Source organism: Blautia sp. MCC269 (assembly GCF_018785655.1).
GTDB lineage: Bacteria > Bacillota > Clostridia > Lachnospirales > Lachnospiraceae > Blautia_A.
Genome location: NZ_WQQE01000038.1, coordinates 1 through 57671, shown reverse-complemented (window position 1 = coordinate 57671; position 57671 = coordinate 1). Strand labels below are relative to the sequence as shown.

The 57671-nt window shown below is 45.4% G+C and carries 48 protein-coding genes and 1 tRNA gene (1 of these 49 running past the window's edge); 38 read left to right on the top strand and 11 right to left on the bottom strand.

What is annotated here, in order from left to right; genetic code table 11:
- Both GPK88_RS11720 and thrS read left to right on the top strand, forming a co-directional pair.
- Positions 1-389: the 3' portion of a YdcF family protein gene (locus GPK88_RS11720; protein ID WP_118062797.1), read on the top strand. It extends 94 nt beyond the left edge of the window; 389 of the gene's 483 nt are visible here — the last part of the coding sequence; its start codon lies off the left edge, out of view; it ends in the stop codon at positions 387-389.
- Between the two features lie 458 nt (positions 390-847).
- Entirely contained in the window at positions 848-2809 is a 1962-nt protein-coding gene (thrS, locus tag GPK88_RS11715) for a threonine--tRNA ligase (RefSeq protein WP_148447321.1), read from the top strand.
- 109 nt (positions 2810-2918) lie between these two features.
- Here the strand turns inward: thrS and GPK88_RS11710 are convergent, their stop codons facing one another.
- The 6 genes from GPK88_RS11710 to GPK88_RS11685 are packed head-to-tail and all read right to left on the bottom strand — an operon-like array spanning position 2919 to position 9345.
- The gene (locus GPK88_RS11710) at positions 2919-3923 is read right to left on the bottom strand and encodes an ABC transporter ATP-binding protein (RefSeq protein WP_118062799.1); all 1005 of its coding nucleotides are present in this window, start codon (positions 3921-3923) and stop codon (positions 2919-2921) included.
- Between the two features lie 9 nt (positions 3924-3932).
- On the bottom strand, positions 3933-4712 hold the full coding sequence (locus GPK88_RS11705; protein ID WP_118062800.1) for an ABC transporter permease: 780 nt from the start codon (positions 4710-4712) through the stop codon (positions 3933-3935).
- Entirely contained in the window at positions 4709-5563 is an 855-nt protein-coding gene (locus GPK88_RS11700; RefSeq protein ID WP_118062801.1) for an ABC transporter permease, read from the bottom strand. The genes GPK88_RS11705 and GPK88_RS11700 overlap by 4 nt, the downstream gene beginning before the upstream one ends.
- Before the next feature lie 16 nt (positions 5564-5579).
- Positions 5580-6707, bottom strand: a complete 1128-nt coding sequence (locus GPK88_RS11695) for an extracellular solute-binding protein (RefSeq protein WP_173771438.1) — start codon at positions 6705-6707, stop codon at positions 5580-5582.
- Between the two features lie 17 nt (positions 6708-6724).
- Positions 6725-7564, bottom strand: a complete 840-nt coding sequence (locus GPK88_RS11690) for an alkaline phosphatase family protein (RefSeq protein ID WP_118170395.1) — start codon at positions 7562-7564, stop codon at positions 6725-6727.
- Positions 7565-7575: 11 nt separating this feature from the next.
- A complete protein-coding gene (locus tag GPK88_RS11685; RefSeq protein WP_173771440.1) occupies positions 7576-9345 on the bottom strand; it encodes a glycoside hydrolase family 2 protein in 1770 nt (589 codons plus the stop codon).
- Positions 9346-9726: 381 nt separating this feature from the next.
- Here GPK88_RS11685 and GPK88_RS11680 point away from each other — a divergent pair, with 381 nt between their 5' ends.
- Positions 9727-10695 carry an ArsR/SmtB family transcription factor gene (locus GPK88_RS11680; RefSeq protein WP_173771443.1) on the top strand — a complete coding sequence of 323 codons (969 nt, stop codon included), beginning with the start codon at positions 9727-9729 and terminating at the stop codon, positions 10693-10695.
- 10 nt (positions 10696-10705) lie between these two features.
- Here the strand turns inward: GPK88_RS11680 and GPK88_RS11675 are convergent, their stop codons facing one another.
- Complete coding sequence (locus GPK88_RS11675; RefSeq protein ID WP_021977624.1) at positions 10706-11572, bottom strand: shikimate dehydrogenase; 867 nt, start codon at positions 11570-11572, stop codon at positions 10706-10708.
- Between the two features lie 322 nt (positions 11573-11894).
- Between GPK88_RS11675 and GPK88_RS11670 the strand changes: the two genes are divergently transcribed.
- From GPK88_RS11670 to GPK88_RS11575, 20 genes are all read left to right on the top strand, one after another.
- Positions 11895-12746 (top strand): sigma-E processing peptidase SpoIIGA, encoded by an 852-nt coding sequence (locus GPK88_RS11670; protein ID WP_148447310.1) that lies wholly within the window; start codon positions 11895-11897, stop codon positions 12744-12746.
- Positions 12747-12761: 15 nt separating this feature from the next.
- Complete coding sequence (gene sigE, locus GPK88_RS11665) at positions 12762-13487, top strand: RNA polymerase sporulation sigma factor SigE (RefSeq protein WP_148447308.1); 726 nt, start codon at positions 12762-12764, stop codon at positions 13485-13487.
- 103 nt (positions 13488-13590) lie between these two features.
- Positions 13591-14589, top strand: a complete 999-nt coding sequence (locus GPK88_RS11660) for an AraC family transcriptional regulator (protein WP_173762395.1) — start codon at positions 13591-13593, stop codon at positions 14587-14589.
- Positions 14590-14692: 103 nt separating this feature from the next.
- Positions 14693-17341 carry a family 78 glycoside hydrolase catalytic domain gene (locus tag GPK88_RS11655; RefSeq protein WP_173771445.1) on the top strand — a complete coding sequence of 883 codons (2649 nt, stop codon included), beginning with the start codon at positions 14693-14695 and terminating at the stop codon, positions 17339-17341.
- Positions 17342-17557: 216 nt separating this feature from the next.
- Complete coding sequence (locus GPK88_RS11650) at positions 17558-18343, top strand: HD domain-containing protein (RefSeq protein WP_173762393.1); 786 nt, start codon at positions 17558-17560, stop codon at positions 18341-18343.
- Positions 18344-18472: 129 nt separating this feature from the next.
- Positions 18473-18763 (top strand): hypothetical protein, encoded by a 291-nt coding sequence (locus GPK88_RS11645; protein ID WP_173762392.1) that lies wholly within the window; start codon positions 18473-18475, stop codon positions 18761-18763.
- 583 nt (positions 18764-19346) lie between these two features.
- Positions 19347-20786 (top strand): proline--tRNA ligase, encoded by a 1440-nt coding sequence (gene proS / locus GPK88_RS11640; protein ID WP_148447298.1) that lies wholly within the window; start codon positions 19347-19349, stop codon positions 20784-20786.
- A 203-nt stretch (positions 20787-20989) separates the two neighbouring features.
- A complete protein-coding gene (locus tag GPK88_RS11635) occupies positions 20990-22330 on the top strand; it encodes a CCA tRNA nucleotidyltransferase (protein ID WP_173771447.1) in 1341 nt (446 codons plus the stop codon).
- A gap of 59 nt (positions 22331-22389) precedes the next feature.
- On the top strand, positions 22390-23367 hold the full coding sequence (locus tag GPK88_RS11630; RefSeq protein WP_148447294.1) for a CotS family spore coat protein: 978 nt from the start codon (positions 22390-22392) through the stop codon (positions 23365-23367).
- A gap of 95 nt (positions 23368-23462) precedes the next feature.
- On the top strand, positions 23463-25196 hold the full coding sequence (locus GPK88_RS11625) for a phospho-sugar mutase (RefSeq protein WP_148447292.1): 1734 nt from the start codon (positions 23463-23465) through the stop codon (positions 25194-25196).
- Positions 25197-25262: 66 nt separating this feature from the next.
- Positions 25263-25592 (top strand): non-specific DNA-binding protein Hbs, encoded by a 330-nt coding sequence (gene hbs, locus GPK88_RS11620; protein WP_278278404.1) that lies wholly within the window; start codon positions 25263-25265, stop codon positions 25590-25592.
- A 91-nt stretch (positions 25593-25683) separates the two neighbouring features.
- Positions 25684-25923 (top strand): RNA-binding S4 domain-containing protein, encoded by a 240-nt coding sequence (locus tag GPK88_RS11615; RefSeq protein WP_118062154.1) that lies wholly within the window; start codon positions 25684-25686, stop codon positions 25921-25923.
- A gap of 123 nt (positions 25924-26046) precedes the next feature.
- The gene (yabP, locus tag GPK88_RS11610) at positions 26047-26328 is read left to right on the top strand and encodes a sporulation protein YabP (RefSeq protein WP_243279005.1); all 282 of its coding nucleotides are present in this window, start codon (positions 26047-26049) and stop codon (positions 26326-26328) included.
- 78 nt (positions 26329-26406) lie between these two features.
- Positions 26407-26757, top strand: a complete 351-nt coding sequence (locus GPK88_RS11605; protein WP_252197761.1) for an FtsB family cell division protein — start codon at positions 26407-26409, stop codon at positions 26755-26757.
- A 120-nt stretch (positions 26758-26877) separates the two neighbouring features.
- Positions 26878-28371, top strand: coding sequence for a SpoIIE family protein phosphatase (locus GPK88_RS11600; protein WP_173762390.1), 1494 nt, complete (start codon positions 26878-26880; stop codon positions 28369-28371).
- Positions 28372-28395: 24 nt separating this feature from the next.
- Positions 28396-29805 carry a tRNA lysidine(34) synthetase TilS gene (gene tilS / locus GPK88_RS11595; RefSeq protein WP_173762389.1) on the top strand — a complete coding sequence of 470 codons (1410 nt, stop codon included), beginning with the start codon at positions 28396-28398 and terminating at the stop codon, positions 29803-29805.
- Positions 29802-30329 (top strand): hypoxanthine phosphoribosyltransferase, encoded by a 528-nt coding sequence (gene hpt, locus GPK88_RS11590; RefSeq protein ID WP_173762388.1) that lies wholly within the window; start codon positions 29802-29804, stop codon positions 30327-30329. The genes tilS and hpt overlap by 4 nt, the downstream gene beginning before the upstream one ends.
- Positions 30330-30345: 16 nt before the next feature.
- Positions 30346-32193, top strand: a complete 1848-nt coding sequence (ftsH, locus tag GPK88_RS11585; RefSeq protein WP_215707837.1) for an ATP-dependent zinc metalloprotease FtsH — start codon at positions 30346-30348, stop codon at positions 32191-32193.
- Between the two features lie 287 nt (positions 32194-32480).
- The gene (locus GPK88_RS11580) at positions 32481-34598 is read left to right on the top strand and encodes a glycoside hydrolase family 13 protein (RefSeq protein ID WP_215707836.1); all 2118 of its coding nucleotides are present in this window, start codon (positions 32481-32483) and stop codon (positions 34596-34598) included.
- A gap of 64 nt (positions 34599-34662) precedes the next feature.
- A complete protein-coding gene (locus GPK88_RS11575; protein WP_173771450.1) occupies positions 34663-35022 on the top strand; it encodes an Hpt domain-containing protein in 360 nt (119 codons plus the stop codon).
- Between the two features lie 94 nt (positions 35023-35116).
- Here the strand turns inward: GPK88_RS11575 and GPK88_RS11570 are convergent, their stop codons facing one another.
- Positions 35117-35428: an ArsR/SmtB family transcription factor gene (locus GPK88_RS11570; RefSeq protein WP_021976406.1), complete on the bottom strand. Its 312-nt coding sequence runs from the start codon at positions 35426-35428 to the stop codon at positions 35117-35119.
- A 62-nt stretch (positions 35429-35490) separates the two neighbouring features.
- Positions 35491-38235: a heavy metal translocating P-type ATPase gene (locus GPK88_RS11565; RefSeq protein WP_256442577.1), complete on the bottom strand. Its 2745-nt coding sequence runs from the start codon at positions 38233-38235 to the stop codon at positions 35491-35493.
- A gap of 234 nt (positions 38236-38469) precedes the next feature.
- On the opposite strand from GPK88_RS11565, the gene GPK88_RS11560 reads away from it, so the two are divergent.
- The 3 genes from GPK88_RS11560 (at position 38470) to GPK88_RS11550 (ending at position 42064) form a co-directional block, all read left to right on the top strand.
- A complete protein-coding gene (locus tag GPK88_RS11560) occupies positions 38470-39225 on the top strand; it encodes a LamB/YcsF family protein (protein WP_021976404.1) in 756 nt (251 codons plus the stop codon).
- A 148-nt stretch (positions 39226-39373) separates the two neighbouring features.
- Complete coding sequence (locus tag GPK88_RS11555; RefSeq protein WP_148447280.1) at positions 39374-40708, top strand: dicarboxylate/amino acid:cation symporter; 1335 nt, start codon at positions 39374-39376, stop codon at positions 40706-40708.
- Between the two features lie 174 nt (positions 40709-40882).
- Positions 40883-42064 (top strand): pyridoxal phosphate-dependent aminotransferase, encoded by a 1182-nt coding sequence (locus tag GPK88_RS11550; protein WP_148447278.1) that lies wholly within the window; start codon positions 40883-40885, stop codon positions 42062-42064.
- 127 nt (positions 42065-42191) lie between these two features.
- Here GPK88_RS11550 and GPK88_RS11545 read toward each other — a convergent pair whose 3' ends face one another.
- On the bottom strand, positions 42192-43115 hold the full coding sequence (locus GPK88_RS11545; protein WP_148447276.1) for a LysR family transcriptional regulator: 924 nt from the start codon (positions 43113-43115) through the stop codon (positions 42192-42194).
- A 165-nt stretch (positions 43116-43280) separates the two neighbouring features.
- On the opposite strand from GPK88_RS11545, the gene GPK88_RS11540 reads away from it, so the two are divergent.
- The 4 genes from GPK88_RS11540 (at position 43281) to GPK88_RS11525 (ending at position 46758) form a co-directional block, all read left to right on the top strand.
- Positions 43281-43964: an RraA family protein gene (locus GPK88_RS11540; protein WP_118062161.1), complete on the top strand. Its 684-nt coding sequence runs from the start codon at positions 43281-43283 to the stop codon at positions 43962-43964.
- Positions 43965-44046: 82 nt separating this feature from the next.
- The gene (gene pxpB / locus GPK88_RS11535) at positions 44047-44781 is read left to right on the top strand and encodes a 5-oxoprolinase subunit PxpB (RefSeq protein ID WP_148447274.1); all 735 of its coding nucleotides are present in this window, start codon (positions 44047-44049) and stop codon (positions 44779-44781) included.
- Between the two features lie 16 nt (positions 44782-44797).
- Positions 44798-45748: a 5-oxoprolinase subunit C family protein gene (locus GPK88_RS11530; RefSeq protein ID WP_148447272.1), complete on the top strand. Its 951-nt coding sequence runs from the start codon at positions 44798-44800 to the stop codon at positions 45746-45748.
- Between the two features lie 44 nt (positions 45749-45792).
- On the top strand, positions 45793-46758 hold the full coding sequence (locus GPK88_RS11525; protein WP_173762385.1) for a D-2-hydroxyacid dehydrogenase: 966 nt from the start codon (positions 45793-45795) through the stop codon (positions 46756-46758).
- Between the two features lie 553 nt (positions 46759-47311).
- On the opposite strand, the gene GPK88_RS11520 is transcribed toward GPK88_RS11525, so the two are convergent.
- Positions 47312-47393: transfer RNA gene (locus tag GPK88_RS11520), tRNA-Tyr, on the bottom strand.
- A gap of 195 nt (positions 47394-47588) precedes the next feature.
- On the opposite strand from GPK88_RS11520, the gene fba reads away from it, so the two are divergent.
- The 8 genes from fba to GPK88_RS11480 all read left to right on the top strand — a co-directional run bounded on the left by fba (position 47589) and on the right by GPK88_RS11480 (position 57282).
- A complete protein-coding gene (gene fba / locus GPK88_RS11515; RefSeq protein WP_173762384.1) occupies positions 47589-48452 on the top strand; it encodes a class II fructose-1,6-bisphosphate aldolase in 864 nt (287 codons plus the stop codon).
- A 276-nt stretch (positions 48453-48728) separates the two neighbouring features.
- Positions 48729-50057 (top strand): ABC transporter substrate-binding protein, encoded by a 1329-nt coding sequence (locus GPK88_RS11510; RefSeq protein ID WP_147603320.1) that lies wholly within the window; start codon positions 48729-48731, stop codon positions 50055-50057.
- A 118-nt stretch (positions 50058-50175) separates the two neighbouring features.
- Positions 50176-51024, top strand: a complete 849-nt coding sequence (locus GPK88_RS11505) for a carbohydrate ABC transporter permease (protein ID WP_243004399.1) — start codon at positions 50176-50178, stop codon at positions 51022-51024.
- Positions 51024-51860 carry a carbohydrate ABC transporter permease gene (locus GPK88_RS11500; protein WP_021650827.1) on the top strand — a complete coding sequence of 279 codons (837 nt, stop codon included), beginning with the start codon at positions 51024-51026 and terminating at the stop codon, positions 51858-51860. Before GPK88_RS11505 ends, GPK88_RS11500 begins: the two co-directional genes overlap by 1 nt.
- A gap of 89 nt (positions 51861-51949) precedes the next feature.
- The gene (locus GPK88_RS11495) at positions 51950-53488 is read left to right on the top strand and encodes a response regulator transcription factor (RefSeq protein WP_215707835.1); all 1539 of its coding nucleotides are present in this window, start codon (positions 51950-51952) and stop codon (positions 53486-53488) included.
- Positions 53457-55166, top strand: a complete 1710-nt coding sequence (locus tag GPK88_RS11490) for a sensor histidine kinase (protein WP_252197760.1) — start codon at positions 53457-53459, stop codon at positions 55164-55166. The genes GPK88_RS11495 and GPK88_RS11490 overlap by 32 nt, the downstream gene beginning before the upstream one ends.
- On the top strand, positions 55156-56859 hold the full coding sequence (locus GPK88_RS11485; RefSeq protein WP_173763231.1) for an extracellular solute-binding protein: 1704 nt from the start codon (positions 55156-55158) through the stop codon (positions 56857-56859). The genes GPK88_RS11490 and GPK88_RS11485 overlap by 11 nt, the downstream gene beginning before the upstream one ends.
- Positions 56860-57006: 147 nt before the next feature.
- Positions 57007-57282: a metal-sensing transcriptional repressor gene (locus tag GPK88_RS11480; protein ID WP_148447262.1), complete on the top strand. Its 276-nt coding sequence runs from the start codon at positions 57007-57009 to the stop codon at positions 57280-57282.
- Positions 57283-57671: the final 389 nt, after the last annotated feature.

The window sequence follows — 57671 nt, the reverse complement described above, 5'->3', positions numbered from 1 at the left end:
GGGCCCTTCTTTATCTTGAGGAGAATCCCGGGACGAAGGCAGTGCTTTCCGGTGGAAAAGGTACCGGGGAAAATATTTCAGAAGCAGAGGCTATGTACCGGTATCTTACAGGTCATGGAATTGACGGAAGCCGTCTGATCCTGGAAGAAAAATCCACCAGTACGAAAGAAAATCTGGCTTTCAGCCTTAGAAAAATTGGAACCTGCAACTGTTCTGTAGGCGTTGTCACTAACAATTTTCATGTGTGGAGAGGCGCAGCCATTGCCAGAAAATGTGGTTTCCGTGAAGTTGCCATGATTCCGTCCAGATACAGAAGCTGGCGTCTTTTGATCTACATTCCAAGAGAGATTCTGGCTGTCATTAAAGATAAACTCATGGGAAATCTGTAGTTCACAGGAGGTTACTGCCTGCTCCGTGATCAGTAACACAGGAATGTATAAATCTGAAAAATTTTGCCAACATGCGTTGACAAATAAAAATCATGAGCTTATAATGAACCACAGAAAAAGCAATAAAGCAACACGTTGACGAGACGAGTAAGCTGTGAAATGTTACAGAGAGAGATGTGAAGTGCTGGAAACATCTTATCAGGAAACAGTCGAAAACTACCTCCGAGTGGCCCCAATCCGGTCCGGTGATTCCGTTATCATCTAAATTGAGAGGCTTTGTATCCTGGCGTGACTAGGGAAGCAGAGCAAGCAGGGTGGAACCGCGAGAATGAACAAACTCGTCCCTTACAGTGCACGATGTACTGTGAGGGATTTTTTATTGCAAAAAAATCCTTCATAATAACAGAAACTGCACTGTGTACCATAGAAATTTACCGAAAATGAAAGGAGAAACGATTATGATCATCACATTAAAAGACGGATCAAAAAAAGAATATGCAGAAGCAAAATCTGTAATCGATATCGCATATGATATCAGTGAAGGCCTTGCACGCACAGCATGTGCAGGAGAGGTAAACGGAGAGGTTGTGGATCTCCGTACAGTTCTTGACAGTGACTGTGAGCTTAACATCCTTACAGCAAGAGATGAGAAGGGCCTTGCAGTTCTTCGTCATACAGCATCTCATGTAATGGCACAGGCAGTACAGAACCTGTATCCGGAGGCAAAGGTTGCCATCGGACCATCCATTGACACAGGATTCTATTATGATTTCGATCATGAGCCATTTTCACGCGATGATCTTGATGCCATCGAAAAAGAGATGAAAAAGATCATCAAAAAAGGCGCAAAGATCGAGCGTTTCACAAAATCCCGTGAGGATGCCATCGCATACTTCAAAGAGAAAAATGAGCCATATAAGGTAGAGCTGATCGAGGATCTTCCGGAGGGAGAGGAGATTTCCTTCTATTCCCAGGGAGACTGGACAGACCTCTGTGCAGGACCACACCTGATGAGCGTAAAAGGAGTCAAAGCATTCAAGCTTCTTTCTTCTTCCAGCGCATACTGGAGAGGAAGCGAGAAAAACGCAATGCTTACACGTATCTACGGAACTGCATATGCAACAAAGGATGAGCTGAAAGAGCATCTGGAGCAGATGGAAGAGGCTAAGAGACGCGATCATAACAAACTTGGCCGTGAGATGAAAATCTTCACAACAGTAGACGTAATCGGACAGGGACTTCCGCTTATCATGCCAAACGGTGTGATCATGATGCAGGAGCTTCAGCGCTGGATCGAGGACGAGGAGACAAAACGTGGATACGTAAGAACAAAAACTCCTCTGATGGCAAAGAGCGACCTTTACAAGATCTCCGGACACTGGGATCATTACAAAGACGGAATGTTCGTACTTGGAGACGAGGAGAAAGACAAAGAAGTTTACGCACTTCGTCCGATGACATGTCCGTTCCAGTACTATGTATACAAAGCAGAGCAGCACAGCTACCGTGATCTGCCGATCCGTCTCGGTGAGACCTCCACACTGTTCCGTAATGAGGATTCCGGTGAGATGCATGGCCTGACACGAGTTCGTCAGTTTACGATTTCCGAGGGACATCTGATCGTAAGACCGGACCAGATGGTAAAAGAGTTCAAAGACTGTATCGCACTTGCTCAGTACTGTCTGCAGGTACTTGGTGTTGAGGAAGATGTAACATATCATCTTTCCAAATGGGACCCTGCAAATAAAGAGAAATACATTGGTGATGCGGAGGTATGGGAAGAGACAGAAGGCCATATCCGCCAGATGCTTGAGGAGCTGAACATTCCGTTCACAGAGGATGTGGGAGAGGCTGCTTTCTACGGACCGAAGGTTGATATCAACGCCAAGAACGTATACGGAAAAGAAGATACTATGATCACAATTCAGTGGGATGCACTTCTTGCTGAGCAGTTTGATATGTACTACATCGATGAGAACGGTGACAAACAGCGTCCGTACATCATCCACCGTACATCTATGGGATGCTATGAGAGAACACTTGCATGGCTGATCGAGAAATATGCCGGTATGTTCCCGACATGGCTCTGCCCGGAGCAGGTTCGTGTGATCCCGATCTCCGAGAAATTCAACGATTATGCGCAGAAGGTTGAGGCTCAGATGAAAGAAGCCGGCATCCGCTGCTCTGTAGACGGACGTTCTGAGAAGATGGGCTACAAGATTCGTGAGGCACGTCTTGAGAGAGTACCGTATATGCTTATCGTTGGTGCAAAAGAGGAAGAAGAGGGCAAGGTTTCCGTAAGAAGCCGTTACCTTGGTGATGAAGGAATGAAAGATCTTGGCGAGTTCATCAGCTTCATCAAAGAAGAGATCAAGAACAAGACTATCCGTAAGATCGAAGTTCAGGAAGAAAAGAAATAAGAAGTTATAAAATAACATAACCAAACTCCCGCTGACAGAGACAGCTGTTTATAGCTGCCTGTTGGTGGGAGTTTTTTTGCAGGGAATACCTCCGTAAAGTCAGGAGTTATTAATGAAGATGAAGAATATCTTCTTTCAAAATCTGGAGCTGAAGCATTTCGCCCATATTGCGCTGCCGGTTGGTTTCAAACAGGGTATCTGCCCGTAATTCGATACCATCGCAGTCTATGGTGTAGGAAATGGTAGTTCCACGCAGCATCACACCGGTGATCTTTCCCTGGAAATGCACAGCATCATTAAGGGGTTCCGGAGAAATCAGGACGGCTTCCGGGCGGATTGCGACAAAGTCACAGTCTGAGGAAAGACCGCACAGTTTTTTGAGATCCGGATTGCTGAGGATGTTATAGTGTCCGATAAAATTGGCTGCAAATTTTGTCTGTGGATGGGTATAGATATCTGCCGGTGATCCGGACTGTTCGATCTGGCCCACATTAAACAGATGGATGGTGTCGGACATAACCATGGCTTCTTCCTGATCATGTGTGACGAAAATGGTAGTCATTTTCAGATTCTGCTGAATTTTACGGATTTCAACCTGAAGGTTTCTTCGCAGCAGGGCATCAATTGCACTTAAAGGCTCATCCAGCAGAAGAACTTTCGGTTCCATGATAATGGCACGGGCCAGGGCAACACGCTGCTGCTGGCCGCCGGACAGCTGACGTGGATACTGGTCCAGCTTGTCGGAAAGTCCTACGGTATGAAGAACATCTTTTACTTTTTCCGCAATAAAATGTTTGTCTTTTTTCTGCATCTGAAGGCCGAAGGCAACATTCTGGCGCACAGTCATATTGGGGAACAGACTGTACTGCTGGAAAACCATGCCGATTTTTCGCTGTTTGGGAGTAAAATCGGTGATGTTTGTTCCGTCCAGATAAATTTCTCCTTCCGTAACGGTCTCCAGGCCTGAAAAACAGCGGAGAAGCGTACTTTTTCCACAGCCGGACGGACCGAGAAGAGTGACAAATTCTCCCTCATCAATAGAAAGATTGATGCCTTTCAGAACTTCGTTATTTCCGAAACTTTTGTGAACATTTCTGAATTCAATATATGCCATTTATATCACCTATCTCTTTCTGTTCTGAAATTTAAAAACAAGCTGTGAAATAACCAGAGTAACTGTAAACATGATGATTACAATTACACACTGATACTGAAGTACAATCAGACGGCTGTTGTACAGAAGCATCTGAATGGTTTCGTATTTGTTTCCCGCAATGATTTTTATGACTGCAAAATCTCCGAAAACTGTGGAGAGAGCGAGAAGAGAAGATACCAGAATACCGGCCAGCATATTCGGAAGAATAATCCGGATAAATGCGTATAATTTTCCGGCACCCAGGATTTCCGCTGCTTCCAGAAGACGGGTAACGTTGATTCCGTGCAGATTGTTTCGGATTCCCTGATATACAAAAGGCAGGATGGAAATACTGTAAATACAGACCAGCATTACCATTCGGTTGGAAAAGAAAGTTACTCCGCCTGCATAAAGTGCCAGTACAGGAATTGCAATCGTTACACCCTTCAGGGAATTTGGAATCATACAGATGGTCTGGATGTATTTTTCAAGTTTTGGATAATAGACCACTGAAGTATACAGAGCCAGAATTACAACGATGTTGCAGATCAGAATCGGCGGAATACTGATCAGAACGCCTCGAAGGATAGCGGGCCACAGTGTTGGCTCGGTAAATGCCTGTATCCAGTATTTAAAAGTCCATCCTGCAGGAAACAGTTTTGTCCATCCGATGGTAAAGGAGTAGACAAGGGTTGCAGCAAATGGAATCAGGAGAAAAATACAGGCGAGGATAATGATAACATAAGGCAGTTTTTTTCTTCGTTTCATACCTGTTCCCCTCCTTTATACGTCAGCTTTTTCAGAAGATTGCAGATACAGATAACGGCCAGCATGATGATAATCATCCAGATTGCCAGAGCAGATCCCATTTCTTTCTGTGGTGTCATTTCTCCGGTAAACATGGTTGTGATTTTTACCGGAAGAAGAGGAATACTGGTGGTTACCAGAAGAAGAACTGTGGCGTAAGCTGTGATCGCATTGGCGAAAAGCAGTGCAAAGGTGTCAAGAAGACTCGGAAGCATTACCGGAATTCCAATTCGCGTCCAGAACTGGAACGGGGAAGCTTCCAGGATCTCAGCTGCTTCCTTCCAGGAAGAATCCACTGCCTGAAAAGCAGGAACCAGCATCAGGCTGCCCAGGGGCAGCTGAAAGTAAATGAACATCAGCAAAAGCCCCTGGATGGAATACAGACGGAAAACGGTAGACAGCTGTATACCGATGGCACGCAATGCAAGTACAAAAATTCCGGTGTTTCCAAGAATAACTACAAATGAAAAATAAAGTGGTAAGCCAGCAAAATTTGATACCATATTCAACATGGATAACATACGGCTCTGTCCGTTTTTTCCAAGTTCATTGACTGCCCAGGCAATAAAGAAAGAGAGGATCAGTCCAATGATAGTGGAAGCAAAGGACAGATACAGACTGTTGCTGGTTGCTACCTGATAAACGGAATCTGTAAAGATTGTTTTGTAATTATTGAATGTAAAAGCACCCGTTTCCGGTGATAAAAAGCTTTTCTGGACCATGCTTATAATCGGCAGAAAGATAAACAGGATAGCCAGCAAAAGTAGCGGAAGAAGCGGTATCAGTTTTTGAAGGTTACGAACTTTTTTCATCTGTCAGCCCTCCCTTTTACTGAACCAGTGGAAGAACTTCTCTTTCCCATAATTCAGCGATTTCTGCACATGCGCTGTTTAATGCGTCAACATCAGAGATATTTGTACAGTTTTTGTATAAATCATCATCAAGAAGTTTGGATTTTACATCGTCAGGAAGTGTTACGTCCTGTTTGGTCGGACGTGCATATCCTTCTGCACGGTTGATGGCACCTTCGTCGCTGCAGAGATATTCAATGGCAAGACCTGCCGCATTTGGATGAGGCGCGTATTTGTTGATGATCTGCGCGTATCCGTTTGTTACGGAACCGTCAGACGGGATTGTGATATCAAGTTCCATGGTTGGATTTTCTGCTACAATGTTATCTCTCCATGCAAGGACAGAATAATCATAATTACCTACACAGCAGACCATTTCACCGCTTGCAAGGCGGGCGGAAGTGGTGTCGCCGGTGTCAAGACGTCCGGCTTTGGCCAGTTCTTTAAAGTAATCAATTCCTGGCTGGACATTATCCATGGAACCGCCATTGGCGATCGCACAGGATAATACAGCAACCTGTGATGCGGCACCGCCAAGAACATTTCCGACAGATACCAGATAATCCCCGTTCTTTACATCTTCCCAGGATGTCGGGCATTTTCCGCCGGTAAACTCTGTGTTTGCGATGAAGGCAAGAGATCCGGTATAGGTCATGATCCAGTGGCCGTCAGGATCTTTTGCCCAGTCCGGGAAGGAATCCCAGGTGGAAGCTTTGTAGGTGCCGATGACATCCTGTTTGATGGCTTCTGGTGTCATGGAAAGACCGATATCACCGATATCTTTTGTAGGATCATCTTTTTCAGCTGCAAACTGAGAAAGCTCTTCTGCGGAAGTCATATCAACATCGCCGTGGGTGATTCCGTAAGTATCTGTGATTGCATCCCAGGAACCTTTCCAGTTTGCCCAGTCATCAGGCATTCCCACAGACTGCAGATCCCCTTCTTCTTTGGCGTTTTTGATCAGGTCATCAAGACTCATTTCTTCGCCGTTTAAAACAACGGTTGAAGCGTCCGCAGCGCTGACAGGAATGGCACAGATCAGCATGGATGCGGAAAGTGCGGCTGCAAGTACAGTGCTCATTAAAGATAAGTTACGTTTTCTCATAGTTAAACCCTCCTTTGTTATGGTATGAGTGAAATAGCATCTGCCATATTGATCGGAATCTCTGCCATCATATCCGGGGATGGCTCGATATCAAGAAGCCGGCACAGAAGCGGGGCAATGCAAAGCTGTGAAATATACTGATTTTCAAATCGACCGGCAGATACCTGATCGCTGAAAATATAAAGTGGAACATCACGCTGTGCACAATCGTTTCCTCCGTGGATGCCAAGTTCGTTGATGCCGTGGTCTGCAGTGACAACCACATGGTATCCTGCGGCTCTCCATGTGGGAAGCAGATTGGCGATCATATGCCCTGCAATAGCGATGGCTTCTTCGTATTCTTTTGAACCGGATCCGTGCTTATGTCCCTGATCGTCAATTGCCATAGAATGAATCAGGAGGAAATCCGGGTTCTGATTCTGCCGGAGAAATTCGCCATCAGCAAAAAGATGGGAATCCGGGTAAGTGTCATCCCAGTAGTAAATTCCGGAATTAATGGTTTCGGAAGACTGAAGCTGTATTCTTTCACGGTCAATGCGAAATGGAATGTGGTTATAAAGTTCTCCGAACCAGTGATAAGCGGCGGCTGCGGTTTTTCCACCCTGTTTCTGACAGAGGGAAAAAACATTGTCACAGTCCAGGGTCCTCAGGGTATCATTGGTCGTAATCCCATGGGAAAAGACCGGAGTTCCTGTAAGAAGCGTTGCATACATAGGTCTGGAAAGAGAAGGAAGTTCTCCTTTTACTTTATATTTGGCACCTTTTTTGTAATCAATCAGATGTTCCAGATATCCGAGATTTCGTGTGCCGGCTTCATACTGGCAGGCATCCAGAAGTACAAAAATTGTTTTTTTCATAGAGGCCTCCTTTAATAGTCTTCAATGGTGGAAAATGAGGTTGTCGTTTCCCTGGAATCGTTGATTGCTTTGATTTTTTTCGGATCTGTTTTGAACTGATGATCTTCATCGAGAAGCCCATTCTGTTCCTGCTGGATATCAGATAGCTGTGTGTAGCAGAAACCACAAAGCAGATCAGAAGCGTAGATGGATCGGATTACATGGCTGTAAGCTGCGAGAAAACTTTCTTCGCTGTCTGTATCAGAATAGCCCCAGCTTTTTTTATCCTTTCCTGTTTTAAGGGAAATTCCTCCGGCTTCTGTAAGCATAACCGGCTGCCCTTCATAAACAAAGCTGTCTGCAAAAAGCGGTCGTTCTACCAGGCTTTCAAGTCCGGAAAGAGATTGAAGTCCCAGAGAAAATGCGGCCTGAGCATCCGGGTTATCCGGAGATCCGTGTTTGTAGGAGTGAAATGCACAGATGTCATTTTCCGTCATTTCCCATCCATCATTGGCGATTACAAGTCTGGAAGGATCCAGGCCATGAGCCAGATGATACAGAGACCGCGCAAAATGCTGCTGTTGTGTGTTATCGTAAAGTCTGGGAACCCCCCAGCTTTCATTCATCATGTTCCACAGAATAATGCAGGGGTGGTTGTAGTCTCTCTGTATGGTATGGGTCCATTCCTGGGAAAAAACAGCTGCTGACTGCGGAGAAAAACTCCAGAAACTGGCTGTGCTTTCCCATACGAGAAATCCAAGTTTATCGGCCCAGTAAAGAAAGAGAGGATCTTCCGCTTTTTCATGTTTGCGGCAGCCGTTAAATCCCATTTCCTTGGCTTTCTGAATATCCTGGATATAGTTTTCTTCGGAAGGTGCGGTAACAAGTCCGTCCTTCCAGTATCCCTGATCCAGAAGCAGCTTCTGATAATAAGGCTGATTGTTAAGATAAACTCTGCCACCGTGGACGTGCACTTTACGCATTCCGAAGTAAGTTTCCACCTGATCCAGAAGGATATTTCTGGATTTCAGAAGTGCACTTACTGTAAAAAGATTCGGATGTTCCGGAGACCAGTACCATCCGGTAAAGTGGAAGGAACCGCGCAGTGCTTTGTTTTTGAAAATATCAACAATTATCTTTCCGCGTTTTTCGGAAACGGTAAGGGAACCGTGAGAAACCGGATGGTCCTTAAACCGGATATCCCATTCCAGTTCACATGGAAAAACAGTGCAGTCGGAAAGAGAATAAGTGATTTCTACAGTACCCTGATCAATATCCGGAGTAAAATGAATCCATTCCAGGTGGGCTTCATTTACCGGCTCCAGCCATACGGACTGCCAGATGCCACTGGATTGTGTGTACCAGATAAACTCGCCGGATGATTTCCAGAACTGTTTGCCTCTGGGAACGGTCTCATCGTGCAGGTAATCGGTAACTGCCACGGTGAGTGTTTCTTCACCTCCGGAAAGAAAATCTGTGATATCAAAGGTGAAGGAGGACTGACCGCCTTCATGAAAGCCAACACAATGATCGTTGATAAATACGCTGCATTTGTAGTCAACAGCTCCGAAGTGAAGAAGAATTCTCTGACCGATCCACTCTGCCGGGATAAAAAAATTCCGCTGATAGGTAATTCTGTCAGAAGTAAGTTCTTCCTGAAACCCGCTGAGTCTGCTCTGAGGCGGGAAGGGAACCTGGATTTTTACGGGAGTTTTGTCGGTTCCGTCCTGAAAATTCCAGGTACCATTTAAAGGCATCCATTTCTCCCGGATGAAATCAGGGCGCGGATATTCATTTCTCATAGAGTTAAATCCTTTCTTTGAGTAAAATCAATATTGAAATATCCGTAATGGGTATTGCCCGGGATATAAAAAAGAATGTTGTCAGGTTACGTTGGCTGCCATATAATAGGGTTAATAAATTTATTACATAATTACTGGAAAGAGAAGAAAAAACGAAGCTTCAAAAAGTTTTTTCTCTTTTTTATACTCATAATTGTAGTTGCAAAATTCAAAAAAATCAATGGTTTTAATGCAAAATGACGCAAATCTGCGATTGTAACAAGAATGTATAATGCAATTTGTATATATTTTTGAAAAAATGATGTTTATTACATAAATAATGAAATAAATAAGAAAAGAAGCAGATATTCATTACATGAATCTTGAAACGGAGGAAAAAGAATGGCGGAAGAAAGAATCAGTCAGGGAATTACAACGGAAAAGGAACTGGAACTGAACCTGTCAACAGAGAGTCACAAACCATGGATCACAGCAATCGGAAAGGCGCTGTCTTCAGCGGTACGGATTGATATTTTGAATCTGATAAAGGTGCATCCGTTGTCACTGCAGGAAATTTCCAGGAGACTGGGAATCCCGTTATCTTCAACAGCGCTGCATATCCGCTGTCTGGAGGATGCTCATCTGGTATCTACAGAAAGCCAGCCGGGAATTCATGGCTCCATGAGAGTCTGCATGTGCGATTTTATTTCGTTTCATCTGGAAGCGTATGATACGGATATCAGCGCGGCGGAAAATACGCTGGTATACCAGATGCCCCTTGGAAATTATACAGATTTTCAGGTGGAACCTTCCTGTGGCCTGGCGGGAATGAACGGGGTAATTGATACTTTTGATGATCCAAGGTCTTTTTATTCGACGGACAGGCAGCAGGCGCAGCTGATCTGGTTCAGCCGGGGATATATAGAATATCGTTTTCCCAACAAAATAAATCCCCTCTGGAACATCCGGGAGATGAATTTTTCCATGGAACTCTGTTCGGAAGCACCTGGATATAATGCCCAGTGGCCGTCGGATATTACTTTTTCAGTTAATGGAACAGAGATTGGGACTTATACATGTCCGGGAGATCTGGGAGCAAGAAGAGGAAGACTGACACCAAATGTATGGCCCATAGGTCTGACGCAGTATGGATTTATGACAGGAGTTTCTCTGCGAAAAGATGGATGTTACATCAATGAGATTAAGGTGAACGATGAGAATATACTGGAAACCGTGCGCCTGTCAGGAAAACCGTATATTTCTCTGAGGATCGGAGTGCGCCCGGATGCCATAAATCAGGGTGGAATCAATCTCTTCGGAGAAAAATACGGAGATTTCCCACAGGGAATTAATATGCGGATCGTGTATTAACAGGGATGGATTATTTAAAATATTTCTCTCTTACAATCTCAACCGGCATATCCAGTCCGGTCCAGATGTGGAATGCTTTTACGCCCTGGTGAAGCAGCATGTACATTCCGTTAAAGGTTGGACATCCGGCTTCCCGGGCTTCTCTAAGAAGTCTTGTTTCTCTTGGTTCATACACAACATCGGCTACCGTAAGTTCCGGATGGAACAGAGTTTTGTCCGGGATGACTGTGCCGGTCACATCCGGAACCATTCCCACAGAAGTAGCGTTGATCAGAAGAGTGCTTTCTTCCAGTGCGTCTTTCAGAGCGGCGTGATCATCCATCTCATGAAGGATCATCTGACATTCTGTCATATGAGACATTTTTTCTGCCATGGCAGCGGCACGTTCCCAGTAACGGCTGGTAGGACGTGCAAAAACATGGATCTTTTTTGCACCTTCCAGGGCGGACTGTCCGCAGATTGCCATTCCGGCACCGCCCACACCCATAACGGTGATGGTGCGTCCCTTCACATCACAGCCTGCATCTCTGGCAGACTGGGTAAATCCATAACCATCGGTATTAAATCCCTTTAATTTTCCATTATCATTGCGGACGGTATTTACCGCTCCGATCAGCTGTGCGGTAGGAGAAAGTTCGTCCAGGAGCTCCACGATCTTATTCTTGTTTGGCATGGTCAGGTTAAAGCCCTTGATCCCGCAGGCTTTCAGTCCCTCCACTGCCTGAGGAAGGGTCTCCTCTGTCACATCAAAACAGAGATATACATAGTCAAGCCCGAGGTAACGAAATGCCTCATTGTGCATTAAAGGTGATACGCTGTGTGCAACGGGGCTTCCCAGAAGGCCGGTAAGCCCGGTGTGTCCGGTGATATTAATCATTGTTCGATTCCTCCCTTATATCCATAAAAAATATCAGCAAAAAGCTGTCTGCTTTTCAGATTTTATAATAAAAAATATTTTAACACTATAAAGTGTGAAAATCAACAAAGATGCATCATTGTACAGAAATTTATACATTTTTGTCACGAATCCATAGAAAGAATCTATAAATGTCGAGTGCCCCAGAAATGCCACGACAAGTTTGAGGCCAGGGCTTCCATGCTTTGACAAAATATGCAGAGAGCCTGCCATATAATAAATGCACTTACCAAAGTGAAGGATTGATCACGGATAAAGTGTTAGGTGGCAGCGGGGGAATTTTATGTATCAGACCATATACATAGATATCGTTTTTCTGACGAATTTCCTGATGGATTACATGCTTCTCAGACTTGTGGGAAGGTTTCTGCATCTTGGCGGAAGCCGATTCCGGTGTCTGGCATCTGCTGCGCTGGGAGCTGGTTTTTCCTGTCTGCTTCTTTATATGCCTGTCCGGATTGTTTTTCCGGTGGCTGTTCTGATTCATGGAAGCTGTGCTTTTTTTATGGCAGCTTTTGCGTTTCGGCTGAAGAGGGGCTGCCTGCTGGCAAAAACAATTCTGGCGATGTATCTTACCGCTTTTGTGGTGGGAGGGATTTATCAGGCGCTGGAAACAGAAGGAACCATGACAGGAAGAACTTTTCTGCTTTTTCTGGCAGGAACCTATGGCAGTCTTTACACACTGACCTGTGTGGCAGAAACTTTCCGGCTGTGCCGGAAAAATATTTATCCGGTAACCCTGATATATCAGGGGAAAAAACAACAGTCCTACGGCTTTTTTGACACAGGAAATCTTCTTATGGATCCTGTAAGCAGACAGCCGGTATCCATAGTAAAACCGGAACTTCTGGAAAAAGTGCTTTCCAGAGAACTGGTAAAAAAACTGATGTACATAAAAGAAAAACCAGAGGAGCTGGAAAGCACGGAACTTGCCGGGCTGCGGCCTCATTTTCTTTCGTGCCGCACAGCAGGCGGGAAAGAAGGACTGCTGCTGGGTGTGATTCTTACCGAACTTACGATCCAGACTCCCGGAAGGGTTGTACATGTGGGAAAACCGGTACTTGCCATTACATTTGAGCCCTCAGCTTTGGGAGAAGAGTACGGGATACTTTTGAATTCCAGACTATTGAATTAAGAAGGGGGCTTTTTTATGAACAGAGCTGCAGTAAGAGCGTATCCATTTCAGGTGATTTCAAGATTTATGATTAACCGGCCGGGAGATGTTTTTTATATCGGGGGAAATGATATCCTTCCGGCACCACTTCCGCCGGAGCAGGAGACGAAGGTAATTGCCATGCTGGGGACAGAGGAAGAAAAAGAAGCAAGGGCAGTTTTGATTGAGCACAATCTCCGGCTGGTGGTTTACATTGCGAAGAAATTTGACAATACAGGGGTAGGGGTGGAAGATCTGATTTCCATTGGAACGATTGGACTGATTAAGGCGATCAACACATTTAATCCTGTAAAAAATATCAAACTTGCTACTTACGCATCCAGGTGTATTGAAAATGAAATCCTGATGTATCTTCGGAGAAACAGCAAGACCAGAATGGAAGTTTCCATTGACGAACCCCTGAATGTGGACTGGGACGGCAATGAACTTCTGCTTTCGGATATTCTTGGTACAGATGATGATGTGATATCCAGGCGGCTGGAGGATGAAGTGGAGATTGCGCTTCTGGGAAAAGCCATCAGCAAACTGACAAAGAGAGAGCAGATGATTATCCGCTTGCGTTTTGGGCTGGGAAACAGAGAAGGGATGGAAAAGACTCAGAAAGAAGTGGCAGATCTCCTGGGAATTTCGCAGTCCTATATTTCCCGCCTGGAGAAGCGGATCATGAAGCGGCTGCGAAAAGAAATTGTAAAGTATGAATAGGAGAAACAGGAAAAAACGGTTTACCGGACAAAGCCAACGTGTTATATTGAGGAAAAGAGCGGAAACAGCTGTTTTCTGGAAACGGAGGAGCCTGAAAAATACGATGAACCGAGAAGAACTTGACCGTTATCTGAGAAAGATAACACCAAGAGAAAAAGAGATTCTGAAAGGAATTTCCCTGGAGGAACTGCACAGGCAGGACACCTGCCGGTTTGCAAAGTCCGGCCAGGGAACTTATCTTTTTGAGGGAAGCCTGTTTATGGCACCGGGAGAAAAAATTGTGGTAAGCAGGCAGGACCGTTATGTGGAAGTACTGCCCCATCAGCATGATTATATAGAACTGTGTTATCTCTGGTCAGGAAGCTGCAGCCAGACCATAGAAGGAAAGAAGGTTGTCACCAGCGAAGGGGATGTCTGTATTTTTGATACCCAGGCAGTGCATTCCATTGAGGCCGGCGGTGAAAATGATATTCTGGTAAATATTCTTATGAGCCGGGAATTCTTTGACGCGGCGTTTTTAAGCCGGATGCCGCGTCAGGGAATTGTCTCGGAGTTTCTTGCGGAATCGGTGACCAGAAGCAGGAAGAAGAAACATTATCTGTATTTTAAAACCCATGGAAACAACCGGGTGGGTGAGATCATGGAACAGATTATATCCGAGTATTACACCCGGGACATCGGCATGGAAGAGGTGATGGAAAGCTATGTGATTATTCTGTTTACAGAACTTCTCAGAACCTGGCGTGATGAGACAAAGAAACAGGCATCTGTGGCAAAGGAAGTACAGATCCTGGAACTGCTTTCCTATATCGAAAAAAATTACGAAACCTGTACACTGCCGGAAATGGGAAAGGCTTTTGGAATGCATGGCAATTATCTTACCGCCCTTCTGAAAGAAAAAACAGGAAGAAGTTTTGTGGAACATGTTCAGGAACAGCGCCTGAAAAAAGCAAGGATGCTTCTGGAAACAACGGAACTGCCGCTTTCAGAGCTGATCCCGCTGTGTGGTTACAATAATATGAATTTCTTTTACCGGAAATTCCGTGAGGCAGAGGGGTGTACGCCGGCACAGTACCGGAAAGAACATCGAAACACCTTATAAATGGTTAATATTTTGATGAAAAAGCGTTATTGAAGGATGACGCTTTTTTTGTTACCATTTCTGTAAGAACTGACAATATCACGGAAAATTGGGGGTAGAACCTATGTTAAAAATTAATGAGATCCGTATGGATTATGAAAAAGAACAGATTGGAATCACACATGTTCCGGAGTTCAGCTGGACATTAGAAAGTGATAAGAGAAATGTAATTCAGGATACCTGGGAGCTGGAAATTGCAGAGGATAAAGCTTTTGAGAAAAAGATCTACGAAAGTGGAAGGGTAAACAGTGATGCATCTGCACAGATCCTTCCTGAGAATGTGAAACTGGAATCCCAGAAGAAATATTTTGCCCGTGTAAAAGCAACCGCCAACGGAGAAGAGACAGAGTGGGCGGAGACATCCTTTGTCACAGGAATTCTGGATAACAGAGAATGGAAAGCAGTGTTTGTATCTGCAGAGGAAGAGGCAGATAAGGACAATTCCAAAGGTACCTATGTAAGAAATGAGTTTACAGTTGAAAAACCGGTAAAAGAAGCTTTTGTGTCTGTAACTGCACTGGGACTGTATCATTTTTATGTTAATGGCAGAAAAGTTGGAAAGGATGAACTGACACCGGGATGGACTTCCTACCGGAAACATCTCTGCTTCCAGACTTATGAAGTAACCGATTACCTGAAAGAAGGCAAAAATGCGGCGGGTGCCGTGCTGGCAGCAGGCTGGTATAAAGGAAAAATGGGATTTGAAGGCCTGGAAAAGAGAAGAAACCATTATGGAGAAAATACCGCACTTCTGGCGCAGATGGTAATCCGTTATGAGGATGGAACCGAAGAGCTTTTTGTGACAGATGAGAGCTGGAGCGGTGCAGATGCACCGGTTGTGTTTGCAGAGATCTATGATGGTGAGATCTACGACGGAGCAAAAGAAATCAAAGGATGGTCTGAGGCTGGATGTACAGCCGGACAGTGGAAACCAGTCCGTAAACTGGATTATGATTTTTCCGTTCTTACCGGACAGGGAAGTGGAAAAGTTTCCCTTATGGATGAGGTAAAACCAAAAGAAATCTTTGAGACGCCGGAAGGAGATCTGGTCATTGATTTTGGTCAGAATATGAGTGCCCTCATTCAGGTTACCGCAACAGGTAAAAAAGGTGATGTGATCCGTCTGGACTGCTTTGAGGTGCTGGACTCCAAAGGAAATGTATATCTTGATAACTTAAGAGGGGCAAAAGAATCTCTTCAGTATACATTCGGAGAAGATGGAACCATTACTTACCGTCCGTCCTTTACCTTTATGGGATTCCGTTACGCAAAGATCGTTTCCTTCCCGGGAACACCGGAACCTGGAAACTTTATCGCACATGCCATTCATACCAACATGGAACGTACCGGATTTCTTGAGACATCCAATCCGGATCTGAACCAGCTGGCCCACAATATCCTCTGGGGACTGAAGAGTAACTTTGTGGATGTTCCTACAGACTGCCCGCAGAGAGATGAGAGACTTGGATGGACCGGTGACGCGGAGATTTTCTGCCGTACAGCATGCTTCCTTGAAAATACATATTCTTTCTACCGGAAATGGCTCCGCGATGTGGAGGCGGATCAGACAGAGGAGGGCGGTGTTGCCCATGTTGTTCCGGATATTATTTCCGGAAATGAAGGGGATAACTGGCTTCTTAAACAGGGCAGCCATTCCGCAGCGGCCTGGGCAGATGTGGCAGTAATCAATCCATGGACCATGTATCTGACTTTTGGTGACAAAGAAATTCTGAAGATTCAGTATAACAGCATGAAGAACTGGATCAACTTTATGAGAGAGTATTCTGTGGATTATATCTGGAACTACAAGCTGCAGTTTGGTGACTGGGTAGCTCTGGACGCAGAAGAAGGCAGTTATTTCGGGGCAACTCCAAATGATCTGACCTGTACGGCTTATTTTGCATATTCCACAGGACTGTTTGTAAAAGCAGCCGAAGTTCTGGGCCGTGAGGAAGATGTGAAGGAATACACAGACCTTTACAATAAGGTTGTGGATAAATTCCAGAGAACATTCTTTGATGAAAACGGTGAGATGACGGCGCAGACACAGACCGCACATATTGTGGCACTGTATTTTGACCTGGTACCGGAAGAATATAAAGAGAAAACGGTTCAGGGTCTTTTAAGGCTTCTGAAAAAAGAGAATGATCATCTGGTAACCGGATTTGTGGGAACTCCGTATTTCTGCCACGCATTAAGCCAGAATGGCCATGTAAAGGAAGCGTACGATTTGCTTCTGAAAGATGATTTCCCGTCATGGCTGTATCAGGTGAAGATGGGAGCTACTACGATCTGGGAACACTGGGACGGACTGAAACCGGACGGAACCATGTGGAGTGCAGATATGAACTCCTTCAATCACTATGCTTACGGTTCCATCGGAGAATGGCTGGTACGTGTGATGGCAGGCCTTGAAGTGGATGAAAAGAAACCTGGTTATAAACACGCAGTGATTTATCCGAGAATGGGCGGAGATCTTAAATATGTAAAAGCAGAATACCGTTCTGTTTACGGTCCGGTAAGAAGCTTCTGGGAAGTAACACCGGAAGAGACACTTCTGCATGTTTCCGTACCTGCAAATACAACCGCAACCATCTGCCTGGATGGGGCGAAGGAAGTGAAAGCAGCAGACGGACTTACGTTCACGGCAGGAGACGGATTTATGCAGGCTGAAGCCGGATCAGGAGATTATGAGATCCATTTTGTAAGATAAGAAAATAGTAAGAGATTCCAGAGAAAAGGCGGCTGTCCGGTCTATCCAGAAGATAGACATAGGGCAGCTGTCTTTTTTTGACCTGGATCAGGCAACAGAGGGAATTTTCAAAATTCCGGGAAATACGGTGGAATTTGTCAGAGACCTTCGATATAATAAACACAGAGCGTTTTAAAAAAGTTACAGAACGAAAAAAAGCAGAAGGGGTGTGGCAGAATGATTGATATTGCACATGCAAAACAGGAATTCGAGAAATATCTGGATGAATACGACCGGCAGGATGAGCAGATTTATCTGAAGATCGAGCATACCTACGGCGTGGTGAAATACGCAGGGGAGATCGCCAGACGGATGGAGTGTTCCAGGGAAGACGTGGAACTTGCAGAACTGATCGGGCTGCTTCACGATATCGGACGTTTTGAGCAGATCCGAAGATTTCACAGCTTTGAGCCGGGAACTATGGATCATGCAGTATTCGGGGCAGAACTTCTCTTCGGGGAGGAAAAAATAATCCGCCGTTTTATCCGTGATGACCAGTTTGACATTCTGATCGATGCGGCAATCCGTAAGCACAGTGATTTTAAGCTGGAGGGGATCCATGACGCCAGAACACTGTTTCATGCAAAACTGATCCGGGATGCAGACAAGCTGGATAACTGCCGGGTGAAACTGGTGGCATCCATTGAAGCCATGCTGGGAGCCTCAGAGGAAGCAGCTGGAGAAGGGCTGATCTCGCCGGCAGTGTGGGAGTCCTGTCTCAGAAGAGAGTCTGTATTATCTGCGGACAGACAGGTGCCTGTGGACTACTGGGTATCCTATCTTGCCCAGTACTATGATATTAATTTCCCGGAAACCTGTGAGATCATCGAGGAAGAGGATTATATCACCAGGATCGCAGACCGGCTGACCTACAAAGAGCAGGATACCAGAGACAAGATCCGTATTCTCACAGAAGATCTGAACCGGTATCTGGAGATGCCGGCAGTGTCTGTGAAAGAGTAGAAACATGGCATAGCAAAAAGAATCAGGGGAAAAGCAGAAACAGATGTTGACTTAAACAGGGTTTATGATTATGGACGTAAGGATGCCAATGGGAAGGAAAGGGATCTTCATATTGAGAAGGCGCTTCAGGTGACGAAGAGGGTGCCGATCCTTCGGAAGAAGTCTTTTGAGCCGCATATTGTGGACTGTGATTATTTTACGGTTGATAAGGTGGTTCTGGATGGACAGAGGATGAAGAAGATCTTTGGAGAGATTGATAAGACCTCTTTTGCCAGCCTGCTTGTGCTGGATGGCGCCGGGAAGGTGCAGTCCGGGGAGGAAAGTGTGGATGTGCAGAAGGGAGATAGTATTTTTATTACGGCTAATGCCGGCGAGTATGAAATGAAAGGAAAATTTGAGGCACTGTTGACAACAGTGTAAAAAACCGCAGGGGAGGGAAAGGCGCTCGGAGTTTCGAAGCCCACTTTTCCCTCCCCTGCACCCCTCCCTTTCCGGGCACGAGTACGGTATTGGTCATGAACGGGAAGGCGGGCGCTTGCGCCCTGTTCCCTGAATGGTGGCGATAGGGTTTGGTGGATTAGAATTTTTTTTGTTTGGGGTTGACTTTGGGGGAGTTTTCGCCTAAAATGTATCAAAGATACGGCGATGATGAGAATAGTACACAGGGAATTATCTCAGAGAGGGGCCTGGTTTGGTGGAAGGGTTCTGTGCGTGAACTGTGGAACCGGCCTCGGAGCTCTGCGTGATTGAAGCGTGGCGTGTGTTTCCGGCGTTAACGGGTGTTGAGAGAGCAGCGGGTGCGCTGTTAACTGGGGTGGTACCGCCGAAGTCATTCGGTCCCTTGTGAGGGATTCGGAGGGCTTATTTTTTTGTCCGTAAAATGGGACTGTGAAGATAGTGTACGGTTTATGGGACAGGAGAGTGGGCCAGAGGGATTCCGGGTTGCTGTGGCTGCCTGGCAGCTGGCAATATGTTTTTGATCACAAGAAAAAGGAGATTTATCATGGCAAAAGAAAAGAAATTAGTACAGGCCATTACGTCTATGGATGAGGATTTTGCTCAGTGGTATACAGACGTTGTTAAGAAGGCTGAGCTTTGCGGCTATACAAGCGTTAAGGGTTGTATGGCGATCAAACCTGCAGGTTATGCAATCTGGGAGAATATCCAGCATGAGCTTGACCGCAGATTTAAAGAGACTGGTGTAGAGAACGTTTACATGCCGATCTTTATTCCGGAGTCTCTTCTTGATAAAGAGAAAGATCATGTAGAAGGTTTTGCCCCGGAGGTTGCATGGGTAACTCATGGCGGTCTTGATCCGCTTCAGGAGAGACTTTGCGTACGTCCGACTTCCGAGACTCTGTTCTGCGATTTCTACCAGAAAGAGATCCAGTCCCACAGAGACCTTCCGAAGGTTTACAATCAGTGGTGCTCTGTTGTCCGCTGGGAGAAAACAACACGTCCGTTCCTTCGTTCCAGAGAGTTCCTGTGGCAGGAAGGACATACAGCACATGCAACAGCAGAGGAAGCTGAGCAGCGTACCATCCAGATGCTGAACATCTATGCAGATTTCTGTGAGGAAGTTCTTGCAATTCCGGTTATTAAAGGCCAGAAGACAGATAAAGAGAAATTTGCAGGTGCTGAGGCTACTTACACCATCGAGTCCCTGATGCACGATGGAAAAGCTCTTCAGTCCGGTACAAGCCATAACTTCGGGGATGGTTTTGCCAAAGCATTCGGAATCCAGTACACAGACAAAGATAACACACTGAAATATGTTCACCAGACATCCTGGGGAATGACAACCCGTATGATCGGTGCCATCATTATGGTACACGGTGATAACAGCGGTCTTGTTCTTCCTCCGAGAATCGCTCCGGTACAGACTGTGATCATTCCGATTCAGCAGCGTAAAGAGGGCGTTATGGAGAAAGCTGACGAGCTTCTTGTAGCACTGAAGGCAGCAGGCATCCGTGCAAAAGTTGACGCTACAGACAAGAGCCCGGGATTCAAATTCGCTGAGCAGGAGATGCGTGGTATTCCGCTTCGTGTTGAGTGTGGACCGAAAGATATCGAGAATGGCCAGGCAGTTCTCTGCAGAAGAGATACCCGTGAGAAATACACTGTATCCTTCGAGGAGCTTGCAGATAAGGTTAAAGAGCTTCTGGATACCATTCAGCATGATATGCTGGAGCGCGCACGTGCACACAGAGAGGCACATACTTATGTAGCCAAGAATTACGAGGAGTTCGGCGAGATCATCAACAGCAAGCCAGGATTCATCAAAGCTATGTGGTGCGGCGACCGTGCATGCGAGGACAAGATCAAAGAAGATTTCCAGGCAACATCCAGATGTATGCCATTTGAGCAGGAGCAGTTAAGCGACGTTTGCGTATGCTGTGGAAAACCGGCCAAGAAAATGGTTTACTGGGGACGTGCATACTAAAATGTATAAAACTGCGTGAGCAGTAACCAGATCATACAGGAATTTGGACAGCGGAGCGAAATAAGCTCCGCTGTTTTTATGGATTTATGCTATAATGTCGTTACTGAAACCATATCAGAATATCATCCGGCTGCTGAGAGCAGATAATACAGTGAAATGTGAATGCTTGATCTTGACAGCAGCAATCAGTAAGAGGAGTTATTATGAAGATAAACATACCACAAAAAGCAGCGCAGATTCTGAAGACTTTAAATGCTGCCGGCTATGAGGCCTACGTTGTCGGCGGCTGCGTCCGGGATTCCATCCTGAACCGGGTGCCGGGGGACTGGGACATTACAACTTCTGCACTTCCGGAGCAGGTGAAGGAACTTTTTCACAGAACTGTAGATACGGGGATCCAGCATGGAACAGTAACCGTAATGATGGATAAAGAAGGATTTGAGGTGACAACCTACCGTGTGGACGGCGAGTATCATGATGGCCGCCATCCGGATGCTGTGACTTTTACCAGAAGCCTTGAGGAAGATCTGAAACGAAGAGATTTTACCATCAATGCCATGGCCTACCATCCGGAGCACGGACTGGTGGATCTGTTTGGCGGAATGAAAGATATTGATGGGAAGATCATCCGGTGTGTCGGGGATCCGGTGGAACGTTTTACAGAGGATGCCCTTCGGATGCTCCGGGCAGTGCGTTTTTCCGCACAGCTTGGATTTACTGTGGAAGAGAATACAAAGGCAGCACTGGCGCGGATGTCAGGAAACCTGGAACATGTCAGTGCAGAGCGTATCCAGACAGAGCTTGTGAAGCTTCTGGTGTCCGATCATCCGGATTATCTCAGGACAGCCTGGGAGACAGGTCTTACAAGAGAGTTTCTTCCGGAATTTGATGCCTGCATGGAGACAGAGCAGAATACTCCCCATCACTGTTACACCGTGGGCGAGCACATTCTGAAAAGCCTCACAGAGATCGAAAATGACCGGCTTCTCCGCATCACCATGCTTCTTCACGACATCGCCAAGCCGGTTGTAAAAAAGACGGACGAGAACGGAAGAGACCACTTTAAGACGCATGGCCCGGCAGGTGAGAAGCTGGCCGGTAAGATCCTGCGCCGTCTGAAATTTGACAATGCAACGATCCGAAATACCTGCCGTCTGATCCGGTATCATGATCTTCGCCCCACGCCGGCAGCTGAGGATGTGAGAAGATCTGTGAATCTTATAGGAGAAGATCTTTTTCCACTGTATCTGAAAGTACAGAAGGCAGACCTTTTAGCGCAAAGTACTTACAGGAGAGAGGAAAAACTGGCACGGTTAGGTGGCGTGACAGAAACCTATCAGGGAATCCTTGAGAGAGGAGAATGTACCTCACTGAAAACCTTGGCAGTTTCCGGAAAAGATCTCATAAAAGCCGGACATCCGGCCGGACCGGAACTGGGAGACCTTCTGGAAAGACTTCTTGACTGTGTACTGAAAGATCCATCCCTTAACACAAAAGAAAAACTTCTTGAAACAGCGGAAAAAGACAGCATGAAAACCCAATAGAATAACGAAAATCCCCCCTGCATAAGATAGAACGTAAAATAAGGCAGGGGGGAACTTTTTTGTATGATTATGGTTTGAGCGTACTGGAGCAGTATGGGCTTACAGCATTTACTTCCGGCAGGGTGAGGGGTGCACTTCTTTGCCAGACAGAAAAAGGTCCTGTGATACTCCGGGAATTTCACGGCTCAGAAAAAAAGCTTTCCATGCAGCAGCAGCTTCTTGAAAAACTGAAAGAACAGAATTGTTTCGTGGATGCTTATCTCAGAAATCAGGAGGGTGTTCTGGTAAGCAGGGACAAAGATGCCATTCCATACACTGCACAGATCTGGTTTGAGGGACGGGAATGTGATACGAAATCCGAAACGGATATTTTAAAGAGTATCCGTACTCTGGCACAAATCCACAAAATCATGCAGCTTCCGGTGGAAATGGATTATGTGGGAAGAGATCTGCAGGATGAATATAGCCGGCATAATCAGGAAATGAAAAAGATACGTCGTTTTATCCGGAAAAAAGGAGCATCCAATCAATTTGAAAAAGATTATCTGAAAAGTGTGGAATGGTTTCTTCAGAAGGGAGAAGAAGCGGCAGATATGCTGGAAACCACGGATTATAAAAATTTGCGGCAGCAGGCTCTCCAGAAAGGCAGTATCTGTCATGGGGAATATAATCAGCATAATGTACTGATCCTTGGAAAAAATACAGCAGTAACCAATTTCAGCCACTGGAGTTTTGATGTGCAGATGGCAGATCTGTACCGTTTTATGCGAAAAATTCTGGAGAAATATTGCTGGGACTTACACATTGCCCGGAAAATGCTTTCCGCATACAATTCGGTACGCCCGATTTCAGAGTCTGAGTGGCAGAATTTAAGAGTCCGATTCTGTTATCCAGAAAAATACTGGAAACTTGCCAATCATTATTATACTCATAATAAAGCAGTGGTTTCCGGGAAAAATGTGGAAAAGCTGCGAACCCTGATTCATCAGAAAAAACAGTGGGAGGAATTTTCAAAACAGTGCTTCCGGCAGGAATAATTCTGAATGTGTCAAAAACAAAACTTCCCTTTTTCAGAAAATTGTTATATAATGTTAATTATCTTATACAAAGAAACAGGGAGGTATTTTGGAACATGGATTATAAGGAAATCTATAATCAGTGGCTTGAAAACCCATACTTCGACGAGGCAACAAAAGAAGAGCTGAAAGCAATCAAAGACGACGAAAATGAGATCAAAGAGCGTTTTTATATGGATCTTGAATTTGGTACGGCAGGCCTGCGCGGTATCATTGGCGCGGGTACCAACCGTATGAATATTTATGTAGTAAGAAGAGCAACTCAGGGTCTTGCCAACTACATCGCAAAAGTAGACAAGAAATCCCAGGGTGTTGCCATTGCATATGATTCCCGTCATATGTCACCGGAGTTCGCTCAGGAAGCAGCACTTTGCCTGGCAGCTAACGGAATCAAGGCTTACATCTTCGAGACACTTCGCCCGACACCGGAGCTTTCCTTTGCAGTACGTCATCTGGGATGCGTTGCAGGTATCAACGTAACAGCCAGCCATAACCCGCCGGAATACAACGGATACAAGGTTTACTGGGAAGACGGTGCACAGATCACACCACCTCATGACACCGGAATCATGGGTGAGGTTAAGGCAATCTCCGACTGGAATACCGTAAAGACCATGGATAAAGAAGAAGCAGTGAAGGCAGGACTTTTCGAGGTGATCGGACAGGCTGTTGACGATGCTTACATGGCAGAGCTTAAGAAACAGATCATCCATATGGATGCCATCCAGGCAGAGGGCAAGAACCTCAAGATCGTTTACACACCACTTCACGGAACTGGTAATATCCCGGCCAGAAGAATCCTGAAAGAGCTTGGATTTGAGAACGTATACGTAGTACCGGAACAGGAACTTCCAAACGGAGATTTCCCGACAGTCAGCTATCCGAACCCGGAGGCAGCAGAGGCATTTGAACTTGGCCTGAAGCTTGCAAAAGAAGTTGATGCAGATATCGTACTTGCAACAGATCCGGATGCAGACCGTCTTGGTGTCCGTGTAAAAGATAAAAACGGTGAGTACCATGACCTTACAGGAAACATGTCCGGATGCCTTCTTGCAAACTATGAGCTGAGCCAGAGAAAGGCTGTAAACGGAAGTCTTCCAGAGGATGGAGCTCTTGTAAAGACAATCGTTACAACAAACCTGGCAGATGCGATTGCCAAGGGATACAACGTGAACCTCATCGAAGTGCTTACCGGATTCAAATACATCGGACAGCAGATCCTTGGATTTGAGAACAGCGGTAAGGGTACATATCTTTTCGGATTTGAGGAGAGCTATGGCTGCCTGATCGGAACCTATGCAAGAGATAAAGATGCCATCGTTGCTACTATGGCACTTTGCGAGGCTGCCGCTTACTATAAGACACAGGGCAAGACTCTCTGGGATGCAATGATTGATATGTATGAGGAGTTTGGATATTATAAAGATGCTATCCAGGCAGTTACCATGAAGGGTATCGAGGGACTCCAGAAGATTCAGGAGATCATGACAACACTTCGTCAGAATCCGCCGGCAGAGTTTGCAGGTCATAAAGTAACCGCAGTACGTGACTATAAACTGGATGAGATTACAGATCTTGCTACAGGAGAGAAGAAACCGACAGGCCTTCCGAACTCCAATGTTCTTTATTATGAGCTTACAGACGATGCATGGGTATGCGTAAGACCGTCCGGTACAGAGCCGAAAGTAAAATTCTACTATGGAGTAAAAGGAACCTCTCTTGCAGATGCAGACGAGAAATCCGATGCAATGGGCAAGGCAGTTCTTGAAATGGTTGATTCCATGAAATAAATGGGTCATCCTTCCGCCTGTAATATGCGAAAAACCTTGACATTATAAGCCAAAAGGTTTATATATATAAGGCAAAGCCAAAAAAATAAGAGAACATCAATTATAGGAGGAAACACCATGAATAAAACAGAGTTAGTAGCAGCAATGGCGAAAGACACCAATCTTTCCAAGAAAGATGTAGAAGCTGTTCTGAAATCTTTTATCGATGTTGTAACTGATGAACTGAAAAAAGGCGAGAAGATTCAGCTTGTTGGATTTGGAACTTTCGAAGTAAGCACAAGAGCTGCAAGAGAGGGAAGAAATCCTCAGACTGGTGAGACCATGACAATCGAGGCTTCCAAGTCTCCGAAATTCAAAGCAGGAAAAGCTTTAAAGGATGTTGTTAACGGTAAATAATCTGTTGATTCAGTGATAACGGCAGGAGGAACCAGAAACCGGTTTCTCCTGCTTTTTTACTACGAAAGTTTTGTTAAAGGAGGAAAAAAATATGCGTCTTGATAAATATCTGAAAGTATCCAGACTGATCAAACGCCGTACAGTGGCCAATGAGGCATGCGATGCAGGAAGAGTTCTGGTAAATGACAAACCGGCCAAGGCATCTGTACAGGTGAAAACCGGAGATACTGTGGAAATTCAGTTCGGAAGCCGTAACGTAAAGGTGGAAGTTCTGGAAGTAAAAGATACAGTAAAAAAAGATGAAGTAGAGAGTATGTTCCGCTATATTTAACCAGATCCGGAAAACGCTTTCTGCACGTTTCGATATCCGGCCGATGGGCATGTTTTTGCGAATGGTCTATTTCCATACGGCGTTTCATAGATTAAAAGAGAAACGGTTCCCGGGAGGCTGGTTTTGGACGGAAAGAAATCTGCGGTAGCTCATAAGCTGATGCTGGAAAGACAGAAGGGGGGCACAATCACCGGAATCCGGGAGGTGATATCTTTTGACGAAAAAGAGATACTGCTGCACACAGAAGAAGGAAAACTGTCCCTGAAAGGAGATTCCCTGCATGTAAGGCATCTGGATCTGGAGAGCGGGGAACTGAGTCTGGAAGGCAGAATTGACAGCCTTGCATATCTTGGCAGAAAGAAGGAAAAAAAGGAAGAGTCCTTTTTAAAAAGACTGTTTCAATAAGGACAAAAAAAGACAGTAAACTGGTTGATATTTTTTAACAGAAGTTGTAAAATCTGGATGTATAAGCTCATAATAAAAATGAAAATCAGGAAAGATAAAAAAGGAGCAGACAGATTGAAAAAGCCGGAAAAAGGGAAAAAAAAGAAGATAATCGGTTATAATTATCTTGGTATGGTAGGAATTGCCGTGATTGCGCTGGTGCTGCTTGGAAGTCTTATGGTGCAGAGCAAGGGGCTGCAGCAACGTCTGGATTATTATAATTCCAAGGCGGCGGCACTGGATAAATCAATTGACAGTGAGAAGGAACGAACCAAGGAAATAGAAGCTCAGAAAGAATATATGAAAACCGATGAATATGTAGAAGAAGCAGCCAGAGAAAAGCTTGGTCTTGTAAAAGACAATGAGATTGTATTTCAGGAAGAAAAATAGCCGAAACCAGAAGTCTTTTGGCAGAAAATTTCCTGGGATTATCGTGCGGTTTTGACACATATTTCAGAATCCCTCCTTTATAATAATCAGTCAGTGAAGGTTATAAGGGGAGGGAAAAATATGCAGGAATGGATCATTGCCATGCTCGTAGTCAGCATTCTGCTGATACTCCGGGACATGGCAAAAACTGTCTTTTCAGGAAGAACGCAGGAAAAAGAAGAGATGATGCCGCTATGTGAAAGCCATCCCCAGAAGGAAAAAGTGGAACGGTATGCAGCATCATTCCGAAAACTGGCGGAAACTTTTTATGGGATGCCATACCGTAAGGAGTTTTTGAGCGGAGGACAGCTGAACCGTATTATTTCTGACACCAGTGCTTCTGTCTGTGCCAGATGTTATCAGAGAGAAATCTGCTGGGGAGAACGTGCCGGGGAAACCATGCGGGGCAGTGAGAAGATGATCCGTGTTATGGAAGAAGGCGATGAGGAAGCCATATGTCAGGCGCGAAGTGAATGGATCAGCGCCTGTGGGCGGTCAGCTCAGTATTTTCAGGTTCTGAATGAAGAGTTTCGGGAAGAGAGACAGAATCTGGTCTGGGATAACCGAATGATTGAAAGTCGTCTTGCGGTTGCACAGCAGCTTACTGAGATATCCAGAATTATGGATCACGTGGCCGAAGAATTGTATGACATTATGCCGGCAGATCCCAGCTTCCGGGAGGATCTCCGGAAGGCTTTCCGCAAAAAACATGTAATCATAAAAAATGTCTGGGTTATGGACAAAGTAGAAGGAAGACGGCAGGTATTTCTGAATCTTCGTGCCAGAAGCGGGCAGTGTGTTTCTATGACGGAAATTACACAGATTTTATCTAGAATATGTGGAAGCCCTATGACACCGGAGCAGGGAAGCAGGAGTATTGTAAATGGGGATTTTCATACCGTGCATTTCGTGGAGGATGTAAGTTATCAGATTCTTTACGGAGTGGCAAGCCTGACAAGAGAAGCGGAAAAAGTTTCCGGAGACAATTATATCTGCCGCCAGGAGGAAGATGGCAGGTTTTTTCTTTGCCTTTCGGATGGAATGGGGTCCGGGATGGAAGCTTTCAGGGAAAGTGAAATTGTGGTGGAGCTGCTGGAACAGTTTATGGAATCCGGATTTTCTCAGGAAACAGCAGCACGAATGGTGAATTCGGCACTGATTCTGAAAGGAAGAGAAGGAATGTTTTCCACAGTAGATATCTGTGCGGTGGATCTTTACACGGGAATCTGTAATTTCCTGAAGGCGGGTGCATCCTCTACATTCATAAAAAGAGACCACTGGGTGGAGTCCATTGCATCGGAAAGTCTGGCAGCAGGCCTGGTTCAGCAGCTGGATTTTGATACGGCATCCAGAAAACTTTACCATGGAGATTATCTGATTATGATGACAGATGGAGTTCTGGATGCGCTGCCTGCAGAGCGGGAAGAGGAGACCATGAAGGAAATTATTATGGATATCCGGGAAAAAGAACCGAAAGAGATTGGGCGTGGAATACTGGAACGGGTTCTGGGATACAGCGATTACCGGGCAAAAGATGATATGACGGTAGTTGTGGCCGGCCTTTGGAAAAAATAGAAAGTCTTTGATACAGGAGAAAAAATGATCGAACGTGTAAAAAAATATATCAGGGAAAATCAGATGCTGGAAGCTGGAAGTATGATAGTGGCGGGAGTATCCGGAGGAGCGGATTCTGTTGCCATGCTCCATATTTTAAAAAGCATACAAAAAGAGTTTAGATTTTCCCTGGAGGCGGTTCATATCCACCATGGAATCAGGGGAAAAGAAGCGGACAGAGATGAAGCCCTTGTAAAAAAAATCTGTGAAGAATGGAAAATTCCGTTTCAGTCTTATCATTATCCGGTTCCCAGACTTTCCAGGGAGTGGAAACTGGGAGAGGAAGAAACCGGAAGGATTGTTCGTAAGCAGGCTTTTGCGGAAGAAAAAAAGAAGCTTGGTTTTTCGGAAAAACGGGAAGAGGGAATGGGGCGGTTCTGCATTGCGCTGGCCCATAACTGTAATGATCTGGCAGAAACCATGCTACATCATCTGGCACGAGGGACAGGCCTTCGCGGCCTTTCGGGAATTCGCCCCTGTAATGGAGAAATTATCCGGCCGGTTTTATGTTTAGAACGGAAGGAAATTGTCTATTATCTGGAAGAAAGAGGAATTCCCTATATTACAGACAGCAGTAACCTTTCTGATGAATATACGAGAAACAGAATCCGGCATCACATACTTCCTGCAATGGAGATGGAAATTAACCAAAAGGCAGTGGAACATATGGCGGAAACAGCCAGAATCCTTGCGTCTGCGGATGAGTATTTCCAAAAAAAAGGAAAAGAACTTCTGAAACTGTGCAGGCGGAAAGAAGGCTATTTTCTGGATGATATCTTTTTTGAAGAAGATTCCATTATCCGGGAATATGCAGTGATGGAAGGTTTTGAACAGCTTGCGGGGAAAAGAAAAGATTTTACCTCTCTTCACGTAGAACAGGTATTTTCCCTTAGGGAGAAAGAAATCGGCCGTTATATTTGCTTTCCGCAGCATTTAAGGGCCATCCGGCAGTATGGAGGGATTCTGCTGGAAAAGACAGAAACGCAGGAGGCACCGGAGTATACAGAGTGTTTTTTTGAAATTCCGGTTCCAGGAACCCTCAGATGTTCTTTCGGAATCTTTGAGACAAAAATTTTTCCCTATAAGAATCAGAAGATTGAAGAAAAAAAGTATACGAAATGGATGGATTATGATAAAATAAAAGGTAGTCCATGCGTTCGTACCAGAAAACAGGGAGACTATCTTGTTGTAAACAGTGCCGGAGGAAGAAAGAAACTGAACCGTGTCTTTATTGACGAGAAGATTCCGGCCGGTTTAAGGGATCAGATTCCGGTTGTTGCCACAGGATCAGAGATCCTCTGGATCCCGGGAGGACGAATGAACGAACAGTATAAGGTCACTTCCACTACAGGGAGAGTGTTGGAATTACATTACCAAGGAGGAGTTTTAACATGAGCGAAAAAATCAGGGTTTTACTCAGTGAAGAAGAAGTAGATGCCCGTATCCAGGAAGTTGCAGATGTGATCAACAAAGATTACGAGGGAAAAGATGTACACATGATCTGTGTGCTGAAAGGCGGAGTTTTCTTTATGTGTGAGCTTGCCAAGAGGATCACACGGCCGGTAACTCTGGATTTCATGTCTGTATCCAGTTACGGTGATGACACGAAATCAAGCGGTGTTGTAAAGATCGTCAAGGATCTTGACCAGCCTCTGGAGGGGAAAGATGTCCTGATCGTGGAGGATATCATTGATTCAGGAAGAACATTAAGCTATTTGCTGCGTATCCTGAAAGGCAGACATCCGGCAAGCATTAAACTCTGTACGCTTCTTGATAAACCGGAGAGACGTGTGACAGACGTAAAGGTAGATTACTGCTGTTTCAATATTCCGGATGAGTTTGTGGTAGGATATGGACTTGATTATGCCCAGAAATACAGAAACCTTCCTTACATCGGAGTAGTGGAACTGGAGGACTGAAAGGAGATTTAACCAAGTGAGCAAGCATTCAGGTAAGATAGGCCTGTACCTTCTGCTTATTGTGGCACTGATCGCAGGATATCTGTATCTTAATGACCAGGTATCTACCCAGGGCAGTTACACAATGGGTCAGCTGGAAAAGGCTCTGGAAGAAGACAAAGTAACGGATGCAGTGATTCATCAGAACAGAGAAGTGCCCACCGGTTATGTAACGGCAAACATTGTTTCAGACGGTCAGAGGACAGTCTATGTAACCGATGTAAAAGAGGCAGAAGAGCTTCTTGAAAAATATGACATTGATCCGACGATCCGCAATGTGCCCAAAGACAGTTCCATGATCGGAACCGTTCTTCCGGTGGTACTTACCGGTGCGATCCTTATCTTTTTCTTTATGATGATGAACCGGCAGATGTCCGGAGGCGGTGGAAGCAATGCGAAGATGATGAACTTCGGAAAAAGCAGAGCCAGAATGTCTACCCCTGATGATAAGAAAGTAACATTCAAGGATGTTGCAGGTCTTCAGGAGGAGAAAGAGGATCTGGAGGAAGTGGTTGACTTCCTGAAATCCCCGCAGAAGTATACCAAGGTAGGTGCCAGAATTCCGAAAGGAGTAATCCTTGTGGGCCCTCCGGGAACCGGTAAAACCCTTCTTGCGAAAGCAGTTGCAGGAGAAGCGGGGGTTCCGTTTTTCTCCATTTCCGGATCGGATTTCGTGGAGATGTTTGTAGGTGTCGGTGCGTCCCGTGTACGAGATCTTTTTGAAGAAGGCAAGCGCCATGCGCCGTGCATTATCTTTATTGATGAGATCGATGCGGTAGCCCGCCAGCGAGGAACCGGAATGGGTGGCGGCCATGATGAGAGAGAGCAGACACTGAACCAGCTTCTTGTAGAGATGGATGGTTTCGGAGTAAATGAAGGTATCATCGTGATGGCAGCTACCAACCGTGTGGATATCCTGGACCCGGCAATCCTCCGTCCGGGACGTTTTGACCGAAAAGTCGGTGTGGGACGTCCGGATGTTAAGGGCAGAGAAGAGATCCTGATGGTCCATGCCAAGGATAAACCGCTGGGAGATGATGTGGATCTTCGCCAGATTGCCCAGACAACAGCCGGATTTACCGGTGCGGATCTGGAGAACCTTCTCAACGAGGCGGCCATTGACGCAGCCAAAGAAAGCCGTCCTTATATCATGCAGAAAGATATCAAAAAAGCATTCATTAAAGTCGGGATCGGTGCAGAGAAGAAGAGCAAGGTCATCTCTGACAAAGAGAAGAAGATCACTGCTTATCATGAGGCAGGTCATGCGATCCTGTTCCATGTGCTTCCGCATATGGACCCGGTATACACCATTTCCATTATTCCTACAGGAATGGGCGCTGCCGGTTACACCATGCCGCTTCCGGATAATGATGAGATGTTCAACACAAAGAACAAGATGCTGGAGGATATCACAACGCTTCTCGGAGGCCGTGTGGCCGAGGAGATCATCTTCGGAGATATTACAACAGGTGCATCCAATGATATCAAACGTGCCACAGAGACTGCACGTTCCATGGTAATGAAATACGGTATGTCCGAAAAGATCGGCCTGATCGCTTACGGCAACGATGACGATGAGGTATTTATCGGCCGTGATCTGGCACATACCAGAGGTTACAGCGAGGAAGTGGCAAGAGAGATCGATGCGGAAATTTCCCGTATCATCAGCGAATGCCACGAGAAAGCAGAGAGTATTATCCGAGAGCATATCGGCGTTCTTCACAGCTGTGCATCCCTTCTTCTTGAGAAGGAAAAAGTACATCGTGAAGAGTTTGAAGCACTTTTTACAACAGAAAAAGAAGAGGTTGCAGAAACAAACGAATAAAGTGCACAAAAAAACATATTGAATTTTGTGAACTTTGTGCACACTTTTTGGCGGACACATGGTACTATATATACCGTAAAAACCCCCCAATACATTATATAGTTTTTGCTACACCCCATAAGAAGAAATACCTTCTCCAAAAAAGGCAGCCTAACCAGCTGTCTTTTTTACTGCGTAAAAATAAAAGCGGAAACATGGAGAAAACCGGTAGATAAACTTGCGATATGGAAAAAATTAAGATAATATATTTAAGAGAGTGGTACTAAAAACGGAATGAGGAAAATAGAATGTTATATGAAAGCATGGAGACAGCAAAGAAGATGCAGTATATACTCAATATGAGTCCGGTATTAAATAAAGACGCGATGTTCAGCGATGGAACAGAATATTACCGGACACCTGTGGAACCGCGGGAGGGCGATACAGTTACGATCCGTTTTCGTACCCAGCGAAATAATGTGGACAACGTCTGTCTTGTGCATGACGGGGAATATCTGGAAATGAAACGGGAGAAGACTTCCGGAAGTTTTGATTACTATACTGCACAGATCATAATGGGAAAAGACATTGTGCGCTATCATTTTGAAATCCATTCAGGGCTTGTTACCTGTTATTACGATACAAACGGTGTCAGTACCAGGCATGAGGAACGGACAGAATTTGAGATCTATCCGGATTATCATGTGCCGGAATGGCTGAAGGGTGCGATCATGTACCAGATTTATGTGGATCGTTTTTATAACGGAGATCCTTCCAATGATGTGGAAACCGGAGAATACTCTTACATCGGGGATATTTCCGTGAAAGTGGATGACTGGGGGAAAATTCCTGCAGTTATGGGTGTCCGGGAATTTTACGGCGGTGATCTTCAGGGAGTTATGGATAAACTGGATTATCTGCAGGAGCTTGGAGTGGATGTGATCTATCTGAATCCGGTGTTTGTTTCCCCGAGCAACCACAAGTATGACTGTCAGGACTATGACCATATTGATCCTCATATCGGAAAGATCGTGGAGGACTGTGACGGCCTTTTAAGCCCCGGAGACCGGGATAACAGCCATGCGCTTAAGTATATCCGCCGTGTGACCGATAAACGGAATCTAAAGGCCAGCAACGAGCTTTTCCGGGAACTTGTGGAAGAAATCCACAGGAGAGGAATGAAAGTGATCCTGGACGGGGTATTTAACCACTGTGGATCTTTTAATAAATGGATGGACAGAGAACGGATCTATGAAAACCAGGAAGGATACGAAAAGGGAGCCTATGTTTCGGCGGACAGCCCTTACCGTTCTTTCTTCTGTTTCCGGGATCAGAATCGCTGGCCGTATAATCCTACCTATGACGGCTGGTGGACTCACGATACGTTGCCGAAACTGAATTATGAAGACTCTGAGGAACTTTGTCAGACGATCCTTGATGTAGGCAGGAAATGGGTTTCTCCGCCGTATAACGTAGACGGATGGAGACTGGATGTGGCAGCGGATCTGGGCCACAGCAATGAATTTAACCATCACTTCTGGAAAGAGTTCCGAAAGGCGGTAAAAGAAGCCAATCCCAATGCGGTGATCCTTGCGGAACATTACGGAAATCCGGAGAGCTGGCTTCTTGGTGATGAGTGGGATACAGTTATGAACTACGACGCTTTTATGGAGCCTGTAACCTGGTTCCTCACCGGAATGGAGAAGCACAGCGATGAGTACCGGGAGGACCTTTATGGTAACAGTGAGGCCTTTATCGGAGCCATGAAACATCATATGCGCTCTTTGCATATGGGAGCTCTTTACGGTGCTATGAATGAGCTTTCCAACCATGATCATTCCAGATTTCTGACAAGAACCAACCACAGGGTAGGAAGGCTTTCCTATGCGGGAGCAGAGGCGGCATCTGCCGGTATCAACCCTGCGATCATGAGAGAGGCAGTTGTGATCCAGATGACGTGGCCTGGCGCGCCTACGGTATATTACGGGGATGAGGCCGGCGTGTGTGGCTTTACAGATCCGGACAACCGCAGAACCTATCCCTGGGGAAAAGAAGATCTTGAGATGCTGGATTTCCATAAACGGATGATCTGTATACACAAGGCATATCCGCTCCTTGCAAAAGGTTCCCTGGAATTTCTGTGGAACGATCATCAGGGCTTAAGTTATGGCCGTTTTTCTGATTCGGAGCAGATCATTGTGATCCTCAATAATCAGGATTATGAGAGAGATGTGAGAGTAACAGCCTGGAAAACCGGTGTAAGCCGGAAAGAAGCAACAGCTTTTCAGCGGCTGATGCTTTCTTCCAGAGAAGGCTATACGGAAATGCCGGAAGAATATATTGCAGATGCGGGAATTCTCCATGTGAGAATGCCTGCATACGGAGCGATGGTACTTCATCACAGAGCAAGGCATAAGTATAAATAATGCACAGTTCAGGAAACGGACCGTAAAAATACGGAGGATGCCTGATGGAAAGGAGAAATATACTATGACAATTGAGCAGTGCTACAGTGCAATTGAAAGCAATTATGAAGAGGTGCTTGGACGTTTTGCGGGAAACAAAATGCTGGTTGAAAAATTTGCCCGGAAATTTCTTGATGATCCAAGTTATCAGACACTTGTAGAGACTATGGACAAAGCAGATTATGAGGAAGCTTTCCGTGCCGCCCATACATTAAAGGGTGTTTGTGCAAATCTTGGATTTACGCAGCTGTTTAAAGTTTCCAGTGATCTGACAGAAGAGCTCAGAGGCGGCAATCCGGATGCCGCAAAGCTTCCGGAAATGCTTGAGAAAGTTTCTTCTGAGTACAGGAAGACGGTAGATGCGATTAACTGTGTAAATGAATAAAAAGCGTCAGAATTGAACGCTGTTTATAAAAAAGCCGATCTGTTCTTTCCATTGCTGGAAAGAGGATCGGCTTTTTTGACTGTTTTTTTATGTTTTATTCTTCTGTTACATGTTCCAGACCCTGATTCATGATGGTGGCTACATGGCTGTCTGCCAGGGAGTAGAAGATTGTTTTTCCATCTCTTCGAAATTTGACCAGTGACATCTGTTTCAGTACACGAAGCTGATGAGAAATGGCACTTTGTGTCATGGAAAGCCGGTCGGCAATGTCCTGCACACAAAGCTCTTCTACAGAAAGCGCATACAGGATACGGATTCTGGTAGGATCACCAAAGACCTTAAAAAGGTCGGCGAGCCGATACAGCGTATCATCATTGATCGGGTAATCAATATGTGGTTTCTTCATTTGCGTATCCTCCAAACTATTAACTTCTATTGTAGCTGAAAAAACCGCACCGGTCAAATTCTTTATTTTTTATACAGGATACGAATGGAATTCAGCACGCAGATCATGGCAACACCAGTGTCTGCAAATACGGCCATCCACATGTTTGCGTGTCCGGCAAGACCAAGGATCATAACTGCGATCTTGATCACAAGGGCGAATACCACGTTCTGCCATGCAATGCGGTTTGTGTTCCGCGCAATGGCGATGGACTGCGGGATAGCGTCTACATTGGAATTCATAAATACAGCATCTGCAGCCTCGATCGCAACATCTGCACCACTTCCCATGGCTGCGCCTACATCAGCGCCAGCAAGAACAGGAGCGTCATTGATTCCGTCGCCGACAAACATAACCGTTCCGTGTGCCTCACGGACTTTTTTCAGGGCATTGAGCTTATCTTCCGGAAGAAGTTTGGCATAGATTTCATCGATTCCGGCATCTTTTCCTACGGCCTTTGCACTGTCTTCGGAATCTCCGGTAAGCATAACTGTGTGAAGACCGAGTTTTTTCAGGGAAGCAATGGCTTCTTTTGCATCTGGTTTGATAGTATCGGAGATCAGCATATATCCTGCAAAAGTTCCGTTTACAGCCATAAATACTTCAGAGCCGTAAGAGGCTTCTTTTAATTCTCCGATGGTGACGCCGAATTTATCCATCAGCTTGCGGTTTCCACAGAGAACTTTTCCCTCCGACATTTCTGCGACAATTCCATGTCCGGAAATTTCTTCCAGAGAGATCGGTTTTTCAAACTGGATTCCGCGTTCTTTTGCGGCAGCTACAATACTGTTTGCAATCGGATGTGTGGAGTTCTGCTCGCAGCCTGCACACATGGAAAGAAGTTCGTTTTCGTTATATTTACCGGCAGTTACAACTTTCTGAAGCTGGAAGTTACCTTCTGTGATGGTTCCGGTTTTATCCATAACTACAGCGCCAAGGTTGCTTAATCCCTCGATGGAAAGGCCGCCTTTGAACAGGATTCCTTTCTTGGAACCGGCACCGATGCCTGAGAAGAATGCAAGCGGGATACTAAGTACAAGAGCACATGGGCAGCTCATTACCAGGAAGGTGATGGCTGTGTAGATCCAGTAATGCCAGTTTCCGGTTACAAGGGATGGAATCAGTGCTGTTGCAACAGCGATTCCTACAACACAAGGAGTGTATACTTTTGCAAAACGTGTGATAAAACGGTCGATCTTCGGTTTGCTTGCTGCTGCATTTTCCACAGAATCCAGGATACGTGTTACCATGGACTCCTCGAGAGGTTTTTCCACGCGGATCTTTAATTGGCCGGAGGTATTTACACATCCGGAAGTGATCTCGTCACCCCTGTTTACAGCAACTGGTACAGGTTCACCTGTGATCGGTGATGTGTCAATACGGCTGCTTCCTTCAAGGATCACGCCGTCAAGAGGAACACGATCGCCAGGGCGGACCAGAAGAACATCACCAACCTGAGCTTCCTCAGATGGGATTACCTGAATGTCATCGCCAACAATAAGATTTACAACTTCCGGGCGGAGGTCAACGGCGTCCATGATCTGTCCACGGCTTCGCTCAACAGCTTTTTCCTCAAACAGCTCACCAATACGGTAGAAGAGCATAACGCCTACAGCTTCAGCAGAATCATTGATAGCAAAAGCAGCGAGGGTTGCAACACTCATCAGGAAGTTTTCATCGAAAACCTGTCCATGGGAGATGTTTTTGGCTGCTTTTACGACGATCACACCGCCAAGTGCCAGATATGCGATTACGAATACCGGAAGAGTGGCAGTCGTTGCAAATCCTTTATGTTCCATGATTTCGCCGGCAACAAAGAGGATCGCGCCGATGATAATGCAGATCGTGTCGATCTTTTCTTTGGAAAAAGTTTCCTTTTTGCTGGCTGCGTGAGTTTCAGATGTAGCTGTCTGTGCTTTTGGCTTCGGATCTTTTTCTTTTACTACAACTTCGGATTCGATGGAAGTACAGATCTTGCGGATCTGGTCAAGATAACGGTCCGGATTCTTTGCGGTGACACGAAGCTGCTTGGTGGCAAAAGTGATGGTAGCTTCGGAGATGCCGTCGAGATCTGCAATCTGTTCTTCCATCTTGGAAGCGCAGTGGGCGCAGCCCAGGTTTTCCAGAAGGTAGATCTTGGTTGTTACGTCAGCAGAAGCGGATGGCTTTGGATCTCTCGGAACAACTTTGACTTCGGATTCAATAGAAGTACAGATTTTGCGGATCTGTGGTAACAGAGCATCCGGGTCGGCTGCGTTTAAGCGAAGTTGTTTGGTGGCGAAAGTGATAGTCGCACTTTCTACGCCGTCAAGATGCTGGATCTGTTCCTCCATCTTGGAAGCACAGTGAGCACAGCCCAGGTTCTCCAGGATGTAGACACGTTTTGCGGATGCTGTGCTGTGGGAGTGCTCGTGATGCTCGTGGTTGTGGTCGTGATCCCCGCAGCCGCAACCGCAGTGTTCGTCATCGTGATGATGGTGATGCTCATGCTCGTGATGTTCGTGGTCATGATGATGATGATGATGTTCATGCTCGTGATCATGATCCTCGCAACCACAGCCGCAGTGGTCATCGTCGTGATGATGGTGATGATGTTCATGCTCGTGATCATGATCCTCGCAGCCACATCCACAATGCTCATCATCGTGGTGATGGTGTTCTTCATGTGCATGTTCCGCATGCTCATGTTCATCGTGATGGTCGTGGCCGCAACCGCAGCCACAGGAATCCGTGGACTCCATGGAATTCTTCTCTAATTTCTCTTCCATATGAAATCTCCTTGAAATTTATATGAATATATGATTGAATGTTCATATGACTATTTAAGCATATGTTTTATCGGATGTCAATATCTTTTTCTAAAAAGAATAAAAGAAATGTAAAATCTATTACAAAAGAAATATAGAAAATATTAATATATTCTGAAAAAATAATCTATTTTATTATTCTTGTTTAACATGTTATACTTTCAACAAGTAAAGAAAAGAAAGGAAGGTAGCAACATGTACAGTATTGACTTAAACAGTGACATGGGTGAGAGCTTTGGCGCATACAAGCTGGGCGGAGACGAAGAGATCATTAAATATGTCACAACAGCAAATGTAGCATGTGGCTGGCATGCAGGCGATCCAATGGTAATGGATAAGGTAGTCCGCATGGCAAAGGAACGTGGCGTTATGGTTGGAGCCCATCCTGGATATCCTGATCTTCTTGGCTTTGGACGAAGAAAGATGGTTCTCTCTCATGATGAAGTTAAGAATTACGTCAGATACCAGATCGGAGCACTGGCTGCATTCACAAAAAGTTATGGAATGAAGCTTCAGCATGTAGCTCCACATGGAGCAATGGGAAATGCCTGCCAGTATGACGAGGACATTTCCACCGCAATCTGCGAGGCAATCTGTGAGTATGACAAAGATCTGATCGTTTACTACTGTGCAGGAGCAGTTCTCGGTGATATCGCTGAGAGCAAGGGACTCCGTACAGCATCCGAGATCTTTGCAGACCGTGCATACATGGATGATCTTTCTCTTGTACCGAGAAAGATGGAGGGATCCATGATCACAGATGAGAACATTGCCATCGAAAGATGCGTGAAGATGATCAAAGAAGGTAAAGTCACATCCATCAACGGAAAAGAGCTTGACATCAAGGGTGACACACTCTGTGTACACGGAGACGGACCAAAAGCACTTGCTTTTGTACAGAAGATCCGTGAGAAATTCACAGAAGAAGGTATTGAGATCAAACACTTATAAAAACTAAATAAAGTACATTCACATGAGAGATAGAATGCCGGATAAATCAAAGGAGATTTAATACAAGGGATTACTGCGTTGATTTGTCCGGCTCTTTTTATATGAAAATGTGTACTTTTTTAGGATAAGAAAGGAAAGGGTGGAAACTATGGCAAAAGAGAAAAAACAGAACAACATAGTAAGAAACATGATGATCGCTCTGGTCGGCGGTCTGGTCGTAGGACTTGGATTTATGCTTCTGAAACAGCAGATGTCTGAGGGAACATGGAACGTGATCAATGCACTTCTGTTCCAGGATATCACAGCAGATCAGGGCTTCCATTCTATCGGTCTCTTCTACATTATCGGACAGCTGTTCATGAGAGGACTGCAGATGGCAATCGTACCGCTGGTACTTGTATCCTTAAGCCTTGCAATGTGCAGTATCTCCAGCTCTTCCAAGCTGGGAAGAATCGCAGGACGTACATTGATCGGATTCTTCTGTTTCTATGTAGTAGGCGCATGCATCGCAGGTATCGTTGCATTTGCAATGAAATCCGCAGGCTTCTTCAATGTTAAGCTTCCGGCAGAGGCAGTTACAGAGGCTGCAACACTGGATCAGTTTAACCCGCTTGCAACGATCGTAACAGCAGTTCCGTCCAACATCGGAACCGCATTTAGCAGCAACAACAGTATCCTTGCAGTTGTAGTAGTAGCAATTGTTCTCGGACTTTGCATGAACGCACTTGGTGATAAGGTAGATCCTCTGAAAAAAGTTCTTGAAAATTTCAGCGACATCATTAACCTGTACCTTACATTCCTGATCAACAAGGTTGGTCCTGTTGCGATCTTCTGCCTGATCTCCCGTACATTCGCAATCTACGGAGCAGAGTATCTGGCACCGGCAGCCGCTTACATTGTAGGTGCTATGCTGACACTGTTTGTACTTGTAGTTACGCTTTATCCGATCGGTATCGGCCTCACAACAGGCTTAAGCCCGATAAAATTCCTCAAGAAGATTGCAAAGGTCGGTGTATTCGGATTCTCCACAAACTCTTCCGCAGCATGCCTTCCACTGAACACCAGAACATGTCTTGATGAGCTTGGATGCTCTAAGGAGATCACAAGCTTTGTACTTCCTACAGGTATGACCATCAACATGAACGGAACAACAGTTATGCATATGTTTGCAGTAACATTTATCGCAACAGCATCCGGAATCGACATCACACCTGCAAACCTGATCACAGTCGCATTCCTTTCCATCTGTGCGGCAATGGGCTGCCCGGCAATCCCGATCGCAGGTACAACCCTGATCGTAACGATCCTTTCCGGTATGGGCTGGACATCTGATCTCTGCATGATCGCATATGCACTGGTTGTAGCGATCAACCGTCCGGTTGAGATGGCGCTTCTTCCACTTAACGTAATCGGTGACGCAACAGTCAACGTTATCGTTAACAAGAAAGAAAATGAGCTTGACGAAACCAAATATAACGCGTAAGTAAATATAAAAAGTCTTAATATTATACATACAAATTATTAAATTGACTTAATATTACTACGATGATACCATTTAAGCGTATAGTTGAGACATCAGCTATACGCTTAAATATTAAATGCAGTAAAAACAGCGGAATATCCGCAGAAAAATAAAAGGGTTCAGGAGGAAATGAATATGGAGTACAAGACAGCGAAAAGAATGGAATGCCTTCCGTTTTCCGGTATCCGTGCAGTAATGGAAAAAGCAAACAAAATGCAGCAGGCAGGAGAGAAGATCATTCACCTGGAGATCGGACGTCCGGATTTTGATACACCGGAGAAGATCAAAAAAGCAGCAAATGAGAGCCTTGCAGCAGGACATGTATTTTACACATCCAACTATGGTATCCCGAAACTGAGAGAAGCCATTGCAAAATGGGAGAACGAGAACCATGGTACAGATTATGAGGCATCTGAAGTCCTTGTAACCGTAGGTGTTGGTGAAGCTACTTTTGCATCCATGGACGCTTTCCTGGATCCTGGAGATGAGATCCTTGTTCCGAACCCGGTATGGCTGAACTACATCCATGTTCCGTCAGCACTTGGCGCAGTTCCTGTAACATACAGCCTGAAAGAGGAGAATGATTATCAGATCGACTTTGAGGAGATGGAGTCCAAGATCACAGACAAAACAAAGATGATTGTAGTTGTTAACCCGAGTAACCCGACCGGTGGTGTATTCTCCAGAGAGACACTTGAGAAATTAAGTGAGATCGCCATCAAACATGATCTTCTTGTGATTGCAGATGAGATCTACAGCCAGCTTGTATATGATGGAACTGAGCACGTAAGCATCGCATCCCTTCCGGGAATGAAAGAGCGAACCATCACATTAGGAGGCTTCTCAAAAGCTTACTCCATGACAGGATGGAGACTTGGATATCTGTGTGCACCGGTTGGAATTATCCAGGCTTGTGTACGTGTTCATCAGTATACCGTTACCTGTGCATCTTCTTTCGTACAGGAAGCAGCACTTACCGCATTAAGCGACTGTGCAGAAGATGTTGAGGCAATGAGAAAAGAGTATCAGAGAAGAAAAGATTATGTGGTAAAAGCACTGAACGAGATCGACGGAATCAGCTGCAACAATCCACATGGTGCGTTCTACATCTTCGTAAATATCAAGAGCCTTGGAATGACTTCCATGGAAGTTGCCGAGTACCTTCTTGACAATGCAAAAATCGCTCTGGTACCTGGTTCCGCATTCGGTTCCGAGGGAGAGGGATACTTAAGAATTTCCTACGCATGCAGCTATGAGGATCTTCAGGAAGCATGTGCAAGAATCAAAAAAGCAGTGGAAGAACTGAAAAACAAATAATGAAATAAAAAATATCCACCGCTTTTTGTGGCGAAAAGCGGTGGATGAAAAATCCTGGTATAAATAATATATAAGAAGAAACGGTAAAGCTAAGAAGGTTCCCAGCCGACTTATGCTTGCCGTTTTTTTATTTCTGTCGTTCCCATACCTGACCGATGGGGAAGGACGGGGTGGATTCTGAAAGAAATTCATCCAGAGCATTTTCAAAGAATTCCACGGCACGCTTGCTTGTGGATTTCGGATATTTATGCTTGATTTTGTAGCATACACGGTTCGGCGGCGTGTTTTTCAGCTCGCTGATAAAAATCGGCCGGTAGTGGGAAAGCTCCAGGATCACGGACTGAGGTGCAACCATCCAGTTTCCCGGCTTTTTCCAGAGGCGGTCAAGAAGTGTGATGGTATCAGCTGCAATGTGAGGCCTGGATGCGGAAGAAAGCCATCGGTCGTGCCAGATCTGGTAATTATCATCCCAGCTTAAGAAAAGTTCCAGGGATGGATCGAGCTCATCGGTATGTACGGAAGGTGCCGGAATGGATGGCTGGTCTGACTGCACCAGATAAAGCTTTTCTTCGAAGATTTTTTCTGTTATGATGTTCTTGTAATGCAATTTGTGGTAAACAAATCCGATATCAATGCTGTGTTCACCGAGGAGCCCGTAAAGCTCTGAGGAGTGATGGGATTCGATGTTCAGATCCAGCTTGGTCTGCTCATTTAAGATCCGGTCATACAGCGGAGCAAAAACCGCTACATTCAGACTGTCGGTACATCCGATGGTAAGAAGCAGGGAATCCTGGTTGCGCTGCAGCTCCATGGTTTCTTTCCAGAGGGACATCCAGCGTTCCGCAAGGATGATAAAATCCGTTCCCTTGGCAGTCAGTTCCACCTGTTTGTGACCTTTTTGACGGATCACAAGGGGAAAACCAAGCTCGTTTTCCAGAGAAGTGAGCCGGTGGCTGACCGTAGGCTGGGAAAGAAAAAGAAGATCCGCTGTACGGGTGATGCTCTTGGTATTTACGATGGTGAGAAAGGTTTCGATTTCAGCAAGATTCATAGGAACAGCTCCTTTTCTTTGGTATTGTCTATAAGAATTGAGTAAGTTTCAGTAATATAAAAATTATTTATATTATACAGAGAAATTATTCGTTATTCAATAGGAAGCTTGTATGATATGATAAATACAACTTAAAAAGAAAATCAAAAGAAGAGAGGTTTTCATATGTCATTAGGATGTAGAATCAGACGAAACTTTGAAAGACCGTCAAAAGAATTAGTAGAAGCATTCCGTGGAATTCCGGTTGCAAATATTGATGATAACTGTGGAAGGATCGCTGCTGTAGACTCCAGCATTTATCCACTGAACCCGAAGGCAAGACTTCTGGGAACCGCATTTACAGTAAACGCACCGGCAGGAGATAACCTTCTGTTCCACAAAGCTCTGGATATGGCTCAGCCAGGAGATGTTATCGTTCTTGCAAACAAAGGAAGCATGAGCAGAGCACTTTGCGGTGAGATCATGAGCAACTACGCAAAATCCAGAGGAATCGCAGGAATCATCATCGACGGATGTGTTCGTGACAGCTACACATTAAGCCAGATGGATTTCCCAGTATATGCAAAAGGCATCACACCTAACGGACCATACAAAAACGGCCCGGGAGAGATGAATTTCCCGGTATCTTTCGCAGGAATCGTGATCAATCCTGGTGATATCATCGTCGGAGACTCTGACGGACTTCTGGCAATCAAACCAGACGAGCATACAGCAGAGCTTGCAGAGATCGCAAGAAAGTATCATGCAGGCGAGGAAAAACAGCTTGAGGGAATCCTGACACGTGGTGAGTGGCCACGTCCATGGGTTGACGAAGCTCTCAAAAAAGTCGGATTTGAATTTGTAGACTAACCGAATAAAAGATACATGCAGGAAGGTCTGTCACCACGTATGACGGGCCTTTTTGTCAAATAAAGAACGGAGGTATATCTGAATGGATGTGAAGTTCCTGATCGCAGGAGACAGAGCAGTTTCCGTTGAATTCGGCAGCGTGATCAGCCTTGAAGTCAATGCCAAGGTACGTGCGCTGGATGAAAAATTAAAAGAATCTCCAATTGAAGGCATGGTGGAAACAGTTCCTACCTACTGTGCGCTGATCGTACATTACCGCCCGGAGGTGATCCGTTATTCCAAACTGGTGGAAGAACTGGAGAAGAGAATTGCAGACATGCACGAAGTTTCCACAACAACCAAAAAAGTTGTAAAAGAGATCCCGGTTTATTATGGCGGCGAGACCGGACCGGATCTGGAGTACTGTGCAGAGCTTGAGAATACTACTACGGAGGAGATCATCCGCAAGCATTCCCAGCATGAGTACTATGTATATATGCTTGGTTTTGCACCGGGACATCCGTATATGGCCAGATTTGATGAGCCGTTCAGCTTTAAGAGAAGAACTTCTCCGCGAGTGAAGATCCCGGCGAGATCCATCGTAGTTCAGCTGGCACTGTCTGATTTTATTCCTTTTGAGCAGCCTTGTGGATGGAATATTATCGGAAGCACACCTCTTGATATCTGCAATTTTGCAAAGGAAGATCCGTTCCTTGTACGTGCCGGTGACTGGGTAAAACATGTTCCTGTCACAAAAGCAGAGTATGATCAGATCCGAAGAGACGTGGAAAACGGTACCTATAAAGTGAAAACCTATACACCACAGGATAACGGTTGAGAACGGAGGTCATGATATGGGAATTACAGTTGAAAACGGCGGAATCCTGACCACTGTTCAGGACGAGGGAAGATTCGGAAATCAGGCATTTGGTGTTTCAACATCCGGTGCCATGGACCCGAGAGCTTTCCACATTGCCAATCTGCTGGTAGGCAATAAAAAAACAGAGGGTGCTCTGGAGATGACTTTTATCGGACCAACCCTTACTTTTACCAGTGATAATATCATAGCGGTGACAGGTGGAGATCTGACACCGATGCTGGATGGACAGCCTTTTCCGATGTATAAGGCAGTTCTTGTAAAAAAAGGCCAGAAGCTGATGTTTGCAGGTGCCAGAAATGGAAGCCGTGGATATATCGCTTTTGCAGGCGGCCTGGATATCCCCCTTGTAATGGGAAGCAAGTCTACACTGCTTCGTAACCACATTGGTGGTGTTGAGGGAAGAAAGCTGGAAAAAGGTGATACCATCGAGTTTACAGCACCGAAGACAGAACTTCCGAATATGGAGCTTCGTCATGTGCCGGCGGAAGTTTATCCTTCAGATGAAGTGGTTCTCCGCGTGGTTCTGGGACCTCAGGAGAATGAGTTTACAGAAGAGGGTGTCCGCAAGTTTTTCTGGTACAGCGGTACCATTACCAATGAGTTTGACCGTATGGGATGCCGTATTGAGAGAGAACCGGTAGAGCATGCCGGTGATGGTAATATTAATACAGATGGTATTTCCATGGGATCGATCCAGGTTCCGTTAAACGGACAGCCGATCATCATGCTGGCTGACCGTCAGAGTACAGGCGGCTATCCGAAGATCGGTACTGTGATCACGGTGGATTTTGCAAAGATTGCCCAGGCCCGGCCTGGACAGAAGATCCGTTTTATTGAGGTGAGCCTGGATCTTGCCCAGGATCTGTATATCCGTGAGCTGAATGAAATGAATGCTCTGGATGAACGACTGAACGGAAATAATTAATCATACATACCACAAAAATTTTTTTAAGAAAGGTGAGTACGAATATGAAGATTGTTGTATTGGATGGCTACACAGAGAACCCTGGAGATTTAAGCTGGGACGCATTAAAAGAGCTTGGAGATGTTACGGTTTATGACAGAACTTCCTATGAGGAGTCTCCGCTGATCGCTGAGCGTATCGGTGATGCTGAGATTGTTATCATTAACAAGACTCCGATCTCCAAAGAGACGATTGATAAGTGCCCGAACATGAAGCTGATCGCTGTTCTGGCTACCGGCTACAATGTTGTTGATTACAATTATGCAAAAGAGAAGGATATTCCGGTTGTGAATGTTCCGACTTATGGTACCCAGATCGTTGGTCAGTATGCTCTTGGTCTTCTTCTTGAGATCTGTTCTCATTATGGTCATCATGATGAGACTGTTAAGGCTGGCAAATGGGAGAATAATGATGACTGGTGCTACTGGGATTATCCGATGATCGAGCTTTATGGAAAGACTGCCGGTATCATTGGTCTTGGTAGAATTGGACAGGCTACTGCCAAGCTTCTGAATGCTCTGGATATGAAGGTTCTTGCTTATGATGCTTATCAGAGTGAGGCTGGTGCGAAACTTGCTGAGTATGTTTCTCTTGACGAGCTGTTTGCACAGTCTGATGTGATCTTCCTTCACTGCCCGCTTTTCCCGGAGACAGAGGGTATGATCAACAAAGAGAATATCGCGAAGATGAAGGATGGTGTTATCCTTATCAACAACAGCCGTGGTCAGCTGGTTGTTGAGCAGGATCTTGCGGATGCTCTGAACAGTGGTAAGGTTTATGCTGCTGGTCTTGATGTTGTTTCTACTGAGCCGATCAAGGGGGATAACCCGCTTCTTAAGGCTAAGAACTGCATTATTACTCCTCATATTTCCTGGGCTGCTCAGGCTTCCAGACAGAGAATTATGGATATTACAGTTGATAATATTAAGGCTTTTCTGGATGGTAATACGGTTAACAGAGTTAATAAATAATTTTTTTCGATGTTTCGATTTCCTATGTATGATGTGTGAGGGAAAGGCGGCTGTCTCGTTTTGAGGTGGCCGCCTTTTTCTGTGTTTGGAATGAACGTACGTTGGGGGAGTGGAATAAGTGTACGCCGGGGATGTGGCATCGGTTCGGGCAAGGCTCCGTCGGCGGATACTGCTAAGACTCCGTGAGCCGGCTAAGCAGTATCACACCTCCTCCACAACAGCCCGAACCGATGCCACATCCCCGGCTGAAACTCCAACTGCAAAGGACGGAAGCGGACGTTTGCGTCCTGTCCTGAATTGCGAAAACGTGGCTGTATCGGCATAACGCCTCACATGCAACACCGAAGAATACAGCAACCAGTTCGGCACAGCGTCCCACGTCCAACACCGAAGCATACAGACAAAAGTCAACACCCTCCCGTCCTCCACAACCAAGAACTCCTTAAAAAAGGCCCAGGGGTGTGCAGAGGGGCGCGGCCTTGTGCCCCTTTGCGGTTTCCTTTTTCACAAAAAAATAGCCCCTACATCTCAAAGATGTAAGAGCTAAATTCGCTGGATGGAGAAGGATTCGAACCTTCGAAGGCGGTGCCAACAGATTTACAGTCTGCCCCCTTTGGCCACTCGGGAATCCATCCGTGAACAACAAGTGTATTATATATAACATTTTTTAAAATTGCAAGCTTTTTCTCAAAAAAAATAAAAATTCTCACAACACCAGCATTTTTGGTAAAATACTGGACTTACCAAAGGAAATCTGCTATTATGAGTACGGTTGGATATAAAGGACACGGTTTTTTCCGTATCCTAATACAGGTTAGGAGGATTTTATCATGTTAGTAAACGCAACAGAAATGCTGAAAAAAGCAAAAGCAGGCCATTATGCAGTTGGTCAGTTCAACATCAACAACCTTGAGTGGACAAAGGCTATCCTTCAGACAGCTCAGGAGCTTAACTCTCCTGTAATCCTTGGTGTTTCCGAGGGTGCCGGTAAATATATGACAGGTTATAAGACTGTTGTAGGTATGGTTAACGGTATGATGGAAGAGCTGAACATCACTGTTCCGGTTGCTCTTCATCTTGACCACGGCAGCTATGATGGATGCCTGAAATGTGTTGAGGCTGGTTTCTCTTCCATTATGTTCGACGGATCTCATTATCCGATCGATGAGAACGTAGCTAAGACTAAAGAGCTGGTTAAGATCGTTGCTGAGCACAACATGTCTCTTGAGGCAGAGGTTGGTTCCATCGGCGGCGAGGAAGATGGTGTTGTTGGTATGGGCGAGTGTGCTGATCCTGAGGAGTGCAAGAGAGTTGCAGATCTCGGAATCAACTTCCTTGCAGCTGGTATCGGTAACATCCACGGAAAATATCCGGCTAACTGGAAAGGCTTAAGCTTTGAGACTCTGGATGCTATTCAGCAGCTGACAGGAGATATGCCGCTTGTTCTTCACGGTGGTACAGGTATCCCGGCAGATATGATCAAGAAAGCGATCAGCCTTGGCGTTTCCAAGATCAATGTAAATACAGAGTGCCAGCTTGCATTTGCTGAAGCTACACGTAAATACATTGAAGAGGGTAAAGATCAGCAGGGTAAAGGATATGACCCACGTAAGCTTCTTGCACCTGGAGCAGAAGCAATCAAAGCTACTGTTAAAGAGAAAATGGAGCTTTTCGGATCTGTCAATAAAGCATGATGAATCGAAAATAATATATGAAAGAAGCCGGAATGGGAGCAAGCCTGTTCCGGCTTCTTTTTTCATGATAAAATATCAATATTTTCACTATATAAAAAAATCAACATGTTTCTTGATTTTTTTATATAGTGAAAATGACCTCTTCAATTTACAATAATATCAAGTTAATCGAGAAGCTGATTTGAAGCTTATCGGTCAGGAATATGCGAGATGGACGTTTTAAGCATATCCGCGAAACAAATTGAATATCATATAAGGCAAAGGAGAGGTACGATTATGAGAATGAAAAAAGCAACAGCATTTGGTCTTGCAGCATTAATGGCAGCTACCATGATCCCGGCAGTTCCGGCTATGGCAAAAGGGGATGACAGTGAAGGCTCTGTTTATTATCTGAATTTTAAACCGGAGCAGGCAGATCAGTGGTCAGACCTGGCAAAGAAATACACCGATGAGACTGGTGTACCGGTTACCGTTGTTACAGCTGCTTCCGGAACTTATGAGTCTACTCTGAAATCAGAGATGGCCAAGGATGAGGTTCCGACACTGTTCCAGGTTAACGGACCGGTTGGACTTGCATCTTGGAAGGATTATTGCTATGACCTGAAAGACAGCGATGTTTACAAAAATGTGGAGAGTGACGATTTCGTACTGAAGGATGACAGCGGTGCAGTTGACGGTATCGCCTATGTAATTGAAACATATGGAATTATTTACAACAAAGCGCTTCTTAAGAAATACTGTGAGATGGATGGCGCTGTGATCAAGTCTGCAGATGAGATCAACAATTTTGAGACATTAAAGAAGGTTGCAGATGATATCCAGGCTAAGAAAGATGACCTTGGAGTTGACGGTGCATTTACTTCCGCAGGCTTTGATTCTTCCAGTGACTGGCGCTTCAAGACACACCTTGCAAACCTTCCAATCTATTATGAGTACAAAGAAGACGGAATCACATCCACAGATGCGATCAAAGGAACCTATCTTGACAACTTCAAGAACCTGTTTGACCTTTATATCACAGATTCTACCTGTGAGCCAAGCCTTCTTTCCAGCAAGACTATCGATGATGCAAATGCTGAATTTGGTCTTGGAGAGGCTGTGTTCTATCAGAATGGAACCTGGGCTTATGATAACATCAAAGATAACGAAGTAGCAGATGAGGATATGGGAATGCTTCCAATCTACATTGGTGTTGATGGTGAAGAGGACCAGGGACTTTGCACAGGCAGTGAGAACTACTGGTGCGTAAACAAAAAAGCAGATGAGAAGGATATCCAGGCAACTCTTGATTTCCTCAGCTGGGTTATCACAAGTGATGAAGGAAGAGAATCTATAAGCCAGGAAATGGGATTTACAACACCATTCAAGACCTTTGATGAGAATTATGAGTCTGCAAATCCGCTTGTAAAAGCAGCCGACGAATATGTAAAAGCTGGTAAAACTCCGGTTTCATGGAACTTTACAACCATGCCTTCTGAAGAGTGGAAAAACCAGGTCGGCAGTGCAATGCTTGAGTATGCACAGGGTACCGGCGAGTGGGATGCTGTGAAAACTGCATTTGTTGACGGATGGGCAAAAGAGTACAAAGCAGCAAATGAAGGCTGATAAGGTATAACTGAAACGTGATCACGAAGGGGTGGGCGGTTTCCGCCTGCCTCTTTCAATGAAGGGAGGATGCGTAAAGTAGGGAAGGATGCATCCTCAGGAGAAAGGAAGAGAAAACATGCAGAATAAGATGATGAAAAAGTATTTTCCGGTTTTTGTCCTGCCTACCCTGCTGGCATTTACCATTGGATTTATCGTTCCCTTTATCATGGGCGTATATCTTTCCTTCTGTAAATTTACCACAGTAACGGATGCAAAATTCGTGGGATTACAGAACTATGTGAAGATTTTTACTGAGGATGGAACCTTTGGACATGCATTATGGTACACCACCGCATTTACGGTTGTATCAGTAGTTCTGATCAATGTGATCGGTTTTGCAGTTGCGTTGCTTCTGACCAAGAAGATCAAAGGAACCAATATATTCCGTACCGTATTTTTTATGCCAAACCTGATCGGTGGTATCATCCTTGGTTATGTATGGCAGCTTCTGTTAAACGGTCTGCTTCTTCAGATCAATAAAACACTTACATATTCTTCTGTTTACGGATTCTGGGGCCTTGTGATCCTGATGTGCTGGCAGCAGATCGGATATATGATGATCATTTACATTGCAGGTATCCAGAATATCCCGGGTGAGCTGATCGAGGCTGCACAGATCGATGGTGCAAACAAAGGACAGCTTCTGAAAAATGTGATCATTCCTATGGTCATGCCGTCCATCACCATCTGTACTTTCCTGACACTTACCAACTCCTTCAAGCTTTTTGACCAGAACCTTGCTCTTACAAATGGTGAGCCTTCCAATATGTCAGAGATGCTTGCACTGAATATTTACAATACCTTCTATGGACGTACCGGATGGGAAGGTGTAGGACAGGCGAAGGCCGTGATCTTCTTTATCCTGGTTGGAGCAATTGCCATGATCCAGAATCGTCTCACAAGAAGTAAGGAGGTACAGCAGTAATGAATAAAAAAGTAAAATTCAGCGGTCTGTGGACTGCGATCCTGAGTGTGGTATCTGTTGCTTATATTTTCCCGATTCTTCTGGTTTTGATCAATTCTTTTAAGAAAAAAGCATACATCAGCCGTTATCCTTTTGCAATCCCGACGGATAAAATGTTCGTAGGTCTGGAAAACTATGTAAATGGTCTTACAAAAACCGGATTTTTCCAGGCATTTGGATGGACATTATTTATCACAGTATTTTCGGTTGCGGTAATTCTGCTCTGTACCTCCATGTGTGCCTGGTACATCAACCGTGTTACCAACACGTTGACAAAAACCATGTACATGCTGTGTCTGTTTTCCATGGTCGTACCATTCCAGATGGTAATGTTTACTCTTTCCAAGATCGCAAACATTCTGAAGCTGAATACTCCGTGGGGACTGATCATCATTTATCTTGGATATGGAGCAGGACTTGCGGTATTTATGTTCAGCGGTTTTGTAAAATCCATTCCGATCGAGATCGAGGAAGCTGCCATGATCGATGGCTGTACCCCGATCCAGACATTTTTTAAAGTAGTTCTTCCGGTTATGAAACCGACCTGTGTAACGGTTGCGATCCTGGAAACCATGTGGATCTGGAACGATTATCTTCTTCCGTATCTGGTACTTGATATCAAGAAATACAAGACTATTTCCATTGCCATCCAGTACCTGAAAGGTGGTTACGGAACCATTGATATGGGAGCAATGATGGGTGTTCTGGTACTTTCCATCATTCCGATCATTGCCTTTTATCTTGCATGCCAGAAATACATCATTGAAGGTGTGGTTGCAGGAGCGGTTAAGGGCTGACAAATCAGTTGAATAATGTTAAAATGAAAGAAAAACGGCCTGATCTGCGTGTCTTTACGTGGATCAGGCCATATTTGGCGAGGTGGGGAATGTACAGAGTTTTGGTGGTAGATGACGAAAAACTGGAACGGGAGGGAATCCGATTTCTTCTGTCCATGGAAGAAGGTGAATGGGAAATTTATGAGGCAGCCAATGGCAAGCTGGCATTAAATGAATTGAGAAAGCATCCTGTAGATCTGATGCTGACAGATATCAAGATGCCCCATATGGATGGTCTGGAGCTTTCAAAAAAAGCAAGGGAGGAATATCCGGATCTGGAAATTATCATTTTCAGCGGTTATGGAGATTTTGCTTTTGCCCAGGAGGCGATCCGTTATGGTGTGACCGATTACGTGCTGAAACCGGTGGATCCGGACCGCTTTCATGACACCATACAGAAAATTCAGAAAGAGATCGCATCACGGAAAAATAAAGAGCAGCAGTCCATAAAAGAAAAGAGCTTTCTTCAGCAGTATTTTCTGCTGGGCTATATTTATTCCGGGGATCAGGAGCGCCTGAAGGAAGCGGAAGGAATTGTGGATTTTTCTGTCTGGGAGCAGTGGCACTGTGCAATTCTTATTGAATCGGATGAAGCTTTTTTTGATTCTGCCAGTGATGAGGTTCCCCTTGAGATCCGGGAAGAGCTTCGCCGTTCTTTCTTCTATTTGAATCTTAATGGCCGTCAGTCTTTGCTTCTTTTTAAGGATGTGTACTGTGATTATGTCCTTGTGGCAAAAAATGTCTATAATCTTCTGAAGCGCCTTCATCCTGTTCGCTTTCATCTGGCTGTAAGCCGGCGTTTTGACGGATATCAGGAACTGCCGGAAATCATGGAACAGCTGGAGCAGCAGATGGAAGAAAAATTTTATCATCCGGATATTCATGTCTACACCAGCGAGGAAGATGAGGAAAAAAATACCGGAGAAGAGGAGCAGGATTCCAGACTTATGGAAAAAATCTCAGAAGATATTTCCAGAAAGGATGTGAAGCAGCTGTGGAGCCATTTCCGCAGCCTGGCATCCAAATATCAGTCCAATACCCAGTTTTCGGCCATGTATGTGAAATTTGTTTTTTCCAATGTGATAAGAGAACTGTTTCAGGAGAATCGTTTTGCCGGAGAGCACAGGCTGGATCTGGAAGTGGATCATCTGTATGGCTGTTCTACCATTCAGGAGATCATTGAGGTTACAGAAAAAAATATCCGCCAGTACGAAGAGTTCCTGGACCGCTCCATGAGCGAATCCCGAGATGAGGTGGCAGCAGTAAAAAATTATATTTACAATCACTATGCGGAAGATCTGAACCTGGAAACGCTGGCAGAAAAAGTATATCTTTCTTCCGGCTATCTCAGCTTTATCTTCAAGAAGGAGACTGGAATGAACCTGAACCGTTTTATCCGTGTATTCCGAATGGAAAAGGCCAAGGAGCTTCTCCGTACCACCAACATGAAGGTAGCCATGGTCAGCGAGCAGGTAGGATTTGCCAATTCTTCGTATTTCTGCCGGAGCTTCCGGGAATATTACGGAAGCAGTCCGGAATCCTATCGGAAAGGAAACAATGAGGATGAAGAGGCTTCTGAAGAAGTATAATGATATGAAATACCGGTACAAGCTGACGATCCTGCTTGTGGTAGTATCACTGGTTCCGATGACTGTGCTGGCATTATATAGTCACAGCCGTATGAGCAGTCTTGTCCGGAAAAATGAGATGGAGGATATGTACTCCATTCTGGAGCAGACCAGGGAAAGTATTGACGGGCAGATCGAGATTTATGCCAGTCTGTTGAATTATCTCACCTATTCTCCGGAAATCCAGGAGGTGATCTTCAATAAAGATATGGACCGTTATACTGCATATGAACAGTATACGGAAGTTGTGGATCCGCTGCTGACAGTGCCGCAATCCTACCACGAAGCAATTCTTGGGATACAGCTTTTTGCAGAAAGCATTCCTGTGCGCCATGAATATACCCTGGCTCCACTTTCAGAGGTGGATGAGGAATGGTGGAGTGACAAATTAAAGAACAATGTGACGGTTCAGTGGATCGTGGACCGGGATAATCGTCAGATCGCGGCAGTCCGGGAAATATATGATGGTAAGATCAGGGAGGCTGTGCTCTGTATTTCGTTGGATTACGGAAAAGTATTCCAGCCGCTGGCTAATATCATTGAACGGAATTCCGGAGGCTTTGTGGTGGATGATCAGCAAAATATCGTTTATCATGGAGAAAATCTGGCAGCCAGTGATATTTCCGCACAGAAGGAAACTGCAAAAAAGCTGGATCGTCTGAGGGAAGAATATACCTACGTCAGCAGCAGCGGACATGAAACAAGGTGGACCTATTATTTTTACAAACCTCCGGCTGTGATCGAGAGCTCGGTTTCAAAAGTGTTGATCAGTGAGATCCCACTGATCGGTTTCTGTGTTGTGATCATCATTGTGCTGGGAATGACGTTTTCCAAGCTGTTTACAAGAAAGATCGAGCAGCTTACCAGAAATATGGAACAGGTGAACCAAGGAAGTCGTGAAGTTACGGTTTACAGTGATTCCGGAGATGAGGTAGGACAGCTGGTGAGAAGCTTTCACCATATGATGGATGAGATCAATCGACTGATTGAAGAAGTGTATGAAAACAAGATTGCCCTGAAGGAATTTGAACTGAAAGCGCTGACTGCCCAGATCAATCCACATTTTCTTTATAATTCCCTTTCTATTATAAACTGGATGGCGATTAAGAGCCGACAGAAGGAGAGCAGCCGTGTGACTCTGGCATTGTCTACATTTTACCGGACAGCACTCAGTAAGGGAGCAGATATGGTAACTGTGGAAACCTGTATCCGGAATATTGAAGCTTATCTGGAAATCCAGCTGATCATGCATGACAATGATTTTAAGGTGGAGTGGAAGATCGATCCATCTGTGCAGCAGGAGCTGGTTCCGAAGCTTGCCCTGCAGCCTATCGTTGAGAATGCTCTGGAGCATGGCCTGGATGTGAAGGAGGAAGGGGAAAAGCTTCTGAAGCTTTATTTCTTTGAAGAGAATGGGGATGTAGTGATCCGGGTTGAAGATAACGGAATAGGCATGGAGCAGGAGCAGGCAGAAAAGCTGCTCACATATCAGGCAAAAGGCTATGGCCTTAAAAATGTCAATGACCGTATGTGTATCTTATATGGAGAAAAATATGCCATCCGGATCCTGAGCAAGGTAGGTAAGGGGACAAGCGTTGATATGAGGATCCCGAAAGAGGTGAAAAAAGATGAGACTTAGTCTGGGAAAAACAGTGGTGTTTCTGAGTATGTTACTGAGCCTGACACTTTTGACGGGGTGTTCTTTTGAAACTTCAGAAATGAAAAAAACAGATGTGGATGTTCTGCCTGAAAAGAACCGTAAGAGCTGGGAACAGGCAGAAACCTCGCCTCTGGGGAGATATCCGGAGCTTGTAACCTATACTCTGGGACAGATGAAAGGGGCTAATAATTCTAATCTTCCGGACGGGCAGACTTATGAGGATAACGCATATACCCGGTATCTGAAAAAGACACTGAATATTCAGAATAAGAATGTTTTTATGGAGAGTGAGGAACGGTATGACGAAGCTTTGAACATCCTGGTCAAAGACCGGAATCTTCCGGATATTTTTCTGGTGTCGGACAGGGAGACTCTGGAAGAACTGGTTGAAAATGATCTGATTGAAGATCTGACGGAAGTATACAAAAGCTGTGCTTCCGATAAGATACAGGAGATGTATGAAAGTTATGGAAAAGAGCTTCTGGCATCTGGAACATTTGACGGGAAGCTGTTTGCGCTTCCGGAGACTGCGATTGATGACGGACCGCAGCTTTTGTGGCTGAGACGTGACTGGATGGAACAATTGGGACTGAAAGAGCCGAAGACCCTGGACGAGGCGTTTTCTGTGATCCGTGCATTCCAGGAGAACCGGATGGGTGCAGAAGAGGGCGAAGATCCTGTGGGTCTTGTCTGTGATCCGGGGCTTGTGGGTACGGTCAGTACCAGCTATTCGGTGGATTCTGTGTTTGAAATGTTCGGTGCGTATCCCCAGCAGTGGATCAAAAATGCAGATGGAGAAATTGTCTACGGTTCACTGACGGAGGAGACAAAGGAGGCTCTGGGGTATTTAAGGGAGCTTTATAAGCAGGGGATTCTGGATCCGGATTTTGCTCTGCGTGCACAGAATAATATCCGGGATCTTGTGGTGAATGGAAAGTGCGGAGCGTTTTTCGGCCTCTGGTGGACGCCCAATAATCCCCTTATGGATGAGTACCGGAAGAATAAAGAGGCGGACTGGGAGCCGTATTATCTGACTGCGGATGCAAAGCGGACCGTGGAGGTATATTCTACGTTTCGGGATAATAAATATGTAGTTGTGCGTAAAGGGTATGAGCATCCGGAGATTGCAATGAAGATTTTGAGTGTGTTGTTTGATCATTCCAGATATGAGGCAGAGGATGCGGATGAGATGAACACTTATTTTGCACTGAATGTGGATCCTACAGCGCGTCCGCTGATGATCAATGTGGATTATAATGAGGCTACCTATATAGTGACAAAGCATATCCGTGAGGTTCTCTACAGTTCTGGTGATGCGAAGACGAGGGAGGATCTCAGTGCCATTGAGGTTTCTTATTTTGATGCGTGTAAGGAATATCTCGAGGCGGATGTGCCTTCGGTGGAGGCCTGGGCGGCGTACAAGTCCAGGATCTCAGCGGTGGGGCTTTTGGTGGATGCGAATTACCGTGCTCCGGAGAAAAAGTATCTGGGGGATGGTGACGGGGAGATTCCTCAGACTTTGCGTTTGCTGGAGAAGAATGCATTTATCCAGATTATTATGGGGAGGATGCCTGTGAGTTCTTTTGATTCTTTTGTGGAAGCTTGGTATCGTAAGGGTGGAGACAGTCTTACGGAGCGGGTCCGGGAGGGGATTGCGGTTTGTGATGAGTGAGGGTGTGTTTGGGTGTCTTTTTGTGTGGTGTGGTGAAAAACTTGACAAGGTGGGGTGGGTTCTTTAATATAAAAGTGACAGGGACAGTTGGTGGCTTTGGAGCGCGGATGTCTGCTGACTGTGATTTTTGATATTGGAGGTAATAGTATGAAGCAGTGTATGGACTCGGAGAACCTTCACAGGAGACTTAAGAAGATCGTTGGGCAGGTGCAGGCGATCGATCGGATGGTGGATGAGGATATTCCGTGCGAGGATGTTTTGGCTCAGATCAATGCGGCGAAGTCGGCTTTGCATAAGGTTGGGCAGGTTGTGCTTGAGGGGCATATCCAGCATTGTGTGAGAGATGGTATTGAGCATGGGGATGCGGATAAGACGATTGAGAATTTTACTAAGGCTGTGGAGAGGTTTGCGAATATGAAGTAGATGGGGCTTCTTTTGGCTTGGGTGTGAGGATTTTGGTTTGTGTGAGAGTTTGCAGGGAGTGTGCGGAGCTTCCTGCTTTTTTTGTGGGGAGAAAGGTGGGAGAGAAAAGCGGACGCCAGAGGGAGAGGATATCAGGTCGGGCAGGGACTCCGTCGGGGGGATATTGCTGGTTCCGGAAGGTGGAGAGAACACCGTACGCCAGAGGGAGAGGATATCGGCCCGGGCAAGGACTCCGTCGGGGGATACAACTAAGGTTCCGTGAGATGGCTAAAAGCATTGCGGCAGGGCCAGAACTCGCCTGCGGCTCAGACAGCTGACCCTGCCGCAATAACGCCCTCTCCCGCAACCTAAGTTGTATCACCCCTCCTCCGCAACAGCCCGAACCGATA

Bases quoted from the DNA above. Each gene is read 5' to 3' on its own strand.
- GPK88_RS11485 (WP_173763231.1), top strand. From the start codon at position 55,156: ATGAGACTTAGTCTGGGAAAAACAGTGGTGTTTCTGAGTATGTTACTG.
- GPK88_RS11670 (WP_148447310.1), top strand. From the start codon at position 11,895: ATGTATCAGACCATATACATAGATATCGTTTTTCTGACGAATTTCCTG.
- GPK88_RS11505 (WP_243004399.1), top strand. From the start codon at position 50,176: ATGCAGAATAAGATGATGAAAAAGTATTTTCCGGTTTTTGTCCTGCCT.
- tilS (WP_173762389.1), top strand. From the start codon at position 28,396: ATGATCGAACGTGTAAAAAAATATATCAGGGAAAATCAGATGCTGGAA.
- GPK88_RS11580 (WP_215707836.1), top strand. From the start codon at position 32,481: ATGTTATATGAAAGCATGGAGACAGCAAAGAAGATGCAGTATATACTC.
- hpt (WP_173762388.1), top strand. From the start codon at position 29,802: ATGAGCGAAAAAATCAGGGTTTTACTCAGTGAAGAAGAAGTAGATGCC.
- GPK88_RS11600 (WP_173762390.1), top strand. From the start codon at position 26,878: ATGCAGGAATGGATCATTGCCATGCTCGTAGTCAGCATTCTGCTGATA.
- GPK88_RS11540 (WP_118062161.1), top strand. From the start codon at position 43,281: ATGTCATTAGGATGTAGAATCAGACGAAACTTTGAAAGACCGTCAAAA.
- GPK88_RS11650 (WP_173762393.1), top strand. From the start codon at position 17,558: ATGATTGATATTGCACATGCAAAACAGGAATTCGAGAAATATCTGGAT.
- GPK88_RS11530 (WP_148447272.1), top strand. From the start codon at position 44,798: ATGGGAATTACAGTTGAAAACGGCGGAATCCTGACCACTGTTCAGGAC.
- sigE (WP_148447308.1), top strand. From the start codon at position 12,762: ATGAACAGAGCTGCAGTAAGAGCGTATCCATTTCAGGTGATTTCAAGA.
- GPK88_RS11660 (WP_173762395.1), top strand. From the start codon at position 13,591: ATGAACCGAGAAGAACTTGACCGTTATCTGAGAAAGATAACACCAAGA.
- GPK88_RS11655 (WP_173771445.1), top strand. From the start codon at position 14,693: ATGTTAAAAATTAATGAGATCCGTATGGATTATGAAAAAGAACAGATT.
- GPK88_RS11565 (WP_256442577.1), bottom strand. From the start codon at position 38,235: ATGGAAGAGAAATTAGAGAAGAATTCCATGGAGTCCACGGATTCCTGT.
- GPK88_RS11685 (WP_173771440.1), bottom strand. From the start codon at position 9,345: ATGAGAAATGAATATCCGCGCCCTGATTTCATCCGGGAGAAATGGATG.
- GPK88_RS11605 (WP_252197761.1), top strand. From the start codon at position 26,407: ATGAAAATCAGGAAAGATAAAAAAGGAGCAGACAGATTGAAAAAGCCG.
- GPK88_RS11635 (WP_173771447.1), top strand. From the start codon at position 20,990: ATGAAGATAAACATACCACAAAAAGCAGCGCAGATTCTGAAGACTTTA.
- GPK88_RS11525 (WP_173762385.1), top strand. From the start codon at position 45,793: ATGAAGATTGTTGTATTGGATGGCTACACAGAGAACCCTGGAGATTTA.
- thrS (WP_148447321.1), top strand. From the start codon at position 848: ATGATCATCACATTAAAAGACGGATCAAAAAAAGAATATGCAGAAGCA.
- GPK88_RS11690 (WP_118170395.1), bottom strand. From the start codon at position 7,564: ATGAAAAAAACAATTTTTGTACTTCTGGATGCCTGCCAGTATGAAGCC.
- GPK88_RS11575 (WP_173771450.1), top strand. From the start codon at position 34,663: ATGACAATTGAGCAGTGCTACAGTGCAATTGAAAGCAATTATGAAGAG.
- GPK88_RS11550 (WP_148447278.1), top strand. From the start codon at position 40,883: ATGGAGTACAAGACAGCGAAAAGAATGGAATGCCTTCCGTTTTCCGGT.
- fba (WP_173762384.1), top strand. From the start codon at position 47,589: ATGTTAGTAAACGCAACAGAAATGCTGAAAAAAGCAAAAGCAGGCCAT.
- proS (WP_148447298.1), top strand. From the start codon at position 19,347: ATGGCAAAAGAAAAGAAATTAGTACAGGCCATTACGTCTATGGATGAG.
- GPK88_RS11545 (WP_148447276.1), bottom strand. From the start codon at position 43,115: ATGAATCTTGCTGAAATCGAAACCTTTCTCACCATCGTAAATACCAAG.
- GPK88_RS11615 (WP_118062154.1), top strand. From the start codon at position 25,684: ATGCGTCTTGATAAATATCTGAAAGTATCCAGACTGATCAAACGCCGT.
- GPK88_RS11500 (WP_021650827.1), top strand. From the start codon at position 51,024: ATGAATAAAAAAGTAAAATTCAGCGGTCTGTGGACTGCGATCCTGAGT.
- GPK88_RS11695 (WP_173771438.1), bottom strand. From the start codon at position 6,707: ATGAGAAAACGTAACTTATCTTTAATGAGCACTGTACTTGCAGCCGCA.
- GPK88_RS11490 (WP_252197760.1), top strand. From the start codon at position 53,457: ATGAGGATGAAGAGGCTTCTGAAGAAGTATAATGATATGAAATACCGG.
- GPK88_RS11570 (WP_021976406.1), bottom strand. From the start codon at position 35,428: ATGAAGAAACCACATATTGATTACCCGATCAATGATGATACGCTGTAT.
- GPK88_RS11710 (WP_118062799.1), bottom strand. From the start codon at position 3,923: ATGGCATATATTGAATTCAGAAATGTTCACAAAAGTTTCGGAAATAAC.
- GPK88_RS11680 (WP_173771443.1), top strand. From the start codon at position 9,727: ATGGCGGAAGAAAGAATCAGTCAGGGAATTACAACGGAAAAGGAACTG.
- GPK88_RS11510 (WP_147603320.1), top strand. From the start codon at position 48,729: ATGAGAATGAAAAAAGCAACAGCATTTGGTCTTGCAGCATTAATGGCA.
- GPK88_RS11555 (WP_148447280.1), top strand. From the start codon at position 39,374: ATGGCAAAAGAGAAAAAACAGAACAACATAGTAAGAAACATGATGATC.
- GPK88_RS11625 (WP_148447292.1), top strand. From the start codon at position 23,463: ATGGATTATAAGGAAATCTATAATCAGTGGCTTGAAAACCCATACTTC.
- GPK88_RS11560 (WP_021976404.1), top strand. From the start codon at position 38,470: ATGTACAGTATTGACTTAAACAGTGACATGGGTGAGAGCTTTGGCGCA.
- pxpB (WP_148447274.1), top strand. From the start codon at position 44,047: ATGGATGTGAAGTTCCTGATCGCAGGAGACAGAGCAGTTTCCGTTGAA.
- GPK88_RS11705 (WP_118062800.1), bottom strand. From the start codon at position 4,712: ATGAAACGAAGAAAAAAACTGCCTTATGTTATCATTATCCTCGCCTGT.
- GPK88_RS11495 (WP_215707835.1), top strand. From the start codon at position 51,950: ATGTACAGAGTTTTGGTGGTAGATGACGAAAAACTGGAACGGGAGGGA.
- GPK88_RS11480 (WP_148447262.1), top strand. From the start codon at position 57,007: ATGAAGCAGTGTATGGACTCGGAGAACCTTCACAGGAGACTTAAGAAG.
- GPK88_RS11675 (WP_021977624.1), bottom strand. From the start codon at position 11,572: ATGATTAATATCACCGGACACACCGGGCTTACCGGCCTTCTGGGAAGC.
- GPK88_RS11700 (WP_118062801.1), bottom strand. From the start codon at position 5,563: ATGAAAAAAGTTCGTAACCTTCAAAAACTGATACCGCTTCTTCCGCTA.